The following is a 56129-nucleotide window of genomic DNA, read 5'->3' on the forward strand; positions in this document are numbered from 1 at the left end:
CCGGCGGCCAGGTGGAAAAGCTCCGACAGGCTGGCCCTGAGGCCATCGGCAGAAAGCAGCGGCAGCAGGGCATCCCTCTTAGCGACTGGTTTCGACTGATCATCGCTTCCAGTTGCGCAGCGCCGATCGCGTATCTGCCCAGCGCTCCAGCGGGTTCGATGCCGGCGTGCGCCTCCTCGGATCGGTCCCCAAGGACATGATCGCCGTGCCGCTTGCACGCCGGTTGAGGTTCATCTGTGTCGCGTCGCCCGCCTACCTCGATCGCTTTGGTGACCCCGGAACCCCCGAGGAATTGCAACGCCACCATAGCATCGGCCACCGTATGCCCAGCGGCAAGCTTTACCGATGGGAGTTCGAACGCGCCGGCCAGGAACTCGTGATCGAGGCAAACGGCCCCATCGTCCTCGACGACGAGGAACTGATGGTCGAAGCCGCAATAGAGGATCTGGGCTTCGCCTACGTGGCCGATTGGGCCGCCGAAGCGGCCTTGTCCGACGGCCGGCTGCGCAAGGTCCTGACCGCGTGGATGCCCGCTGCGGAAGAAGTTGCGGTTTACTATCCCGGACATCGAGCCGTACCGCCCGCACTGCGGGCGTTTCTCGATGTCGTCAAAGACCTGCGGAAGAAAGAACCTTAACCAGAGCGAGCCGCGCCATGACTGGTCGTTGGGCCAGGCGATTCGGAGTGCTCAGTTCGTTGCTATTGCGCCAACGAACCAGTGTTCTGCCTCTGACGAATCCTGCATTGGGCCGATGACCAGTTCGATCGGTCAGGCTGAAGCAGGCGATTACGCAAGTTGGGGTCGTCAACGGACTGGCTTCTCTCGGAAGACCGACTGCAGAAGCGGACATAAGCTGCGCTTAAGGGCGATTTGGATGTTACCCAGACAACGTGCACACTTCGGATTGCGACGGCGGCTCAAGCAGATCGCCCTCCGCCGCCAGTGAAACGTAAGCCTTTGTCGCCATTTATCGCGATCTCGATCCGGTCGTCCGCTGGAAGTTCGCGCCACATGGAAGATACGCTCGTCAGCTAACTGCGGATCATGTCCCGTGGCACGCTGATCTTCTGGCCATGCCGGAGAGCGCGGCGGCCAGGCCGTCAGCTACACCACTCCACGGGACATGATCGTGCACGCCGCTGGAATGCTAGGGGAACGGGTGCTAGCGTACCCCACGAGCCCTCGAACAGATCGAAGGCTCACATGGAGTTTAACATCCCGGAGCTTATGATAAGCTTGAAATCCGCCGAGGCGGAAGTGCGCGAGTTGGTGGAATGGCTAGCGATCAGACAGCCGAGCGCGAAATCTTACCAAGCCGAAGGCCATAGTGATGGCCGGGCCTGAGCCTGAGCGAAAGCCGGCACAAGACGTTCGGAAGACGATAACAATTCTCTTCGCCGACATCGTAGATTCGTCACGCCTTAGCCTCACCCTCGATCCGGAGGCGCTCCAGAACCTGCTCGCCCGATACTTTGACGAGATGAGCTCCATTATCCAGCGGCACGGTGGAATCGTGGAGCGGTACGTCGGTGACGAGATCATGGCCGCGTTTGGCGTGCCGATGCTTCACGAGGATGACGCCCTACGGGCGGTATCCGCCGCTGTCGAGATGCGCGACACACTTGCGACACTCAACCACGAGATTGAGACGGTTTGGGGCGTTCAGCTGGCTCATCGGATTGGCCTCAACACCGGGGAGGTCTTTACTGGCGACGACAGGCAGGGACATCGATTTCTCACTGGCGAGGCTGTGCGTATTGCCAAGCGTCTGCAGGAGGCCGCGGCGCCCAACGAAATCCTGATTGGAGAGGCAACCCATAAGCTGGTAGGCCACGCCGTTGTTGTAAAGTCTAGCAGCCCGCGCGCGCTCAAGCACGGCGAGAAGTTCCCTGCCATTGTCGTGGTAAATGTCATCGCCCGCGCCTCCGGCTTTCAACGCCGCTTCGAGGCGCCGTTCGTCGGACGCAAGCGCCAGCGTGCGAGGATCGAGACCATTTTTCGTCGGGACGTGTTCGAAAATAAAACCTGCCGCCTGTTGACCGTGCTGGGCGAGAAGGGCGTAGGAAAGTCGCGGCTTGTTTCGGAATTCGCCGGAAGTCTTTCGGACGATGTGATTGTCGCGCGCGGCCGCTGCCTGCCCTACGGCGAAGGCATTACCTATTGGCCGCTTGCAGATATTATTCGGGATATCACGGGAGCTGAGGGTGTGGACCCTCGCAAGCAGTCTGCGGCGAGGATTGCAGAGAGCCTCGGTGGGGGCGACGAGGCCGAACTCATCGCCGAGCGCGTAGCTGAGTTGCTCGGGTTCGGCGGCCAAGAACCAGCGTTCAGTGAGGAGACTTTCTGGGCCGTCCGACGACTATTCGAGGTGCTAGCGGGAGAACGACCGCTGGTGATCGTGGTGGACGACCTCCACTGGGCCGAGTCGACGTTCCTAGACTTGGTCGAGTATGTCGTCGATATCTCACTCGATTTCCCCATAATGATCGTCGGCATGGCACGAGAAGAATTGCTCAAAAAGCGCAACGGCAAAAAGCGCAAAGGTTGGGGTGCCGGGAAGCCGAACGCGACGACAATCAAGCTTGAACCGTTGAGTGAAGCGGAATGCCGCGAAATGATCTCAAATCTACTCGACCATGTGCCGCTATCACCCGCAGTCGAGTTGAAGATCACAAGCGCCGCCGAGGGTAACCCGTTCTTTGTAGAAGAGCTCGTGGCAATGCTCGTTGATGAGGAGCTGATCACACGCAAGGAGAACTGCTGGGTCGCTCGCTCGGATCTCTCCGAGCTGCCAGTCCCGTCGACAATTAGCGCGCTCTTAGCCGTCCGTCTCGAGGGCCTCCCAGTCGATGAACGAGCGATCTTGACGACGGCAGCCGTCGAAGGCGCGGTGTTTCATCGGAGTGCAGTCGCCGAGCTCGCTCGCCCGGCTCTCGATTCGGTGCTTGATGATGGCTTGCTCGCGCTTGTCCATCGCGATTTAATCCGCCAAGACGCTTCGGACCCCTCCGGTGAGGAGGCCTACCGCTTCCGTCATGTTCTGATACGTGATGCTGCGTATAACTCACTGTCGAAGCACGTGAGGGCCGACCTGCACGAACGCTTCGCCGCCTGGCTTGAGATGAAGCCAAGGGAGCATCTGCGGGAATCTGACGAGATTGTTGGCTATCACCTCGAGAAGGCCATTGAGTGCCGCTCCGCGCTTAAACCGCGCGACTCGCGCGTTGCTTCGCTCCGGGCCCAGGCAGCCGCGCGGTTCGAGGCCGCGGCCCGGCGGGCATTCGCCCGCGGCCACCGGTCCGCCGCGATTGCCCTACTGCAGCGAGTGTGCGAACTGCTCAGCGAGGATTCACGGCAAAGAATGGTTCTTCCCGAACTAGCCGCAGCACTGATCGAGTGCGGGCGGCTGGCCGAAGCTGAGGACGTGCTCGGGAAGGCGGAGAAGCTGGCTGCTGTCGCAAACGATGAGCGCGCAGCGTCGCACGTGCTCGTCCAGCAGCACTTACTCCGGCTCCTCCACGTCGAGAAGGGCGGGATAGAGGAAGCTGCGCGGGCAACGGGCTTGGTGATTCCGGAATTCGAGCGCTTCAAGGACAGCCTTGGCTTGTGCCACGCGCGGCGGCTCGAAGCGTTGTTCTATTGGAACGAGGCACGCGCCGAGGCGGCAGCGGAAGCGTGGAAACGCGCGGCCGTGCACGCTTTGGTTGCAGGCAATAGGCATCTCTACAACGAGATCCTGACGTGGATCGCGTCCTCGCTGTGGTTCGGTCCGACACCGGCCGACGAAGGAATTCGGCGCTGCGAGCTAATGCGCGAGGACGTCCGTGAGAGCCCAGAGTCCGAGGCGGCGATCCTCCGTCACCTGGGCGGTCTGCAAGCGATGGTTGGCCGCTTCGACCTCGCCCGGCAGCTGCTTGCAACGAGCAATGCCGTTTACGCTGACCTCGAGGTCACGCTCGACGCGGCAACATCCCAGAACGAAGCCGTCGTCGAGCTGCTCGCCGGGAATCCAGCTGTGGCCGAGGAGAGCCTGCGCAAGGGATATCTGGCGCTTCAGGAGATGGGCGACCGCATGTTTCTGCCGACAACCGCTGCGTTCCTCGCGCGGGCCGTCCTGGAACAGGGGCGCGACGAGGAGGCCGAGGACCTGGCGAAGCAGAGCGCTGAACTGGCCGCGAAGGGCGACCTGCTCTCGCAGATCCTTTGGCGCGGCGTTCGTGCTCGGGTGCTTGCGAGGCGTGCGCAGCTCGAGGAGGCCGAGGCGCTCGCTAGCGAGGCTGTGGTGCTCGCCGAAACGACCGACTTCATCAACCACCGGGCGGACGCGCTGATGGACCTGTCGCATGTGTTCAAGGCTTCAGGACGCGGGGACGAGGCGGTCAATTCCGCCTCCGAGGCGCTGCATCTCTACCAACTCAAGAGAAACCTCGTCTCCGCATCCGCGACTCGGTTATGGTTAGAGGGATAATTGCTCAGGCTGGAGCCTTCGGAAAGCACCATTCGACTGCCCTCGGCATATCGTTCTCGTTAGAACGATTGCCGCGAGCCAGCTATTCGAGCTTTCCGAAGATTTCGTCGAGCTTCTCTTTGACGTCGCTCTTGTTGTCGAAAGTAAAGAAGGAGTCATTGCCTTTCGACCCCTTGGCATTTTCCTCGGTCTCAGTGTCATCGTTGACTATCATACGATAGCCGCCTTTTTCCGACTTCACCATTGTAATCGTTACATCCTTCATTCTGCATCCTCCTCTTCGATGTCGGAGACTGGGCAGACATGCGGCTGGTGACGAGCGGATTAAAGTCACTGAGCCGCCTATCCGAAGCCGCGACTCGTCCTACACCGACACCTGTGCCTACTGCAGTTCAATTGGATCTTCAGACCACCAGAGGTACCCTTTACTACTGCTATTGGTGTCTTTCCAATAAACAAGAGCTATTCCCACTGCTGGTCCCGGCAGGAATGTTCCCCGGTTGTAGAGTCGGACGTTCGCAATCCAGTGGCCCGCCACCGCAAAAGCGCCGCTGCCTTTCGATCCGTGGTAGGTCTGGGCGCTGCCCGTGCTCGACTGGACAATCCAAGCGTCGACCCATCTCGGCGTTGGGTCGGTCGGGTTGCCAGGAAGGCCAGTAAGATCCAACGGCCCTGTTGAAAAGTCCACGCGTCCACTAGTTATATTCTGTACGGGGTCCCAATTGCCTCCTGCCATGATATCCCTCCAATCGCTGCCGGCGGCTCCCGGATTCAATGGGCGGCAGCAGATCTCACCGCTCGCTAACTATGTCTCATCTTGTCCAACTCGCCTAGTAAAATCATCGCGCCTGAGATGACGGCCGAGCAGCTCTTCCATGGGAAGAGCCATCTCGACGTTCTTGCGGACAAGACGCGTGCGTGCGAACTGCTGGGGTCGGGCGATGACACGCGCGACTTCGCTAGCGGCTTCTTCAAATCGCGTGGCGAACAGTTTGTTGTTCTGCTGAAGAGGCTTCCAGCCAAGAAGTTCATTTTGGGCGAGCCAATGAAGCCTGCGACAAAACGGTTGACGGGCTTCGTCGTGGAGCAACTGCAAAACCCGCCTGCCGGGCACGAACGAGCAGATCGTAGGCCTCCGGATCGATCTTTCTGCGGTTTCACGCAGGGCTTCTTCTCCGGCGGTTAGCTTCACCTTGAGAGCATCGACGATCGTGCGGTTCACCTCATCCTGAACCGCAAAGACGCCTCCCCTCTACTAGCAGCGACGTGCAAGCCGGCCGGAAGCGCGTGGTTGTGTTACCCTGGTGTTACCCGGGGCAGATCAGTGCGTTGCTGATTGAACGGGACTCTCCTGAAACCGTTATGACTCAGGGACATCGTGTTCCTGAGAATGCTCCTCGTTTGAGATAACGGCTGCCTTCGAGGGCAGAAGTCAGGGTTTTCGTGCATGGCCCGCGCGGTATGCAACCGCTTGGGCTAGCTCTGCTGTGTGCAGTTATTAAAGGATTCTTCGCATACGCAGTCACATGATGCCATTCCTGGCAACGTCATGGCAACACAACTGTATATTTCATGTATGTTTCATGCGTACTCAGCACTGTTTGTTAGGTGGTAAGGAATGCGTCTTGAAAACGCGCGACACGAGGTGTTTGCCCAAGCGCTTAGTAAGGGTAAGCTCCATCGGACAGGAGGGTCAGATAGCGAACAAGTCTCGAGTCCCTAGCAAAACACCGCGCGCTGCAAAACCAAAGGATGTTCAGGCCTTTACGGTGAACGGCATCGAGAGTCCGCAGCCGTTTCTCGCGGCTCAGCTCTCGGACTCAGCCACTCCGTCCGGCGCCGCGAGAAAGGCCGCGATGTCGCCCGAGGAAGTGTCGGCGCGCGTCCGCGAGTTCAACCTGAGTCCGACGGTCAGCGAAGCGCAACTGTATGCCGCGGTGAACCGCATCAGCGACGCGGCGGTCCCGATCGCCAAGTTGCCGGAAGACATCCGCGAGACCATCGCCACCCTCAAGCCGGCAATGCGCAGCTTCCACGGTGCGAAGATGTCGCTTGCCTGGTTCCCGCTTCTGCCACTTGCCTCGCCGTGTGCGGACAAATTCGGTTATATGTCGTCCTGGCTGACGAGGGCGGCGACGCGGTTGCAATTTACGCCGGCGAACCGGACGCTCCTCGATACACTGGGCGACTTGATGGCCGACCCCGGGCGCGAGTCATCGCCGGATTCGGTCAATCCGGCAGGCTTCACATACGTCGGGCAGTTCGTGGATCACGACATCACGCGCGACGTTTCTTCGCGCCTCGATGCCGCGACCGACGCCGAGACCATTCACAATATGCGGACGCCGGCGCTGGACCTCGATTCGCTGTACGGAGACGGGCCAGCGTTGCAGCCATTCCTCTACGCCTTTCCCTCGTCGGGTCCCCCGACAGCAATCAGATTTGAACTCGGCACAAACCGCAACGCCGGACCCGGCGGCCCGGCCGGCAACATAGGCCATGAAAGCGGCATGCAAGTGCAAACGGACTTCGACGTGCCACGTGTCCACAACCCGCTGAATCCCGCAGGGTCCTCCAATACGGCGATCATCGGCGATCCCCGTAACGATGAGAACCTCATCGTTACGCAGTTCCATCACGCAATGCTTCGGTTTCACAACCAGGTCGTCGATCTGCTCGTCGCCGCGAACTTCGCCGGCGATATCTTCACCGAAGCCAAGCGGCTCGTGACACATCACTATCAGGTGGCTGTAGTTTACGACTTCCTGACGCGGATTTGCGGCAGCGCGACGGTGACCAATGCAATCAACACTGTGAGCGCGCCGATCAACAGCCCGTTCCGCATGCCCGTCGAGTTTGCCGTGGCCGCCTACCGATTCGGCCACAGTATGGTCCGTGACAATTATTGGGTGAGCTTCCGATTCCAGAACGCCACCATGGCGCAAGTGTTTAAGTTTGCGCGAAATCCGAACTTGCCGGTGCTGTCAAGTTGGGTCGTGGACTTCAACGCGTTCTTCGACACGGGGGTACCCGTGCCGATGAACAATAAGGCCCGCCGCATCGACAGCGTGCTCGCGTCCGAACTCGAGAACCTGCCCAGCTTTACCGGGATCATGAAGGTCCTCGCACGTCGCAACCTGCAGCGCGGACTAGCGCTCGGCTTGCCGAGCGGTCAGGGCATGGCGAAGCACTTCCGAGTTCAACCAATGACATCGGCGCAGCTCACGCAAGGTCTACCGGCCAACGAAATCGCCGCGTTGAACGCGGGCGGCCAAGTGCTGCTAAAGAAGACCCCGCTCTGGTACTATGTCCTGCGCGAGGCCGCAGTGCTTGGCGGCGGCGACCGCCTCGGACCAGTCGGCGGCCGCATCGTTGCCCGGACATTCGTCCGTATGCTGAAGCGGGACGGCAACTCGTTCCTGAATGTGAATGGCGGATTCACGCCAATCCTGCCGTCGAAGGTGTCAGGGACGTTTACGTTCGCCGACTTGCTTATCTTTGCAGGCGTCACGCAGCCTTGAAAAGCTCACGCTTGTACGGACCAATGGCAGGCTAAAGGTCCGCTGCAATTTCTACCGCCTCTGGCCAAGGCCCTGCGGCGCTCGGAATGAAACCGCCGCGCAGCAGGGTGCAATCTCAGTTCTTGACCGTGTCTTCCAGGAAGAAGCGGCCGAGCGGATTCTGATAGAAGTTCTCGATGTTCTTGCGCGTTACATTGATGAAGGGGCTGTAGTAGAGGTCGATCCAGTGCACGTCGGCCTTGGCCGTCTTCTGCAATTCCATGTACATGGCCTCGCGCTTGGCCGGGTCCATCTCGACGCGGGCATCGGCAACAAGCTTCTTGACCGTCTCGTTCTGATAGCGCGTCATGTAGTTCATGTTGGAATCGTGGCCCAGCACGAAGGTAGTTTTCTGGTCCGGGTCGATGACGTCGTAGGTCCAGTACATGACCGAGAGGTCGTAATCGCCCTCGACCAGCTTGTCCCAACTCTGGCTCGGGTCGACCTTCTGCAGGTTCGCCGTCACGCCGGCCTTGGCAAGCTGCTGCTGCAACAGGACCGCGATCTGCTCGTCGACCTCGTTGCCGGCGTTCACGACATAGTTCAGCTTCAGGTCGGCGGCGCCGGCATCTGCCAACATCTGTTTGGCCTTCTCCGGATCATAAGGACGCTGAAGCGCCTTGTCGTCGTGATAAAGGGCGCCCTTGGGGATATAGGAGTTAGCGATTTCGCCCAGGCCGAAGGTTACCGTGTCGACGATCGCCTGCTTGTCGATCGCCATATCGAGGGCCTTGCGCACTTCCTTCTTGGCTAGCAGGCCATGCTCGTGATTGATGAGCAGGTGATCTTCGCGCGTCGAAGCATCCTGCGTGACCACCAGCTCCGGATCCTTCTTCAGTTCGGCCACGCGGGAGAACGGCACGAAGAGCGCGGCGTCCAGCTGTCCCGCCTGCACGTTCAGCATGCGCGTATTGTCGTCTGGCACCGAGATCCACTCCACGCCGTCCAGCTTGACGCGATTGGCCTCCCAGAAATTGGGGTTCCTCTCAAGGATGACCCGATCGCCGCGGCGCCACTCCTTGAGCTTGAAAGCGCCCGAAGCGATCGGGTTCTCGGCATAGGCTTCGGCCCCCATGGATTCGAGTCCCTTCTTGGACAGGATCGAAGCGCCTGGCATGGCAAGCGAGGCCAGGAACGGCGCCGACAGCGTCTTCAGTTTCACCACCAGCGTACGCGTGTCCTCACCTTGGGTCGCGGTATCGATCACTTGGTAGGAATCGCTCCAAAGAGAGCCTCCATCATCGCGGATGCGCAGCAGGCTGTGGGCTGCGTCTTCGCCGGTGATGGGCGAGCCGTCCGAGAACTTGGCATCACGGAGCTTGAAAGTGTAGGTCGTTCCGTCCGGGGAGACCGACCAGCTTTCCGCAAGTCCCGGTTCCAGCAACTTGCCGGACTTGTCGACGCGGATCAGCACATCGTAGACGTTGGAAAACACCCAGAAATCAATGTTCTGGGCGGTCTTGATCGGATCGAAGGTTGTCGAGTCCTCGCGCCGGCCAATGGTCAGCACACCCGCCGCCTCTGCGATGCTCGTTCCAATCGACAGGCCGGCCATCATGGCCACCAAGCCTACTTTCATCCATTTGTTCTTCATTGCTTTTTCCCCTTTTGTGTCTCTGGCTTTGACTGTTTGCCGCTATGCAATTTCCCGAGCCGCTTGCGGCAGAAGTGGCTTGTCCGGATCGATATCGGGAATGGCTCGTATCAGTGCTTGTGTGTAGGGATCTGCAGGATGCTCGAAAACCTGCGCCGAACCTCCCTGCTCGACGATGTGCCCCCCACGCATGACGACGACCCGGTCGCAAAGATTACGCACGATGGCGAGATCGTGCGCTATGAACAGCAAGGTAAGGTTCATCTTGCGCTTTAAGACTCGGAACAGGTCAAGGATCTGCGCCTGGATGGTGACGTCGAGCGCTGCAGTGCTTTCATCAGCGATGATCAGGCGGGGCTCCACCGCGAGCGCGCGGGCGATGCCGGCTCGCTGGCATTGACCGCCACTCATGCTGCGAGGGCGTCGCCCGGCAAATTCGTGGCCAAGATCGACAAGGTCGAGGAGTTCGCAGACACGCGTGGGAATTTGATCGGGCGGGGTTCGGGCCTGTACCTTCAACACCTCGGCCAGCATCTGGCCAATGGCGAGGCGCGGGTTCAGCGCATTGTATGGATCCTGGAACACCATCGCGGCTTCACGGCGAAGCCGTGTGAGAAACGCAACGCGGTCATGACGTAGGCTGGTTCCGTCGAAGGTGACGTTGCCAGACGCAATCGGTGTCAGTCCCAGGACCGCCCGCGCCAGGGTGCTCTTGCCGCTGCCAGATTCACCGACGATCCCGACTGTCTCTCCGGGCATGATCTTCAGAGACACATCCGCTACCGCATGGACGGCGCCCGATCGGCCGCCGAACAGGTTGCCGGCACCGGCGAAGCGGACATTGACCTCCTCCACCTCAAGCAAAGGCTTGTCCGTTGCCGCTGCCTTCGACGGGGGTGTCGCCGTCATCTCTCCTGCCGAAATCGGCATGGAGGGATGGCTACCGATGAGCGCCTTCGTATAGGAATGAGCAGGCGAGCGGAGCAGATCGCGCTTTTTCCCTTGCTCGACAATCCTGCCCTCGCGCATGACGGCGATCCGGTCGCAGGTCTGCGCAACAATCCCCAGATCATGGGTAATCAGGATGATCGACAGACCGCGTTCGCTGCGTATGTCCAGCAACAATTGCAGGATCTGCGCCTGAATGGTGACATCGAGCGCGGTCGTCGGTTCGTCGGCGACGAGGATTTCCGGATTGCACGAGAGGGCAACACCAATCATCGCCCGCTGGCGCATGCCGCCGGAAAACTCATGCGCATAGGAGTCGAGTTGTCGTTCCGGCTCGGTAAAACCGACCTGGCGCGCGATCGCCAATGCCTCCCTGCGCGCGGCGCCGCCATCCAGCTTCTGGTGATAGCGTATTCCTTCGATCAGTTGGTCGCCGATGGTCATCACCGGATCCAGATGGCTGGTGGGGTTCTGGAAGATCATCCCGACCCTGCCGCCGCGAACGCCCAGCATCTCAGCCTCGGTTGCCTTGGCCAGGTCGCGATCGCCAAGCATGATGCGGCCCTCTGTGATGCGTATGTTTTCGGAAGGCAGCAGGCGGACCAGCGCACGGCAGAACAGGCTTTTACCCGAGCCGCTTTCGCCGACCAGCCCAAGCACTTCGCCCTTGCCGAGATCGAGCGAAACATTGTCGAGCAGCATGCGCGGCTCGCGACCCGGCAGGTGCAGCCCGACGGCAAGATCGCTGACCCTAAGCACGGAAGCGCTCATTCTTTTACCCCCAGAGCATCGCCGAGCGCGTCGCCGAACAGGCTGAAGCCGAAGGCGAGCATCACGATGGAGAGGCCAGGAAACAGAGTGATCCACCAGGCGGTGGTGATGAAGGGCTGGCCCTCCGCGACCATGATGCCCCATTCCGCGATCGGTGGCTGGACACCGAGCCCCAGATAGCTGATCGCCGCGCCGTTGAGCAGGACGAGCACCGCATCCGACATGGAGAACACCACCGATCCGGCGATCGCATTTGGCAACAGATGCCGGAACATAATGCGCGACCGGCTGAACCCGAGGCTGACTGCCGCGATAGCGTAATCGCTGTTCTTTAGCACCAGAACGTGCGCCCGGATCAGCCGCGCATAAGAAACCCAGCCGACCAGCGCCATGGCGATGTAGAAACTACCGAGACCCGGCCCGAGTATGGCGATGATCGACAGCACCAGAACCAGGAAGGGGAATGCGAGGATAACATCTATGAGCCGCATCAACAGCGCATCCACGATGCCGCCGAAGAACCCCGCCACAGTGCCGACCAGTGTTCCGATCACGAAGGGAAAGATGACCCCCAGGAGCGCAATCTGGAGGTCTATTCGTGCGCCCCAAATGACCCGCGAAAAAACGTCGCGGCCGAAATTGTCGGTTCCAAACGGATGTGCCCAAGACGGATTTTGCAGCCGGAACTCAATATCCTGCGCGATGGGATCGTAGGGCGAAATATAGGGCGCTAACAGGGCTGCCACTACGAAGACGGTCAGGATTGTCGCGCCAATCACTAGGGCCGGTTGCCGGCCAAGCCGCCACCGCCAGCCCATCCGCCCCACGGCCAAAGCCCGCACGCTCACAGCTTCACCCGCGGATCGGCGGCAACGGTCACGATGTCGGCGATGAGGTTGATAAGCACCGTGGCGCAGGCCAGCATCATCGCCACGCCCTGCACCACCATGTAGTCGCGCGAGAAGATCGCCCGTACAAGCAATTGCCCGATGCCGGGAATGGCGAATACGCTTTCGATGACCACCGTCCCGCCGATCAACCAGCCTATGTTTATGGCGAGCAGGTTGATTGTCGGCACCATCGAGTTGGGAACAACATGGCGCCAGAATACCACGCGTTCGGGCATGCCGCGCGCGCGCGCGGCGGTGGCGACGTCGGAGCGCAGGCCTTCCACCATCGCCGCCCGCAAGCTGCGCGTCAGCACCGTCGAAAGCGAGAGCGCAATGGTCACGCTCGGTAGGACCAGATGGGCGATCTTCTCTCCCAACGTCTCGCCATATCCGGAAACGGGGAACATGCCGAGCGTGACGCTAAACAGGATGATCAGCATCAGCCCTAGCCAGAACGGCGGGAAACCGATGCCCGCCGTCGAGATGATGCGCACCGCGTGATCCGCGAACCGGCCATGGTTGCGGGCGGCTAGGGCAGCCATAGGCACCGCAATCAGCACGGAAAGCGTTACGCTCGCCAGCACCAGCACCAGCGTCGGCTCGATGCGCGTTATGATAAGCTTGAGCACGTCGATCTTGTAGAGGATCGACTTGCCCATCTCGCCGCTCAGCAGGTTTTTCACGAAGTAGAAATATTGCAACCACATGGGTTCATCGAGGCCGTACTGGCGGCGAATGTTGGCAATGGCGGTCGGCGTGGCGCGAGCGCCGAGCAGAACGCGGGCGGGGTCGCCCGGAATGAGCCGGACCAGGACAAAGGTAACGACGCTGATGCCGAACAGGACCGGAAGAAGCTGGATCGGGCGATAGAGGACAAACTTGTACCGATGCATGTCTCACCGTTCCAATGTTCAGTGTTCAGTGCTTCATGTCTTCGCCCCGTGACGCGACAGGAAGTCGATCAGCACGCGGTAGTAGTCGTCAGGGTTCTCATAGAAGGGCAGGTGGCTGGATTTGCGCATCATGCTCACTTCCGCTTTGGGGATGGCAATGTTCGCACCCTTGCCGAAGCTGTAAGCCCTGATCCTATGGCCATCGACACGGATGTCGACCTGATCGTCGGGGCTGATATCACGCCACATGCTTTATCCCCGTTTCATGAAAGACGCAGTGTATCCGCCGACGGTCCGCCACCCTCGGCAGTTTATTCCTAAGCCATCCTTTCGCCAACTATAAGGTTCGAGGTCATCTCGTCAGAGACAAAGGAGACTGGCAACAGGCATGCTCGACCGGATTGAAACGATGAGGCACCACACGGCATGAGACCCTCGACAGACGCATTGATCACGCCTTTGAAGCCGTGAAGAACTTCGGCTTCGGCGCCATGACCCGGTGCAACTGCTGGCCGCACGCACCTCGGTGCCCTTCTTCTGGAACTACGAACTCCGAAACACGCATCAGCCATTTTCCTGACGTCGGAAGCCTAACCGGTGGCTATCTGCTCGACCATGACATGCCGGCCGGCGCGACGGTCCCGATCCATATGCCGCATGGCGGCTACGCCACCGTGACGGGGACGCTGGCGCCCGGCGCCACCGCGCGAGACCATGCAAAACATCGCCCATTTCGGCCTGCTGGCGCAGGTCTTCCACGAGGTCGCGTACCAAGCTTATGCGGCTACGGTGCAGGATCTGGCGTCGGTCCACCTCACCGCGCGGGAAGGCAGTGTCTCGGCAACTGTGCAAACGGCTACTCGGCGAAGGAAATCTCGCGTCTCGTTGGTCGTTCGGCCCAACGGTCGTGCTTCACTTGAGCACGGCGGCGAAAAAGCTGGGTGCCCGAAACCGCACCCAGGCGGCAGCCATGGCGGTCCGCCTTGGCCTACTGGGCGAGCCCCGGGCCGCTAGCGACTACGCGATGGTCGCCAAGACGAGAAGTTGACTTCCGGCGCCCGGTATCGACTATACCGCTCCGTCTCAGGCAACAGCATCGGGAGTCCCGCGGTGGCGAGCAAGGTCCACCTTTCATCCCTGAAGCGGTCGCTCGACGCCCTGCCTGAAAGGTTCAAGGGTCCGGGCGGCGTCGTGGGCGTAGTGGCCGACGGCGAGGTGCTGGCCCGGCAGGCATGGGGATATGCCGACCTGGCGAGCGGCCAAGCAATGACGACGGCCACCCGGCTGCCGATCTGCTCGATCAGCAAGCAGTTCACGTGCGGTGTGCTTCTGGATCTTGTGGGCGATCCTGCTCGCTTCGACGACCGTGTGGGGGAGTTCCTGCCGCGCCTCGAGGGCCGGTTGCCGCGTGTGGCGGACTTCTGCAACATGCAATCGGGCCTGCGGGACTACTGGGCGCTGACCGTCGTGCATGGCGCGCAGCCCGAAGGCGTCTTCGGCCGCGACGACGCCAAGCCGCTACTCGCCCGCATGCGTACCACCCACTTCGAGCCCCGCAGCAGCTATTCCTATTCCAACAGCAATTTCCGCATCCTGTCCGACCTGCTGGAAGATTTCGCGGGCCGTTCGCTGGGTGAGCTTTACGCCGACCGGTTGTTTGGACCTGCGGGCATGGAAACCGCGCTTCTGACTGCCGACACCAGCAAGCCTGTGGATGACGTGATTGGCTACGAAGGCACCGACCAGGTCGGCTTCTTTCCCGCCACGAATCGCATCTTCTGGACCGGCGATGCCGGCATCTCGGCTTCGCTGGACGACATGCTGGCGTGGGAGCGCCATATCGATGACACCCGCGACGAGGATGATGGCCTCTATCGGCGTCTGTCGCTGCCGCAGACGTTCAGCGACGGCGCACCTGCGCGCTATGGCTATGGCCTTGCGCACGAGACGGTGGACGGCGTCGCCGTGACGGGGCACGGGGGTGCCTTGCGCGGCTTCCGCCTGCAGCGCATGCATGCGGCGTCGAAGCGGTTGTCGGTGGTCGTCCTGCTCAACCATGAAGCCGATGCCCATGGGGCGGCGCGCATGGTGCTCCGCGCGGTCCTTGGTCATGACGAGATCCCGGCCTCCGACCACCCAGCCGATCCGACCTGGAACGGCCACTATCTGGACAAGACGAACGGCCTTCTGCTCAGCGTAAAGATGGATGGCGCAATGCTCGATGCACACTATGCCACCGCGTCCGACCGACTGCGTCTCAACTCCAAGAACAGTGCCGAGGCGCCCTCGATGACGTTGACGCGTGATGGCGACGCCGTCCGGTTGAACCGCGCAGGTGAAAATCTCAGCGCCCATGCGGTCCGCGTCACTGGGGAGGCCAGCCCGGGGCTTGAAGGAAAATACTACTCCAGCGAACTGGACGCTTGGCTGGAGATCGACAGGGCCGGCACCGCGCTGTTTGGCCGCTTCGAAGGCCTGTTGGGTCGCGGCCCCATGCACACGATCTACCCGGTGGGGCGGGATGTCTTCGTCCTGTCTTGCCAGCGTTCGATGGACGCTCCCGCGCCTGGCGACTGGACCATCCAGATCGTACAGGACCCTGCAGAAGGCATTCGCGGCCTCGTCGTCGGCTGCTGGCTAGCCAGGAACATCGCCTACAGGAAGGTCCACTGAAGGTCTCTTAATGGCGTTTTTAAAAGATCCGACCGATTGTCGTCGCGCAAGCGACATGGATGATCGGACCGTCCGCCAAGCGACGACCCATCGGGGCGGCGGAATGCCTTCAGGAAGCTGAACATTCGAGCGTACTCAGCACTCCCCGGAGCCGGAGACGGAGGCTGACTTCTACGACCGGGAGGAGGCGTAAACCCGACCTCAGACTACGCTAGCCGGAATGTCCGCTTCAGGGGAAAGCAAAGTTTGCCTCGACGGCCGAGATTAGGGCGCAAGCGGACAGGTTCCACGAAGTGCCAGTGCGCAGTTAATCGCCCACACCACTCAAGGTATCAGCACGACCTTGCCGGTCGAGCGGCGCTCCTCCAGCAGGCGATGCGCTTCGTTGGCCTGGTCAAGCGGGTAGCGGCCGCCTTGCGTCACGGCAAGTTGGCCGCCGGCGGCCAGGTGGAAAAGCTGCGACATGCTGGCCCTGAGGCCGTCGGTGGAGAGCAGCGGAAGCAGGGCAAAACCTCGCAGGGACTGGTTTCGGGTGATCATCGCTTCCAGGTCCGCAGCGCTGATCGCGTATCTGCCCAGCGCTGCAAAAACCAGCTCTCCGCCAGGCGCGAGAGCCTGCAGCGATGCCGCCGTCATCGATCCGCCGACAATGTCGTAGATGATATCGACGCCGGCGCCGCCAGCCGCCTCCCGCACACGCGCGGGCCAATCCGACGTGCTGTGGTCGACCGCGGCATCGGCGCCAAGCGACTGGGCAAGGTCGAGCTTGGCCCTGCTGCCGGCGACCGCGACCACGGTGCTGGCGGCCTGACGTTTGGCGAGCTGGACCAGCAACGAGCCGACACCGCCCGCGGCTGCAGTGACCAGCACCGACTTGCCGGTTGGCGGGCTTTGCCGCAGCAGATGAAAGGCCGTCAGTCCCTGCACCATCAAGGCCGTCGCGTCTTCGAATGAGAGCGCGTCGGGCAAAGGCACGGCCAGCGATGCGTCGATCGTCACATAGTCGGCATAGCCGCCAAACGGGCGCTTCGAAGCGAACAGCGGCGCCGCGACGGGCGTCCCGGTCAGCGAGATGTCGACCCCGTGACCAAGCGCCTCCACTGTGCCGGCAGCCTCGACGCCGAGAACCATCGGCAATTGCGGCGTCACCGCGTAGCAATCCCCGCGCATCAACACCTCGAAGAAATTCACGCCGGCCGCATGAACGCGGATCAGCACCTCGCCTGCTTGCGGCTCCGGCTTCGGCATCTCGACGACGTCGAGGACCTCGGGACCGCCGAAACGGTTCAGCTGAATGGCTCTCATGGCATGCACCCATCGCTATGGCATCGGCTGCTGTTTGCCACTATCTGCCTGATCGCGACTACACACTCATTTGTCCCCTGCTGACCAGGAGGTGACCATGGCAATGCCGACCAAAAGGGGGCCGACCAAATGGGGGCCGACCAACAGGGGGCCAACCAAGAGGCTGCCAACGAAAAGACTGCCTCTGCTGCCGGCGGAACGCGCGCTGAAAGTGATTTCGGGCCGATGGAAGGCTGTCATTCTCTACCATCTCTTCGACGGACCCCGGCGGCTGTCGGTGCTGAAGACGCTGGTGCCTGATATCACCCAGAAAGTGCTGATCCAGCAGCTTCGCGAAATGGAGGAACACGGCCTTGTCAGACGCGAGATCTTTGCCGAGATTCCCTCACGCGTCGAATATTCGGCGACGCGCCTCGGCCTCAGCCTCGAGCCTATCCTTCTGTCGCTCTGCGCGTGGGGCCAGCACCATGCGGATGAGTTGAACGAGATGGACCGCCTCGCCGATTGCGTCATCAGGCCTCGGCAGGCGCGGCAGCCAGCCGTCGCCTGAATCAAAAAAAGGGCGACGCAAGCGCCGCCCCCGGAATCCTTCTAGGCATGAATCCTTGGGAGGATTGTTCTGGTCTGCGGTCAGGCCGCCTTGACTTCCTCGGCCACCGCGTCGGCCTGGCGCGCCGCCTTCAGCACTTTGGCCCACCATGCAACGTCGTTGACCAGCGCGGTCGCCGCCTGGTTCAGGTGCTCGAGCTCCTCGAGCTTCTTTTCACCTTGTCGGACAGCGAGGAAGTCAGCCCACGCAATATGGACGGCGGACTTGACCGGCGCCATCTGCAGCTCGACGGCATGCAATCTGAGCTGCTCGACGGCACGCGCGCCGCCGACGCTGCCATAGCCGACGAAACCGGCCGGCTTCTTGTTCCATTCATTGGCGGCGTAGTCGATCGCGTTCTTCAGCACGGCCGTCGGGCCATGGTTGTATTCGGCGGCGGTGAAGATGAAGCCATCGAACTCGGCGACCTTCTTCTGCCAGCGCTTTGCCACTTCATTCTGCGACGGCGCCCAGGCGGACGAAGCGACCTCGTCGAAAAACGGCAGCGGGAAGTCGCGCAGGTCGACCACTTCCACGTCGATGTCGGCATGCGACTTGGCGATCTTGGCGATCCACTGCGTCGGAACGTCGGCGAAGCGTGCGGCGCGGGTCGAACCGACGACAATGGCGATTTTGGGCTTGGACATAGAGGGGCTCTCCTTCAGGCGAATTTCTGGTATCGTTTAGATACCTGAGCTATATGAGTGACTGCGCCGACGAGGCGCAAGGAGGCACCTTTTTGATACCAAGGCACCCGCACCGCACCGAGGACTGCCGCGCCATCTCGGAAATCCTGCAGCGCGTCGGCGACAAGTGGACCGTCCTGGTCGTCGGCAAGCTCGGTGACGGGCCGCTGCGCTTCAACGAATTGCGCAGCGCCGTCGGCGGCATTTCGCAGAAGATGCTGACCACCACGTTGCGCGGGCTGGAGCGCGACGGCTTCGTCACCCGCACCGTGTTTCCGACCATTCCGCCGCGCGTCGATTATGAGCTGACCGACCTCGGCTACGAGCTGCTCGTTCCGGTCGGTGCGCTCGGCGAATGGGCGCGCAAGAACACCGAGCGGGTCAAGGCCGCGCGCGAAAGATTCGATGAGATACATGCCTGAAACTCTTGCGCTGCAAGGGTTTGCGCACGGGGCGTAGCGCAGACGAATTCTACGGCTGCATCTGCATTCCGGCCCCCAGACGGCTTTCGATCCGCTTGGTTTCGGCGCCGGATTGACCACTTTGCCGTGGATGGCACGGCCCCTCGTGGATGGCACGGCGCCCTTTTTTCGCAATCGCTCACGCTCATGGCGTGGCAGGGTGTTGCAACACCAATTCCGCACCTGTCACTTGCCACGTGAGGGTATGGTTTTGTAGGCGCAACTGGCTGCGGCCTCGTCTCGTTTGGACCTCGGTACAGGCTGTTGCGGCCAACAGGCAGAACGAGGCTGCAGCGCGCCTGCCAACCGGTCGTTCAGCAATCGTTGACGCATTGTCTTTCCCCAAGCCCTGCCGAACATGGTCATGCGAAGCATCGCCCTTGGCAAGCGGTTCGACTTTAAGCTGACTACATCCAGCCGGTCAGGTTTCCGCCGGAACCGCCTTCGGCTGGCCTTCGCCGTCCAGCGCCACCATGACAAAATCGGCGTGGGTGACCTTCTCCATCAAATCGGAGAGGTAGCGCTGCGCCCATGCCTCGACCTTGAGCGTCATCGAGGTGCGGCCGACGCGTTCGACATGCGTATAGATGCACAGCGTGTCGCCGATCTTCATCGCTTTTGCGAACGACATTTCCTTCACCGCTGCCGTCACCACGCGGCCCTTGGCCCGTTCGGCGGCGCGGATACCGCAGGCAAGGTCCATCTGCGCCATCACCCAACCGCCAAAAATGTCGCCCGCGGCATTGGCGTCCGAAGGCATGGCCAGCGTCCTGAGCGTCAGATCGCCAATCGGCCGCCCGTCCGCGTAATGCACCATGCGCCAAATCTCCTTGAGATCGATTGTCTCCCGATCCCGTATCGGGATGGCACCGATGCGTCAACGCGCACTGCCAAGTGCTAAACTGCGCACAGTGAGTTGAGAAGGACAGCTGACATGATACTTACCTCTCGCCCTCTGACATCAGATCTATGGCCAGCGCTCGAGGAGTTGTTCGGTGAGAGCGCCGTCTGCAGTCGCTGTTGGTGTATGTACGGGCGTATCGGCAGTTCTTATCGAAAGCGACCAGGCGAGGAAAACAAGGCTGCGTTCCGGCAAGCCGTCGAGCATGGTCCGCCTCCAGGCGTACTCGCTTTCGACGGCGACAGTGCTGTCGGGTGGTGCCAGGTGACGCCGCGAAATGCCGTGCCCTGGCTCGATCGGCTGTGGCAGCTGAAGCGGGTGGATGACGCGCCGGTCTGGTCCCTGTCCTGCCTCTACGTGCGAAAAGCATACCGCCGGCAAGGCGTCACATCCCACCTGATCGCAGCGGCGCTGGAAGCTGCAAGGCGCGCAAACGCCCCTGCGCTTGAAGCCTATCCTTTTGATGCCGACGTATCGCCGAGCGCTTCCGGCAGCGGGTACGCTTCCACCTTCGCTCGCGCCGGGTTCAGGGTCGTCGCTCGCCGGGTGCCCGCCCGCGTTATGATTTCAAGCAAGATGCTGATGATGGCGTATGATGCTCCGACGCTTATTGATGAGGCAAAGGCCGCTTAGGGCAGGACGCCAAATGCAAACCAAGTGCCGGTCGCTTTTTTCACAGGCGATGCCGGAAGCTCCGGTGATCGCGGCGGCTCGCGGCGTTAGGTTGGGTTAAAGTTCGGAGCCGGCCGCAGCCATCATGCAGACCTATGATTTCATCGTCGTTGGCTCCGGCTCGGCCGGCTCAGTTGTGGCCGAAAGACTTTCGGCCTCGGGCCGCTTTTCGGTGCTGGTGCTTGAGGCCGGCGGCACCGACCGGCGTTTTTACGTCCAGATGCCGCTCGGCTACGGCAAGACCTTCTTCGACCCGGCGGTCAACTGGAACTACAAGACCGAGCCGGACCCCGGCCTCGCCGGCAATGTCGACCACTGGCCGCGCGGCAAGCTGCTCGGCGGCTCGAGCTCGATCAACGCCATGGTCTGGATCAGGGGCGCGCGCGAGGATTTCGACGCTTGGGCAGCGGCCGGCAATGCCGGCTGGGGCTTCGACGACCTGCTGCCCGTTTTCAAGGCGCTGGAGGACAATCAGGCCGGCGCTGACCAATGGCGTGGGGTTGGCGGTCCGCTGCACATCACCGACTGCTCGACCTCGGTCCATCCGCTGACCAAGCGCTATCTGGCGGCGGCCAGTCAGGCCGGGCTGCCGTTCAACCCGGATTTCAACGGCGCCTCCCAGGAAGGCGTCGGCATCTATCAGATCACCACCAAAAACGGCCGCCGCATGTCGGCTGCCCGTGCCTTCCTGCGCCCGGCGATGAAGCGAAACAATGTCCGCGTCGAAATCAATGCGCTGGCGACCAGGATCCTGTTCGACGGCAAGCGCGCCGTTGGCATCGAGTACCTGCAGAACGGTGAGACGAAAAACGCCCACGCCGGCCGCGAGGTCATCCTGTCCGGCGGCTCGGTCAATTCGCCCCAGTTGCTGCAGCTTTCCGGGGTCGGCCCGTCGGCCCTGCTCGGCGCTCTCGGCATTGCCGTCGTCCATGCCAACAAAAATGTCGGGGCAAACCTGCAGGACCATGTCGGCATCAACTACACTTTCAGGGGCAAGCTGCCGACGCTCAACCAGATCCTGCGTCCGTGGTGGGGCAAGCTCATGGTCGGCATGCAATACATGCTGATGCGCTCCGGCCCGCTGTCGCTGTCGATGAACAACGCCGGCGGCTTCTTCCGCACCGACCCGGCGACGGCACGGCCCAACATGCAGCTCTATTTCCAGGCGTTCTCGACCGTCATTCCGAAGAGCGGCGAGCGCCCGATCCTGACGCCCGACCCTTGGCCGGGCTTTTCCATCGGCCTGTCCAATTGCCGTCCATCGAGCCGTGGCGAGATCATGATCCGCACCGCCAATCCGCGCGATTACCCGAAGATCGTCGCCAACGCCTTTTCGACCGAGGCTGATGTCGCCGAGATGCTGGCGGCAGTGAAGTTCATCCGGAAGATCGCCGCCATGCCGACGATGGCCGACATCATAGAGGAAGAGGTCTTGCCGGGCCCGTCAATCACCTCCGACGCGGATCTCATTCAGGATTTCAGAAAGCGCTCGGGCACCGTCTACCACCCGGTCTCGACCTGCCGCATGGGGCCGGACGCTACCGCCGCCGTCGTCGACCCGCGCCTGCGGGTTCACGGCCTCGCCGGCTTGCGCGTCATCGACGCCTCGATCTTTCCCGACAACATCACCGGCAACACCAACGCCGCCTCGATCATGACCGGATGGAAGGGCGCCGAACTGGTTCTGGAGGATCAAAAATGAAAATCACCGACGTAAAAACCTGGGTTGTCGGCAATCCGCCGCCCGGCATCGGCGGCAAGTATTTCATCTTCGTCAAGCTCACCACCGACGGCGGCGTCGTCGGCTATGGCGAGGCCTACAACGCCACCTTCTCCGCCCACGTCACCGCGAGAATGATCGAGGACATGGCCGAACGCTATCTCGTCGGCCGCGATCCGCACGACATAGAAAACTTCTTCCGCCGCGCCTATTCGTCGGGCTTCACCCAGCGCCCCGACGTGTCCGGCATGGGCTGTTTTTCGGCGCTCGAAATCGGCTGCTGGGACATCATCGGCAAGGAGGCAGGCAGGCCGGTCTACAAGCTGCTCGGCGGGCAGGTTAACGAAACGCTGCGTTCCTATACCTACCTCTATCCGCACAGCGGCAGCGTCCATTCGGAAGACGCCCGCGGCAACAACGTCTACAACGACCCCGACCTGGCGGCCGAATGCGCGCTCGAATATGTCGAGCAGGGTTTTAGTGCCGTCAAGCTCGATCCGGCCGGCCCCTACACCGCCTTTGACGGCCACCAGCCGCGTCTCGTCGACATCGATCTCTCCGCCCGCATGGTCAAGGCGATCCGCGCGGCGGTCGGCACAAGGGCTGACATCCTGTTCGGCACGCATGGCCAGTTCACCGCATCGGGCGCGCTGCGCATGGCCCGCGCCATCGAACCTTACGACCCGCTGTGGTTCGAGGAGCCGGTTCCGCCCGATATGCCCGAAGTGATGGCGCAGGTGGCGCGCGGCACGTCGATCCCGATCGCCACCGGCGAACGGCTCACGACCAAGTTCGAATTCGCCCGCGTCATCGAGAACCGCGCCGCAACCATTCTGCAGCCCGACCTTGGCCGCTCCGGCGGCATTCTCGAAACCAAGAAGATCGCCGCGATGGCGGAGGCCTATCACATCCAGATCGCCCCGCACTGCTATTGCGGGCCGATCGTCGGTGCAGCCAACATCCAGCTTGCCGTGACCTTGCCCAACTTCCTCATCCTGGAATCGCTGAAGCAGTGGGACGGTTTTCACGAGAAGCTGCTGAAGAAGAAGATCGAATGGCAGGACGGCAACGTCGTTCCGTCGAAGGAGCCGGGCCTTGGCGTCGAGCTCGACGAAGCCGTCTGCGAGGCGCATCCCTGGACCGGCACGGACCTGCATTTGCAGATGATGCAGACGCCGTTGGTGCCGTGAGCGCGCGCGAGAGAGCCACGCGTTCATCGGTCACCGGGTTCACAGCCAAGCTCAAGCTCTGCCGTCAGGTAATTGTCTCGCGATTCCAGCATATTGGCCTGATCGCCGGAATCACGATCGAAGCGACCGGAACCAAAGTCTGAACACCTTGATTCAATACCTCAGCGTCAGCGCGCCGGGCAGGATCTCGAAGGTCGCCGGTATGCGCCCCGGCGACTCGCCGTCTATGTCGACCAGCGCGTCGTTCTTTTGCACACCGCCGAGCGGTTCGACAACGACTTTCCTGCCGCGCAAAATGGTGATCGCCGGATGGTTGCGATGCCGGCCGCCATAGAGCAGACGGATATCCCAGATCAGCTTCAGCTTGCCCGACGCGCGCAGGATGACGATGTCGAACTGCCCGTCGTCCAGTTCGGCATCCGGCGCGATCATCATGCCGGCGCCGAAGAATCTTCCGTTGGCCACCGCCACCAGCGCGACGCGCGCCTCGATCGGGACGCCGTCGTCGACAGTGATCACGACGTCCTGGAACCGGTAGCGCATGAATTCCCACACGGTGCGCCAGTAGAACAGCGCCTTGGCCGACACCTTGCCCTTGCGCTTGTCGGCGTTGACCGCGCGGTCGGTGGCGCCCGAAAGACCGAGGCTGGCGATGTTGATGAAATGGCGGCTGGCCAGCGCGCCATGGTCGTCGACATAGGAGATGCGGCCGGCATCGACCTTGCGGGCCGTGGCACCGGCGATGCGCTTCAGCGTCAGGTCGACCTCGCCAGACAGGCCGAGCCCGCGGGCGAAATCGATACCGGCGCCGCAAGGCAGCAGGCCGAGCTCGGCCGTCCAGCCGCTTTCTGCAAACGCCTGCAGCAGCCCGTCGGCGACTTCGCTGGCGGTGCCGTCGCCGCCCGCCGCGATCACGAGGTCGAAGCCGCTGGCGGCAAGGACCAGCGCCAGGCGTTCGGCGTCGCCGGTCGCCTGCGTCTCGCGCAGCTCGAAATCGCCGAAATGTTTCCTGAGCGAAGCGCTGACCTCGGGCCAATGCCGCTTGAGCCAGCCGCCGCCGGCAATCGGATTGAGAACCACCCCGACCTTCAAGAATGTCCTCCCCAGGACAGCAACGACACTGCTGTCCTAAAATCCTTCGCCGGCATTGAAGCCCGCGGCGCAGTGTGGGGCAAGGGCAGAATGTGTGATCCTGCGGCTCGGCGCAGATTGGGCGTGTGCCGCCCCGCATCCCGTCAAAAAACGCTCCGATGCAGGCCCTGGTCCCCGATAATCCCGCTATCCACAGGCTCGCAGCCGTTTCGCCAAACGCTTATCTCCCGTACATTAAACCCATCTCAGGCGGCTACCGATTGCCAAGTCGAAAGGCAAAGCGAAACGGCGGATTTCCTGAGGCCCGTACGGCCCCGAACAAAAGCAGGCTTGCCTGTTTTGAGGACCGAGACCTACGGGGCCGCGGAAAGCGTGCGAACGCCTACGGCGGACCGATGCTGCCATGAAGGACGGCAAAACCTTCGATGGCGCGCTGGCCGAAGCTCGCAAGGGTGGAGACTGGCGAGGTCCAGAACGGACGCTGCCCGCAGGCGGTGGCTGGCAGGACCGTCAACATCAAGGCCGGCATGGCGCGACGTCTTTACGGAAGTTGCTGCCGCGACCGTGTCCTGATCTGACAGGGAGGCGCTGGGAGAAATCCCGGCGCCGACTGTCTTTTGGGCTGCTCTCGCGATCTGACCGCCCGCTTGGCGCGCATCGATCGGAGAGACCTTTCAGCCACAGGCAGCGACCGTTAGATATTCCGTGGCGTATACCGGTCACGCTCATTTCACAATCGCAGCCAAATCCCGCCATGTTCCACGGCGATGACGATGCTTGAGCGTCGCGCGTCATTCTCGGCCACGCGCGAGGCCCTCGGCAGTATCTTGCAAGCAACTCGAAGGGACAAGCCCGTGATCAAGACCGCCCTTGTTGCCATGACCATCGTCGGCTGCGACTGCGATGCCAGGCTCTGCGAGTATATCGGCGAGACGCCGGCCAAGTGGTCGACCATCGCCGATTGCGAAGCGGCCATGAAAAGCCAGATGTTGCACGCGCGCAATTTCAACTATCCGCTGATCTCCGGCATATGTCGCACGACGCAAACGTCGTCGTCGCAGCTTGGCGCGACGGCCTCAATGCCCGAATTGACGACGGCAGTGCAGACCGCCACCGACCCGCTCCCCTCGGAATTGAGCCATCGGCCGAGTGTTGCTGTCGGATCGCAGGCAACGGCGACGGAAACAGAAGCTGCCACACCGGTTGCCTATGACTCTGTGGTCGATGGCGGACACTCGGTGCTGTATCGCACAAAGAACGGTTACGCCGTCGTCAAGACCGACCTTGGCCGCGCCGCATCCGCGACCATCGGCATGGCCAAGCGGTCGGCGAACTGGCTGGCGGCCAAGATGCCCAGCGGCTAACCCGCTGCCGCGTCCGTTGCGCCGATCTTGCGCACCAGCGCCGCCGTCGCCAGCAGCGCGCCGATGTCTGATATCATCGGCGCGACATGCTTGGCGTAGTCGAGCGGCACCGAGATATCAGGCAGCTCGAAAAAATCCTTCGTCTGCGGCAGGAGTAAAAAGCCGTCGCTGCCATTGAGCGCGACCCGCGCCGGATCGTCAGGCCATGTCTCCTTGAGCCATGTCAGTGCCTGCGCCAGCCGGCCGCTCACCAGCGGCTGCGCCGCCTCGACATTGTCGGTGCGGAAGTCGTAGGCGGCATCGAGTTCGGGCACCCCGCATGACAATTCCTGCATCCTGCTGGCGAACATGCCGCGGAAGAACCCGACGGCCTTGTCAGTCCGGCGGGCGGCCACCAATATGCCGGGGAACGGCACGATGGTCTCGAAGGCGACGACGACGCCCTTGAATGCTATCGTACCGCTCTTGCCCGTACCTTGCCGGAGATCCGCCTCGTAAAGCTCGAACGGAAATCCCTCGTAGCGGCCGGATACGATGTCGTCGAAGCGCTTGGTGCTGAACGTGCCGATCGTCTCGCGCGGCAGCCGGTCGAACGAATTCGGCGTCACCTCATGCTGGTAGCGCATATCCCTGATGAAACCGAAGATGATCGGCAGCAGTGTCTTGCGGTGCTGCAACGTGCTGGTCGGCTTGATCGCCTGGAAGTAGAGCAGGATCGCCGCCACCAACCCGACGACATAGAGCAACACATGCGGTGTCGAGAACCATTGCTCGTATGGATCGGCGATCCTGTTGAAAAGCCAGGCGACAAGCGCCACGAACACCAGCACCAGACCGACGAACAGCGGCACCCGCCAGCGGACTTGCCGGTAGGCCGAAGCCCTTTCGGCCTCATAGGCCGCGAGATTGCTCTTGATGCCGGCGATGTCAGCTTCATCAGGCATGAAATCCGCTGCTGTCATCGCCATCCCACCGTCGAAAGACCGAACACCCAGCTCGGACAATAGCCGATTTTGCGGAAAGTCGCGCGACCACAGCACTTGGGATGGTGGTGAGCCCACACGATTTATCCGAGCCGCCAGTCGATTGTGCCATCAATTCCTGTTACCAAAAACCGCAACGAAACGGTCCGTAACGTTTTGCCTAAATGCGCCCTCCAGCGCCTCAATGGGAACCAGCCGCTCATGGTCGCCGGCGCGCAGCCGCATGAAGGGATGCAGCCGGTAGGCGGCAACGGCGCCACGCGTGCCGGCGTCGGCACTGATATCGACGCTCAGGATGCCCGCGATGCGGCCGGGCCATGGCTGGCGCGCAAAAGCGGTGCCGAGGAAATCGCCGAGCCCATAGGCGACGAGCGCCTTGCCGATCCGCTCCACCGGCTGCACGACATGGGCATGATGGCCAGCGACCAGCCCGACGCCCTGCGTGGCCAAATGCCGCGCCAGCGCCCGCGTTTCGGCCTGTGGGAAATGCCGGAATTCCCAATCCCAATGTGGCACGGCGCAGGTCAGGTCGACGGCGTGGCGGCGCGGCCATCGTGCCGGCTCGCCTTGCATCGACACACGGCCGGCGAAAGCAGCCGCGCCGGCGTTGCGCCACAGCGTGAAGGCGGCAAAGCCTATTGTCAGCGGCCCGACAGCAAGGCGTTCGACCGGACCGGCGACGGCGGTACCGATGCTGCGGATGCCAAGCCGTTCTAGCGCTGCCACGGTCTCATCGAAGCCCTCGACGCCTTGGTCGAGCACGTGGTTGTTGGCGAGCGACAGCACCAGTTTATCGCGCGAGATGCCGACGGCGGCCAACGTCTCGGCAAGGAACCGCTCGGTCATGGCATGATGGGTGCCAAGCTTCGTGCCCATCGCCGCGCTCGGTCGCTCCACCACCGGGCTTTCGCAATTGCCGACCACCAGATCGGCGGAGCCGAGCAGCGTGGCGATCGCCGGGTCGCATTGCGGGGCGCTGCGATTGGCCACCGCCGAGATATCGCCGACAAAGGCGAGCCGCACCGTCCGCGCCGGTGGCGGCTCGATCATCGTTCCTGCCGCCGGCGCAAAGCCTTGTCGATCGCCGCTGAGCGAAGGCTTCAAGAAGCGTGGCAGCCAGGACAATTTGTAGGAAAGCGGATAGTTCGACACGCGCAGCCTGCACCGGGGATGAACGGCCACGGTAGACGATGCGCCCGATATAGCGAAGCGCCTCCGTTCGAATCGTGCAGCCAGATGCCCGCAGTAGGCGCAACACACAAGATGCGTATATGGTGCCGCCGAACGGCATACCGGAGGACCAAGATGACGCGATTTTCGAGCCTGCTGGCATCCGCCCTTGCTCTGCTGCTGCCGGTTGCTTCTGCCGGTGCCGCTGTCGCCCAACCGGCCGCCCTGTTCGAGGCAAAAACCGTGGCCAACCGCGACAGCACGCTTGCTGCGCTGGAAGCCGCGGCGCCCACTGATCCTGCGTCCGCCTACGCCGCCGGTGCCGGCCAATTCTTCACCGCGCTGGAGATCCTGGCCGGCGGTCTGCACCGCCACGGCTTCGAAAGCCCGCAATCCCTGGTGCTGCCGCTGATGCGGCTGCCGGTGCCGGACAATCCAAATCCCGAGCCACTGACCTACAACGGCTTCCGCGCCATCCTGGTCGCCTTCCGCGATCGGCTGGAAAAGTCCGCCGCCACGCTTGGATCCGTGCCTGCCGATGCCGACATCGGCATCGAGGTCGACCTCACCCGTCTCGGCATTGACCTCAACGAGGACGGCCAGATCGCGCCGGACGAAAGTACCGCCGCGATCATGGCGTCCCTGTCACGCGGCGGCGGTGCGCCAGACCCGGCCGCACCCGCCCTCACCTTCCGCTTCGACCGCGCCGACGGCTATTGGCTGCAGGGCTATGCCGAATTCCTGATGGCGCAGGCGGATTTCTGGCTGGCGCATGACTTCAGCAACGCCTTCGACGGTTCGTTCCACATGCTGTTCCCGCGCGCCAAACTGCCGCTGCAGGACACGCTCGTGCCGCCGGACGGCGGCCTGAGCGGCGGCATGTTGTCGTCCGAGTGGCGCATCGCCGACTTCATCTCGCTGGTTCATCTGGTCAATTGGCCGGTGATCGAACCGGAGCGCCGCCAGGCGGCGCGCCGCCATCTCATGGAAATGATCCGGCTGTCCCGCGAAGACTGGAAGGCGATCCGCGCCGAGACCGACAACGACCGCGAATGGCTGCCCGGCCCGCAACAGAAAGGCGCCAGCCCGCTCACCGGCCTGGAAGTCGGCGAGGAGCAGGTCCAGGCCTGGCACGCCGCGCTTGAGATGGCCGAGGACCTGCTCGAAGGCCGCATCTTGCTGCCGCATTTCCGCTTCGCCGACAAAGGCATCAACATGAAGCGCTTCTTCGACGAGCCAAAGCCCTTCGACCTGGTGCTGTCGATCACCGGCCCGGCCATCGCGCCCTATCTCGAGAGCGGAAAGCTCCTCACCAGCGAGGAGTTCGACCAGATCCGGCGCCAGTTCGGCGGCGCCGGGTTTTTGACCTTTGCGCTGTGGTTCAACTGAGGGCGCGTTCGACATCGCTCCTGACACCCTTGTGTCAGCAGCTTGGTTTCGTCTCGCACCGCGCGCCACTCCGCTCTTTCCATTTTGGCCGATACCTCCCATATTCGGCGCATGGCCAAACTTCCTGACAAAAAGACGCCGCCGCCGGCGCGTGACGATCGCGCTTCGCCGCCCAAGCGGCGCAGTCCGCTGACCGATTTCCTCGATGCGTCGGAGCCGCTGCACAAGGGCGGTTTTGCCGAGGCGCCGCAGGCTGAATTCTCAGGCACGCCGCTGACCGGCTCGATCGCCGATTGGGCCGAGCAGATCGAGCAGGAAGCCGAAAAGGAAGGGCGCCAAATCTCCCCCCTCGAGGGGGAGATGTCGCCGAAGGCGACAGAGGGGGTCGCCGGAGGCAGCGCTCGGCACAAAGAAACGGCGAGTCCGGACGCACCGACCCCACCCGGCGGCTCCGCCGCCACCCTCCCCTCAAGGGGGAGGGAAGTCGCCAAGGCGAAAAAGATCCCTGAACGCTCCTCTTCCCCCGGCCGCACGGCACGCGGTACCTCCATGGGCGGCGCGGCTTCGGCACGGGAGCGCACCGCGGCCGGCCTCAACCCGGTCGCTGGCCTCGATGTTTCGCTGGAGGAAGCCGAGTCCATGGCCTCCGGCGGCGTCACCGCCACCGTTGCGGCGCTGTCGGCGCTGATCGAATCCGGCAACCCGCTGCACAAGGACGGCGTGCTGTGGACGCCGCATCGCCCGGCCCGGCCGGAAAAATCCGAAGGCGGCATCGCCATCAGGATGGTGTCGGATTTCGAGCCGGCCGGCGATCAGCCGACTGCGATCAAGGACCTTGTCGAAGGCGTCAACGACAACGATCGCACCCAGGTGCTGCTCGGCGTCACCGGCTCGGGAAAAACCTTCACCATGGCCAAGGTGATCGAGGAGACGCAGCGCCCTGCCTTGATCCTCGCCCCCAACAAGACGCTGGCCGCGCAGCTTTATTCCGAATTCAAGAAATTCTTCCCGGAAAACGCCGTCGAGTATTTCGTCTCCTATTACGACTACTACCAGCCGGAAGCCTATGTGCCGCGGACGGATACCTTCATCGAGAAGGAATCCTCGATTAACGAGCAGATCGACCGCATGCGCCATTCGGCGACGCGCTCGCTGCTGGAGCGCGACGATGTCATCATCGTCGCCTCGGTGTCCTGCATCTACGGTATCGGCTCGGTCGAGACCTACACGGCGATGACCTTCCAGATGCAGATCGGCGACCGGCTCGACCAGCGCGCCCTGCTCGCCGATCTCGTCGCCCAGCAGTACAAGCGGCAGGACATCAACTTCGTCCGCGGCTCTTTCCGCGTGCGCGGCGACACGATCGAGATTTTTCCGGCTCACCTTGAGGACCGCGCCTGGCGCATCTCGCTGTTCGGCGACGAGATCGAGGCGATCACCGAATTCGACCCACTCACCGGCCAGAAGACCGGCGAGCTGAAGAGCGTCAAGATCTACGCCAATTCGCACTATGTGACGCCACGCCCGACATTGAATCAGGCCATCAAGTCGATCAAGGAAGAGCTCAAGCAGCGGCTGGTCGAACTCGAACGGGCCGGCCGGTTGCTGGAAGCGCAGCGGCTGGAGCAGCGCACCCGCTTCGATCTCGAGATGCTTGAGGCGACCGGCTCCTGCGCCGGCATCGAGAACTATTCGCGCTATCTCACCGGCCGCCAGCCGGGCGATCCGCCACCGACCCTGTTCGAGTACATCCCCGACAATGCGCTGGTCTTCATCGACGAAAGCCATGTCACCGTGCCGCAGATCGGCGGCATGTATCGCGGCGACTTTCGCCGCAAGGCGACGCTGGCCGAGTACGGTTTCCGTCTGCCGTCCTGCATGGACAACCGGCCGCTGCGTTTCGAGGAGTGGGACGCAATGCGCCCGCTCTCCGTCGCGGTTTCGGCGACGCCCGGCGCCTGGGAGATGGAGCAGTCCGGCGGCGTCTTTGCCGAGCAGGTCATCCGCCCGACCGGCCTGATCGATCCGCCGGTCGAGGTGCGCCCGGCCAAGACGCAGGTCGATGATGTCGTCGGCGAAATCCGCGAAACGACCAAGGCCGGCTACCGTACGCTGGTCACCGTGCTGACCAAGCGCATGGCCGAGGACCTGACCGAATATCTGCACGAGCAAGGCATTCGCGTCCGCTACATGCACTCCGACATCGACACGCTGGAGCGCATCGAGATCCTGCGCGACCTGCGCCTCGGCGCCTTCGACGTGCTGGTCGGCATCAACCTTTTGCGCGAAGGCCTCGACATTCCCGAATGCGGCTTCGTCGCCATTCTCGATGCCGACAAGGAGGGTTTTTTGCGCTCCGAAACCTCGCTGATCCAGACCATCGGCCGCGCCGCCCGAAATGTCGACGGCAAGGTCATCCTCTACGCCGACCAGGTCACCGGCTCGATGGAGCGGGCGATGGCCGAGACCAACCGCCGTCGCGAAAAGCAGATGGAGTGGAACGCGGCCAACGGCATCACCCCGGAATCGGTCAAGTCGCGCATCTCCGACATCCTGGACTCGGTCTACGAGAAGGATCATGTCCGCGCCGACATCTCGCAGTTCACCGACAGCGCCGGTGCGATGATGGGCAACAATCTGAAAGCCCATCTCGACGCGATGGACAAGCAGATGCGCGACGCCGCCGCCAATCTCGACTTCGAGAAGGCGGCCCGCATCCGCGACGAGATCAAGCGGCTGCGCGAGATGGAACTGTCCATCTCTGACGATCCGCTGGCCAAATATGCCGACATGGAAAGCCCGGTTTCGGGCCGCGAAAAGGGCAAGCACAACAAGGGCCGCGCCATCCACCGCACGGTCGACGATAACGGCAAGCGGCTCTTCCGCAAGCCCGCGCTCGACGAGATGGGCGCCGACGGCGCCGTGCCGGTCAAGAAGCCGCTCTTCGCAAAACCCTCGCTCGACGCCATGGGCCCGGGCACCGACATGCCGACGCCCGCCGGCGCGGTGTCGCGCTCGCTGTTCAAGAAACAGTCGGCCGAAGAGGCGCACGGCTCCGATTTCGGCATCCCCGGCGAGCCGACCAAGCCGCTGTTCAAGAAGAACTCGCTCGACGAGATGACCGTGCGGCGCACGGAGAAACCGGTCGAAGGCAAAGTGCCGGCCAAGCCGCAGGCGATCTCCCCCCGTGTGGGCGCGAAGGAGCGCGACGATTCGGCCAAGCCCATTGTCCGCCAGCGTGCCGGCATCGGCTCCTACGAAGATCCAGCCGATGCCCGCCGTGAAAAGCGCCGCCCCGGCAAGACAGGGCGGCCCGGACGGTAGCGTTCCTTCGCGCCCCCCTCTGTCCTGCCGGACATCTCCCCCACAAGGGGGGAGATTGGCAGCTTCAGCGCTCAGCTCACTCCTAGACGACACTTGCCATCAGCCCCGCCCTTGGTGTAGCCAGTTTCTACAACTCGAACGTCTTGAAAGGAGGGCTGCGTGCATATCGACTACCACCGTCAGCGCGGCCCTGTCCCTGCCCTGCGAGCTTGCTTGCAGGGCTGACCAGAGACGGTCCGGGTTCTCCCGCTTCGATTTTCTTGGTCTGCCCTTCGTGGTGCTGCAACGCCGAGCCTGTTGGCCCGCCTGCGCACCGTCAAAGTGCATCGAACCGGAATTCATTCCGGGCAGACCAGAGAACCAGCATGGCCCTGATCAGTTTAAAATCCCTCGGCGTCACCATGAGTGCGCCGCTCTTTTCCAACCTCGACCTCAGCATCGGCACCGGCGACCGGCTCGGCATCGTCGCCGCCAACGGCCGCGGCAAGTCCACCTTGCTGAAATGCCTGACCGGCGAGATGGAGCCGACATCAGGCAACATCACCCGCACGCGCGGTCTGCGCGTCGGCTATGTCGAGCAAGCCATTCCCGCAGCACTGGCCGAGCACGGCTTTCAGCAGGTGGTGGCCAACGCCTTGCCGGCCGAGCAGGCCGAAAGCGAGCAATGGCGCGTCGATGTCGTTCTCGACTCGCTCGACGTACCGCAGCCGATGCGCGAGCGGCCGATGCGGGCCTTGAGCGGCGGTTGGCAAAGGCTGGCGCTGATCGCGCGCGTCTGGGTCACCGATCCCGACGTCCTGCTTCTCGACGAGCCGACCAACCATCTCGACCTCGCCAAGATCAGCCAGCTCGAAACCTGGCTGAACGCACTGCCGCGCGAGGTGCCGGTGGTGATTGCCAGCCACGACCGGGCGTTTCTCGACGTAACGACCAATCGGACGCTGTTCCTGCGCCCCGAAATGTCGCCGGTGTTTGCGCTGCCCTATTCGCTCGCGCGCGATGCGTTGAGCGAAGTCGATGCCTCGACCGAGCGCAAATTCCAGCGCGACATGAAGGTGGCGCAGCAATTGCGCCGGCAGGCGGCCAAGCTCAACAACATCGGCATCAACTCGGGCAGCGACCTTTTGACGGTCAAGACCAAGCAGCTCAACCAGCGCGCCCAGCGCCTCGAAGAGGTCGCAGCGCCGGCGCACCGCGAAAGATCGGCGGGCGCGATAAAGCTCGCCAATCGCGGCACCCATGCCAAGGTGCTGATCACGCTCGACGACGTGGCGGTCGAAACGCCTGACGGCACGCTGCTGTTCAGGACCGGCAAGCGCCATATCTGCCAAGGCGACCGCATCGTGCTGCTCGGCCGCAACGGTGTCGGCAAGTCGCGGCTGATCAGCCTGATCAGGAATGCCGTCGAGCCAGAGACGGCAACACAAGGCGTGAAGGTGACGCCGTCGACGGTGCTCGGCTACAGCGACCAGGCATTGTCGGGCATCAGCGGCGACGACACGCCGCTGGCGATGCTCTCGCGCAGATTCGACGTCGGCGAGCAGCGTGCTCGTTCGCTGCTGGCGGGCGCGGGCGTCGGCATCGACATGCAGGAGCGCAGGATCGGCGTGCTGTCGGGCGGACAGAAGGCGCGGCTGATGATGCTGGCGCTCAGGCTCGCCAATCCCAATTTTTATCTGCTCGACGAGCCGACCAACCATCTCGACATCGACGGCCAGGAGGCGCTGGAGGCGGAATTGCTCGCCCATCAGGCGAGCTGCGTGCTGGCATCACACGACCGCTCGTTCATCAGGGCGATCGGCAACCGTTTCTGGCTGATCGAGAAGCGGCGGCTGGCCGAGGTCGACAACCCGGAAGACTTCTTCCGATCGGTGGCAGAAACGGGCGGTTGAAGCTTTGCGGCAAAAAATTCCGTCAGACCTGTCGGATCATGGTCGCGCGCCATGTCCTTAGGATGCCGGCGCCAATCGAGGAGAGAGCATCATGTCCATTCTGTCGTCTGTTGGTCGCATAGCGGCCCGCTACTCGGCGGCTCGCGCCCGTTACTGCAGCGAGCGCGCCCTGCTTTCATTGCCGATCGAACTGCGCAAGGACATCGGCTGGCCGCAGATCGTCGTCGACGCGCAAAACAGCCGCCGGATTGCAATCTCCTTGTCTGAGGCAAGATGATCCGAGGCAAGATGAAGAGACCAACCGGCCGCAGCGGCGCCGTCATAAGCGTTGCGCGTCGCCCAGGGTCTGGTCTCGGCATTAAAAAAATGCATCTGACGTGTAGGATCGCCGCCGCTTCATTCGTCCTGTGGTCGCAAGGTCAAACCAAACGCAGAGAGGAGCAAAAAGATGAACGACCAGCCCCAAACCCAGCCTAAAGCGAAAGTCCTCGGCGGATTGACGCCCTACCTTCAGCTGGACGGCGCCTTCAAGGCTTCGGAATTCTATCAGAAGGCCTTCGGCGCCGAGCAGGTCTTCTTCTACCCGCCGGACGAGCAGGGCCGGACGATGCACATCCATCTCCACATCAACGGTTCGACGCTGATGATTTCCGACTTCTATCCCGAGCACGGAATGGCCCCGGTGAAGCCGCAGGGCTTCACCATGCAGCTGCATCTCGGCAGCGACGACATCGACGCCTGGTGGCAGCGCGCCATCGATGCCGGTTGCCAGGAAGTGATGCCGTTGCAAGTGATGTTCTGGGGTGATCGCTGGGGTAACATGCGCGATCCGTTCGGTGTCGAGTGGGCAATGAACGCGCCCGTGAAGGCCGCCTAGCGCCTTCTGTCCTTCTCCCCCTGTGGGAGAAGGTGGCCGCGCGAAGCGCGGTCGGATGAGGGGTGTTCCAGCTTGGCACCGACGGCACTCCGTCCAACACCCCTCAACCGTCTTGGCGCTGCGCGCCAATCCACCTTCTCCCACAAGAAGGGGAGAAGGAAAAATCCAACCCAAGGAGAAACAAAATGTCCTATGTCGATGGTTTCGTACTTGCCGTGCCAAAGGCAAATCTCGACGCCTACAAGGAGCTGGCAGAAGCAGCCGGCGCCGTCTGGAAGGAGCATGGTGCGCTCGCCTTTGTCGAATGCATAGGCGACGACGTGCCCTATGGCGAGGTCACCTCGTTCCCGCGCGCCGTGCAGGCCAAGGACGACGAAGTCGTCGTCTTCTCATGGGCCGTCTATGAATCGCGGCAGAGCCGCGATGCGGTCATGGCCAAGGTGATGGCCGACCCACGCCTGAAATCCGACTCTTCGGAGATGCCGTTCGACGGCAAGCGCATGATCTTCGGCGGCTTTCAGCCCTTCGTCGAGCTGTAGGCCCGCAACGTATTAAGCTAGCCGGTCGAGCAGCGGCTTGAGCCGGTCGCCATATCGTTTCCACAGATCGACCGAGCCTTGGTACATTGGCTGGCGCACCTGCGCCGCCGACGCCGTGCGCACCGGCCGGTCGGTCTCGTGGAACGACAGCACCGCATCGTCCCATGGCAGGCCGAGATAAGCGATCAGCGCCCGTGTCTGTCCTTCCTGGTCGGCGACGAAATCCTCGTAGCGCACATCATGCACGACATCAGGCAGAACGGTGCGCCAATGCGCCATGATGTCGGTGTAGAGATTGTGGAAATCGGCGAGCTCGCCGAGGTCGTAGCCGTAGCGGTGGCTGTCGCCGCGGAAATGCACCTTGTAGATCGACAGGCACGTCGCCGCCGCGTCGCGCGCGCAATGGATGATTCTGGCCTTGGGCAGCATCAGATGGATGAAGCCGATCAAAAGGAAGTTGCCGGGCATCTTGTCGGTGACATGCCGGAAACCCGGATAGCGGGCGTGCAGCAGGTCTAGATAGGCCTGGCCCGCCTCGGCAAACGCCTTGTCGGGCAGGTCGGCGATCCCGCTGGGGAAACCGCCCTTCATGCCCGGCGGAAACTGTTTTCCCACCGCCGTCTTCAATATGCCGAGCTCGCCCGCGCCAAAGACTTGCGGATGACTGGCGATGATCTGCTCGACCAGCGTGGTGCCGGAGCGCGGCATGCCGACGACGAAGATCGGCGTGTCGTCGACAATCCCGCTCGGTCTGTGTTTTTCGAAGAAGGTCTTGTCGAACACCGCCTTCATCGCCTCGAATTCGGCGCGTGTCTTGCCCGCATCATAGTCGATACCCGTGCGGCGGATGGTATTGCCTTCGGAGAAATAATCGAAGGCACGGCCATAATCCTTCAGATCGTCATTGGCCTTGCCGAGGCCGAAGGAAAGCTGCATGCGCGCCAGGCTGCCTTCCGGGGCCTTGGCGTGCTGCGCCTCCATCCCGGCAAGCTCGGCGTCGCGCTCCTGCTGGCGCTTGACCTGGGTGAGCATCAGCCAGGCCCTGGCCATGCCGGGATCGACCGCCAGCGCGTGCCGGAAATGCTCCGCCGCCTCTGCGAGGCTGCCCTTCTCCATCAGCCCGACGCCCAGACCGTGCAGCAGGTCGGCGTCCTTCGGCCGAATTGCCAATGCTTCGCGGAAGACGGCAAGCGCCTCCTCCAGCCGCCCAGCCTCCTGCAGCGTTTCGGCAAGCCCGATGCGGGCGCGGACATGGAACGGGTTGCGACCGATGGTGCCGCGATAAATCTCCTCCGCGCCCTCGAACTGGCCGAGTTGCTTCAGCGATGAGCCGAGATTGTCGCGCGCCGCGAGTTGGTCCGGCCGGATTGCCACCGCGCCACGGAAAAAATCGACGGCTGCACCGACACGGCCGAGGTCGCGCATCACCGTGCCGAGATTGTTGAGGAAATCTGGATTCTTGGGCTGCAGGCGCACCGACTGTTCGAGGAGATCAAGCCCTTCGGCGCTGCGCCCGGTCTGATGCAGCAGCAAACCGAGGAAATGTGCTGCCGCCGCATGATTGGCCTTTTGCGCCAGCACCTGCCGGTAGAGCATCTCGGCTTCCTGCCGGCGCCCCGCCTGATGCAATTGCAGTGCCTGCTGCACGCGCTGGTCGAGCCCCAGCGGCGGCTGTCCGCCTGAGCCGAAATTGCCGCCCGCGCCTGCCGGTCTTCTCGGATCTCTGTTGATGGGAAACCTGCCGTGTTTTGTCCGCCTGCCGCGATCTAGGCCATCGGCGCGGCAGGTTCAAGGGTTCGCAGGCCAGCTTACCGGAAATCCTGGGTTCATGGCCTGGCCAGCTCAGATCAAGCGGTTGGTCTCCGCAACCTGTCTGGCCCGCCGCAGCGTGCCGTCGGTATCGGCGATCTTGCGCCTTGCTGCCTCGTCACTTCGTATCGTCAGCCGTGCCGACATGACTTTCGCAGGCCCAGCGACCTGCTTGACAATCGGCTTGATTGTTACCGCCGAACCATCAGGTGTTTTCACGGAAACCATGGCTATTCCTTTCAGATCTAAATAAGAACCAGTGCCGGGACGAACTTTTCCGGCACAAGCGAAAACAATTCTTGTGAAGTGTCTGGACCGTATCACCATTTTATAATTAGCCCTAGAAAAGTAATTTTACCAAAAGATCGGCACCAGGCGGGAATCTTCTTGAATAAACCGCAATTTTGGATTAATGAATTGAGATCGTTTTTTGGGCCAAGCTTGGCATCTCGCGGCGTCAGAAGTTCTCGACCCGCCAAACTCATTCCAGATCGCCGATACCCAAATTGCCGAACAGGGACGCACGACCCTTAAGTCCCGGTGCCGCGAAGCGGGCACCACCTTATCGGATCCAAGCCGGGACGACACTTCGAGGCACGAGAATGTCTGGCCGAACTACCCATTCCATCGCGCATTTCGAGGCACCCTTCATGATTGGCGGCCTGGAAAGCCAATTGCCGGCCGGCGACTACGACATCGATCACGATGAGGAGCTTATCGACGGCATGTCATGGCTTGCCTGGCGCCGTGTCGCCACCTTCATCCATCTGCCGGCAAGGACGGTGAAAAGCCAGACCAGCCAATTGGTCGCCATCGACTTCGCCGAACTCGAAACCGCGTTGAGGCGCGACCAGGAGAATGCCGCATGATCCGCTTCCAGCAGAACGCGCGCCCGCGCACCGACACGCCCGCGCATCTCTTTGCGATCGGCCAGACCGTTCGCATGAAGAGCCGCACCGGCCTTGTTCAGAAGACCGCCGAGCTGTTCCAGATCAAAAGCAAGCTGCCGGTCAAGGACGGCTCGCCGCAATACCGCATCCGCAGCGACGAGGAGACCCATGAGCGGGTCACCACGGAAGACAACCTCGAAGTCGCCGACGATCCAAACAGCTAGCCGCCTAGGCTCCCACGACCGAGTTCATCGCCTGCCGCAAGGCGAGGCTGCCAGCCTAGCAAGAGGCACCGTGGACATAGATGGACCTCCCCGCCCACTCCCCGCCCGGAGACGGGGAGGAAACCAGCCTCTCAGCAGGGACGGTCGTCGACGATGCGATAGTCGGCCGCGCGAGCCTCGCAGGCGTTGGGAAAGGTGCGCAACTCGCCACCGCGGCGGGCGCAGACCGGGCGGTATTCGCGCGTGCAGAATGTCTGCTCGCCATCACCGCCACCGTCGCGGCACTGGCCGCCGCTGATAATGCGGTACCCGGCCCGCTCGGCAAGGCAGGCGTTGGCGAAGGTCTGGCGGTCGCCACCGCGCCGGGCGCAGACCGGATCATATTGTCTGGTGCAAAATTGCGGCTCGGGCCGAGGCGGGCGGTACCCCGGTCGGTCCTCCTCCACCACCACCGCGGTGCAGGCTGCAAGAACTGCCGACAGCAACAGGATGGCAAAACCCTGTCGCGAAAAGATTGCCGCAAGAAGTTTCATCATCTGACCTCCCTCGAGCCCCGCTCCAATGCATATCGCCCAAAAGCATGCCCACCGGGCCTGACCCGAGGGTGCGAAGCCGCTTGGGATAACGGCATGCGCTAAAAATGCAAAATGCGCCCCATTCCAAGCCAATCCTCGCCATTCCACCCGCCGAATGCAACCCCTGTTTGCAGGCTCCTGGCCGACTGGCCATGCGCGGCCGCTGCTATGGCCGATGACCGGCCCCGCTTTGTCGATGCCATGCGTGCGGATGCGCCCGGTGGCGCTACCTTGCAACCATCACGTTTCCGTGCGATAAATTTTGTGTTCGGGCATTTGCGACCCGGAGAGCGGAACGTTTTGGACGACCTTTCCCCGATACTGTGAATCTCTGACGGCCCCGTTTTTCGGCGGGGGTTCTAACCATGCGCCAATGCATGACTGCCGAAGCAACCACCGGGACTTGCCCACGGCGTCAGGCGGCGGGCAAACCACAAAGACTGACACGGGTGAAGGAGTTTCCCCAATGGCCCAGACCGGCACCGTTAAATTCTTCAACGCTACCAAAGGCTTCGGCTTCATCACGCCAGATGACGGCGCCAAGGATGTGTTCGTCCACATCTCCGCGATCGAGGCTTCGGGCCTGCGCACGCTCGTTGATGGCCAGAAGGTCACGTTCGATGTCGAGCCCGACCGCATGGGCAAGGGGCCGAAGGCGGTCAATCTCCGCGCGGACTGAACCGTCGGCGCACGTCCACCCGGGCGTGCCAGGAATGAGCCCGAGCCCCTCCAAAGGCCTTGAACCGGCTTCAGCGCCGGACCCGAGTTTTCGAAGGCGCGGCGGTTTTCGTCGCGCCTTTTTCGTGGCAGGCGGCAAGCCAAGGCTCGCAAAACTTTCTCTTGCCGATGACGCTAAAATAAACGACAAATTTCCACTCGGGCATTTGCCGGCCCGAGACTGGACTTGATGGGATCAAAGGAGCTTCCCATGCCGCAGACCGGCACCGTCAAATTCTTCAATCATGCCAAAGGCTTCGGCTTCATCACGCCGGATGATGGCGCGAAGGATGTCTTCGTCCATATTTCGGCCGTGCAGGCGTCGGGTCTTCCCGGTCTTGAGGATGGGCAGAAGGTAACATTCGACACCGAGCCGGACAAGCGCGGCAAGGGTCCGAAAGCCGTCAACCTGTCGATCGGCTGAGCCGAGTTCGAGACAGCGTCGGACGGTCCGCTGGCGCAGCTCCGCTCGTTGTTGAGCGTACGATATTTGTGCCTTGCGTCATGCCTGATCGATGAATCGACTGGTCCCAGCCGGCCAACTTCGTTCAGCCCCTGTTCAGCCACGGTCGCATACTAATCTTCGGTAAAGCCGGACCGCATCCCCCAGATTACCCGGGCCGCAGATTACCCGGGCCGGCATGAAGGAGATCGAGATGAACCGAATTTTCAAGACCGCCGTCCTGTCCGCCGCGATCGTTGCAACCACGCTCGCGACCTTGCCGGCGGCCAGCGCTGGTGACTGGCGCCACCGGCACCACCATCGTGGTAATGGCGATGCGATCGCGGCAGGCGTTCTTGGCCTCGCGGCCGGCGCCCTGATCGTTGGTGCGCTCAACAACCCGCAGCCCAGCTATTACGACCCCGGCTATGACGATTACGGTCGTTATCCACGGCCCGCCCCGGTGCGCCGCTACTACGCGGAACCGCAGGTCGTCTACAATGACGGCTATGCCGAGCCATGGACCCGCGGCTGGTATGAATATTGTTCGGATCGCTATCGCTCTTTCAACGCCCGCACCGGCACGTTCACCGGCTATGACGGCGAACAGCATTTCTGCACCGCGAACTGAGGCGCCCCTGCCCCCAAAAAAAGCGCTGTCGGCAAGGCCAGTGCTTTTTTGTTGTCGGCGTCTTTAAGGCAAGAGACCGATGCGCCTCGCGTGAGGCTCCTCAGCCACGACGCGTTCTAAGTTGTTGTTTTATGCATGTCGTATCGCAAAACCGCTGCACACCCTCGGTTCAACCCCGAGGGCGTGCTTTTGCGCGACATGCATTAAATCAGGAATGGATTGCTCCGGCGCTCCTCGCCGAAGCGGCCGCCGGGCCCATGGCCGCAGATGAAGCCGATGTCGTCGCCGAGCGGCAGAAGCTTGTCCTTGATCGAGGCGATCAGGGTGGCGTGGTCGCCGCCCGGCAGGTCGGTGCGCCCGACCGAGCCGCGGAACAACACGTCGCCGACATGGGCGAACTTCGCAGCACGATTGTAGTAGACGACATGGCCGGGCGCGTGGCCGGGGCAATGAAAGACTTCGAACGCGTGCTGGCCGAACGAGACGGTATCGCCTTCGCTGAGAAAGCGGTCGGGCACGCAGTTGCGCACCGGATCGGTGATGCCGTAGTGTTTCGCCTGCTTCTCGAGATTGGCTAGCAACGGGCGGTCGGCCTCATGCGGACCGATGATCTCGATGCCGAGCGCCTCCTTCAGTTCCATGGCGCCGCCGGCGTGGTCGATGTGACCATGCGTGATCCAGATCGCGCCGGCATTGATCGCATTGTCCTTGAGCACTGCCAGCACCTTGTCGATGTCGCCGCCGGGATCGACGACGACGCCCTGTCTGTCGTCCATGTCGAAGAGGATGGTGCAGTTTTGCTGGAAGGCCGTGACCGGCACGATGCCGGCGTTGAGCTGACCCATGATCGTCCTTTCGCTGTGTCGCTTCTGATTTAGAGACACACGCGAACGTCGTCCACCGCATCCGGCTGTCGCGACAACGCAACAAACAAAGAAATGGGCGGCCGAAGCCGCCCATGTAAAAATTTGCGATAACGACATGCATAAACAACAACCTAAAGCGCGTCGCGTGAGGTCGGTCGAACGCGACGCGCTTTAGGCTTACTTCTTCGTCGCATTCATGACCGCGCCGATGATGGCCGTCAGAATGGCGCCACCACCGGCGCCGCCGACGATGTTCTCCACATTCAGCGCGCTGCCCAATCCGCCCGTTGCCGCCGCGGCCGCCGCCGGATCGATCGTGCCACCGCCGAGCAGGCTGCCGAGGATGGCCGCACCGCCGACGCCGCCGAGGGCGCCGCCCAGGATTTTGGTAAGCTGCCCCATTGCCGCTGTCTTGAGCGCCGCGCCCACCGCCTGGCCACCGATGACACCCGCAATCACCTGAACAATGATCTGAAGAAGCGTGTTCATGTCCATTCTACCAGTCCCTCCATAGCCGCCAGCCTCCCGGGCCGACAGCATCATGAGACGCCGAATTGGACCAAAGTCAAATGCAGAAGCGCTTAAATAAAAGGGGCGGCCAGAAAACCGACCCTACTTATAAAAAAAGCTGTGACTTTCGTTATTCTGCAGCAATCGCCTGCTTGGGCTGAACGGCTGCAGAATAGTCGTTCATCAGAGTCTTGGCGATTTCGCCCACCTCGAATCGGTATGGACCGATCTCAGAAACGGGCGTCACCTCGGCCGCCGTTCCAGTGAGGAAGCACTGCTGAAAGCCTTCGAGCTCTTCCGGCATGATGGTGCGCTCGATCAGCTCGAAGCCGCGATCCTTGGCAAGGCCGATCACCGTACGGCGGGTGATGCCGTCGAGGAAGCAATCGGGGGTGGGTGTGTGGATCTTGCCGTCCTTGACGAAGAAGATGTTGGCGCCGGTCGCTTCCGCAACCTGGCCGCGCCAGTCGAGCATCATGGCGTCGGCATAGCCCTTGGCTTCAGCGGCATGCTTGGACATGGTGCAGATCATGTAGAGGCCGGCAGCCTTCGATTTCGACGGCGCGGTGCGCGGATCGGGGCGGCGCCATTCGGCCAGGTCGAGACGGATGCCCTTCAGCTTCTGTGCCGGATCGAAATAGCTCGGCCACTGCCAGATGGCGATGGCGCAGTTGATCCGGCTGTTTTGCGCCGAAACACCCATTTGTTCGCTGCCGCGCCAGGCGATCGGCCGGACATAGGCATCCTGAAAACCCTGCTTCTTCAACAGCGTGCGGCATGCGTCGTCGATCTCGGCAACCGAATAGGGAATCTTGAAGCCGAGCAGGCGTGCCGATTCGTGCAGGCGCTCGCTGTGGTCGGTCAGCTTGAAAATCTCGCCGCCATAGGCGCGTTCGCCCTCGAACACCGCGCTGGCGTAGTGCAGGCCATGGGTCAGCACGTGGATCTTGGCGTCGGCCCATTGGACGAACTCGCCGTTCATCCAGATAAAGCCGTCCATTTGGTCAAAGGGAACGGATGCCATGGTAACCTCCCGCGGGCGGCCGCCCGCACATTATCGTTGCGCGTTTCTTGTCAGCCGCACCGGGCGGCCGGTATCTCAAAGCGTAGGCGGATATATAAGGTCTGGCAAACTCAGGAAGTTCCGGAAAAACGGCTTCCCTTTGCCTTTTCGTTCGCAATCCGCCGAAAAGCTTGTCAAAAATTATCATTGCCGGGAAATTACGTCAATAGTACTGACATAATTTCCCTTTCGCACGGAGAAATGATGACGGATCGCAGCCACCCAGCCGGAAAACCGATCAGGACGGCGATCACCGACGAGGACGGCATCGATTTTGCCATCATCGAACTGTTCTTCTTCGCCTATCGCGATTTTACCTCCGATCCGGACCAGATCCTGTCCGACTATGGCTTTGGCCGCGCCCATCACCGGGTTCTGCATTTCGTCAATCGCAGGCCGGGCCTGACGGTTGCCGAACTCCTCGACGTGCTGAAGATCACCAAGCAGAGCCTGGCGCGCGTGCTCAAGCAACTGATCGGCACCGACCACATCGTCCAGTTGCAGGGTCCGCGCGACCGCCGCCAGCGCGAGCTCTATCCGACAGCCAAGGGCCGCGCCCTGGCGCTGGCGCTGGCACGGCCACAGTCACGCCGCATCCATGCTGCATTGGAAGATTCCGGAGCCACCGAACGCGCCTTGATCGAGCGCTTCCTGGAAGCGATGGTCAATCCGGAACTAAGGGCGCAGATCGACATTGTGCCCGCAAAAACGTCAGGGAAAAGCCATGGAGACCATTGACAGGGTTGATCAACCGGCAGCACCGGACGACGATGCGCCGCATCTGCTGGTGATCGATGACGATACCCGTATCCGCAATCTTCTCAAACAATATCTGACCGAAAACGGCTTTCGCGTCACCGTTGCCGGAAATTCCGGCGAAGCGCGGCGCAAGCTCGCGGGCCTCGATTTCGATCTGCTGGTGCTCGATATCATGATGCCGGGCGAAACCGGCGTCGATCTCGCCAAGGCATTGCGGGCAAGCAAGAACGTGCCGATCCTGATGCTTACCGCGCTCTCCGAGACCGACAGCCGGATCACCGGGCTCGAGGCCGGCGCCGACGACTATCTGCCAAAACCTTTCGATCCCCGCGAATTGATCCTGCGCATCAACAACATCCTGCGCCGCGGCGGCCCAGCGACGACGCCCAAGGTCGAGCAACTGGTCTTCGGCCCTTACACGTTCCAGATTGCCAGGCGGGAGCTCAAGCGCGGCGGCGAGGCTCTGAAGCTGACCGACCGCGAGCAGGAGATCCTGGCGATCTTCGCGGCCCGGGCCGGCGAAACGATACCGCGTCATGAACTTGTCGGCGACGAGTCCGAAGTCGGCGAGCGCACCATCGACGTCCAGATCAACAGGCTGCGCCGCAAGATCGAACGCGATCCGTCCAATCCGGTCTGGCTGCAGACCGTGCGCGGTATTGGGTATCGGCTCAGCGTGGAATAGACTGCCGCCCGCAGCCTCTTGTTGAGTGGCTGCAAGATGAGCAAAAAGGGCGAATGGCGACCACACAACTGGAACGGTCGGGAGATCGCGGCTTGAGCGCTCGCGCCAGGCGGGCGCTGAAGGCGGTGCCGCTTGCCTGGAAACGGTTCTGGCGCCTCGTTTCGCTTTACATGCCGAAGCGGCTCTATGCCCGCTCGCTGATCATCGTCATCGCACCGATGATCCTGCTGCAATCGGTCCTTGCCTTTGTCTTCATGGAACGCCACTGGCAGACCGTGACGCAGCGCCTGTCGCAGGCCACGGTCCGCGACATTGCGGCGATTGTCGACCTGGTGGAAACCTATCCGAACGACGCCGACTACGCCAACATCATCCGCATCGCGCAGGATCGCATGCAGCTGAAGATCGACTTGCTGCCGCCCGATCCGCTGCCGGCGCCGGGTCCAAAGCCGTTCTTCTCGATCCTCGACGAAATTCTCTCGTCCGAGATCACCCATCAGATCAACCGTCCGTTCTGGATCGATACGGTCGGCAATTCCAACATCATCGAGGTCCGCGTCCAACTCGAGGGCAAGGTGCTGCGCGCCTTCGTGCGCCGCAGTCAGGCCTATGCCTCGAACACGCACATTTTCCTGATCTGGATGGTCGGCACCTCGCTGGTGCTGCTGATGATCGCCATCCCTTTCCTGCGCAACCAGATCCGGCCGATCCTGACGCTGGCCGAGGCCGCCGAAAGTTTCGGCAAGGGCCGGCCGATGCCGCTCGATTTCCGTCCGCGCGGCGCCGAGGAGGTTCGCCGCGCCGGCTTTGCCTTTATCCAGATGCGCGAACGCATCGAACGCCAGCTCGAACAGCGCACCGCCATGCTGAGCGGCGTCAGTCACGATTTGAGGACCATCCTCACCCGCTTCAAGCTGCAGCTTGCGCTGACCGGGACCAAGGCCGACACCGAGGCGCTCGGCCAGGACATTGACGACATGCAGTCCATGCTGGAAGGCTATCTCGCCTTTGCCCGCGGCGAGGCAACGGAAGACGCCGGCCGTTTCAACCTTGAAGCCTATTTCGACAAGCTCGGCGAGGAGGCCACGCTGCGCAAGCGCAAACTGTCGACCGCGCTCGCCGGCGATCCAAACGTGCATGTGCGGCCCCACGCCTTTGCCCGGCTGCTGTCGAATGTCGTCGGCAACGCCTTCCGTTATGCCAAGACGGTTGAGATCAACGCCAACCACGGCCGCGGCTCGCTGCTCGTCACCATCGACGACGACGGTCCCGGCATTCCGCCCGAAAAGCGCGAGCACGTGTTCAAGCCTTTCGTGCGGCTTGACGAGGCCCGCAACCTCGACGCCAGCGGCACTGGCCTTGGCCTTGCCATCGCACGCGACATTGCCCGCAGCCATGGCGGCGACATCATGCTCGACAAGAGCCCGCTCGGCGGCTTGCGCGCCGTCATCAAGGTTCCGGCATGAGTAGAGCGACGTGCGTCCTTGGACGCACAAAGCACGCTCTAACACTTTGAACCTACGCATCGTGCTCTCAGGTAGACGGCCATCGGCTATGCCTTCATCGGCCCGTCATGAAACCATGCTGAAGAGCGCGCATGAAGCGCGTGATCCTGATTGATTCGGCCTCGCGGTCTCGCATCAAGGAAACCGACGACCTTTCTAGCAAAGGCCTGCTATGCGCATCCTGATGGTCACCGACGCCTGGCGCCCGCAAGTCAACGGCGTCGTCCATACGCTGGAACGGCTTTCGGAGACCCTGAAATCCTTCGACGTCGAGACGGACTTCCTGACCCCGAACATCTTTCGTACCTTGCCCTTGCCGACCTATCCCGACATCCGGCTGGCGCTGACGACGCCAGGCCGCGTCGCGCGCCTGATCGAAGCGCGCAATGCCGATCATATCCACATCGTCACCGAAGGCCCGCTCGGCATGATGGCGCGGCGCTATTGCCGCAAGGCGGGCCGGCCGTTCACGACAAGCTATCACACGCGCTTTCCGGAATATCTGAGCGCGCGGCTGCCAATACCGGAAGCCTGGGCCTATCGCTGGCTTCGCGATTTCCACAATTCCGGACAAGGCACGCTGGTCGCCACCCGATCGCTGGCGGACGATCTGGCGGCGCGCGGCTTCACCAAGCTCAGGCCATGGACGCGCGGCGTCGATACCGACCATTTCCGGCCGGACAAGAAAAAGGATCTGGGGCTCGAGCGACCGATCTTCCTCTGCGTCGGCCGCGTTGCGATCGAAAAGAACCTGACCGCCTTCCTCGACCTGGATTTGCCCGGCAGCAAGGTGGTCGTCGGCGAGGGACCGGAGTTGGCCAGGCTCAAGGCGAGATACCCCGATGCCCATTTCCTTGGCCACCGCCCAAACGACGAACTGGCCGAAATCTACGCCTCTGTCGACGTCTTCGTTTTTCCCAGCCGCACCGACACGTTCGGCAATGTCATCATCGAGGCGCTGGCCAGCGGCACGCCGGTCGCAGCCTATCCGGTGACTGGACCGATCGACATTGTCGGCGACGGCGTTGGCGGAGCGGTGTCGAACGACTTGCGTGAAGCCGCGCTCGCCGCGCTCCAAGTCGACCGCGCCGAGGCGCGCCAACGGGCAATGCGCTATAGCTGGAAAGCCTGCGCGGAAATGTTCCTGGAGACGGTTGGAGAGGCACTGGGCACCCAGCGAAAACTGACACCACCTTTGGTCATCCACGGGCGAAGCCGACGCGCAGACCCGTGGATGACGAAGCTAAAATAACCTGCCACCGTCCGGCACCCTGCGTTCGATCGCGCCAAGCACGACCGCACCCTCCTCGTCGGGAAAGCCAAGCGTCAGCACTTCCGACATGAAGGGGCCGATTTGCCGCGGCGGAAAATTGACCACCGCGAACACCTGCCGGCCGATCAGCGTCTCGGGCGCATAATATTTGGTGATCTGCGCCGACGATTTCTTCACTCCGATATCAGGGCCGAAATCGATCTTCAGCTTTATCGACGGCTTGCGCGCCTCCGGAGACGGCTCGGCCTCGACGATCGTGCCGGCACGAATGTCGACCCGATCGAAATCGGCGAAGCTGATCTCGGGCTTGCGCTTCGAACTCATTGAGGACCTGGCTCAGGCGTTTCCATAAGTCTCGAACAGGACGCCGGCCAGCGCATCCTTGGCCGAGGTTCCCGACCAGACGACGAACTGGAACGCCTGGAAATAGCATTCGCAGGCTTCCAGCGCCGACGACAACAGCACCTCGACCTGCTGGCTCGACGGCTCGACCCCGCCGGCGAGCAGCAGCGACTGGCGGAACATGATCGCGCCCTCCTGCTCCCAGAGGTCGAAATGGCCGAACAGCATCTGCTCGTTGATCAGCGAAAGCAGCCGCATCACTTCGAGCGCGCGCGCCTCCGGCACCTTGATGTCGAACGCGCAGGCCAGATGCAGCGCCTCGAAATCCTCCATCCAGGAAAATGAGACGTGGTAGTCGGTCCAGCTTCCGGCAACTGAAATCGAAATCTCGTCGTCGCCGGCCCGTTCGAAGGACCACTCGTTGTTATGCGCCACCTGCTCGATAACATCCACCGGATGGATTTCGCGCGAGAATTCGAGTTCGAGAAGTTCCATGAATGCTTCCTGTCGTTCAGGGGAGCGCCTCACGCTCCGCGGGGCACACACAGCGAACTATCTTGTCTAGAACTCGGACGGCCGGGACTTCGTCAACGCAAAGACCCCAGACCGGACCCCACCGCCCGGCGCATGACCCTGCTCCGAATCATGCAACAAATTCAGTCTATTGATCGGGACTCGCGTGACCAGCCCATTTTTTCGCACTGCGTCATTCGCATGTGGAAAGCCGCTGTCACAAAGATTCACGCAATGCCGGTAAGCGATTCACGACAAAGCGCTTTTTGCGATTGTGCTTTGTGGAAAAGTTTAACGATTATTTTTTTGGTCTGGGCTTTGCCGCAGCCGCAGGCGCGGCCTGCCCGGTCAATTCGGCGAGTTTCGCCTCGAGGGCTTCGAGGCGCGTGGCGAGACGGGTATTTTCTTCCCTGGCTTTTACCGCCATGTCGCGGGCAGCTTCGAATTCTTCGCGCTGCACCAGGTCCATCGAGTTGAGAACGCGCTCGGCCTGCCCCTTGAAGGCGGTTTCCACTTCGCGGCGCACGCCTTGCGCAGCACCCGCAGCGTCGGTCATCAGCTTGGCGAATTCATCGAGAATGCGGTTCGGTCCGGTCGACATGGCAAATCCTCGCTTGCTCGATTTGACGTAGTGGCGCACGACGCGGAATGCAAGCTTCCACGTCGCCTTGACCCGGCCAAAACCCTGCCGCATGGTCCGCGCCCGAACGCGATCGCAACCGGGAGATCCTGTTGAGCGAGTATTTTATGCTGCCGCTGGCCGTCCTTCCCTTCCCCAACATCGACCCGGTCATCGTCCAGATCGGGCCGCTGGCGGTGCATTGGTATGGCGTCGGCTACATCGTCGGCATTCTCTTCGCCTGGTGGTATGCCAAGCGGCTCGTCGCCAATGCGAGGCTCTGGCCTGACGGCACAGTGCCGATGAAGCCCGAGGATCTCGACGACTTCATCGTCTGGGCGGCTATCGGCGTGGTGCTTGGCGGGCGCACCGGCTACGTGCTGTTTTACGACCTGCCGCGCTACATCGCTCAACCCTCGGATATCCTTGCCGTCTGGCAGGGCGGCATGTCCTTCCATGGCGGGCTGCTCGGCGTCGTCCTCGCCATGACGCTGTTTTCCTGGTCGCGCGGCATCCGCACATGGTCGCTGTTCGACGTGGTGGCGGCCGGCGTGCCGGTCGGCCTTGGCCTCGTCCGCATGGCGAATTTCATCAACTCCGAACTTTGGGGCAGGCCGACCGACGTGCCATGGGCGGTCGAATTCCCCAATGGCGGGCCATTTGCCCGCCATCCGAGCCAGCTCTACGAGGCGCTGCTAGAAGGCCTGGTGCTGTTCCTGGTCCTGCGCTTCCTCACCCATTCCAGGCTCAAGCTGAAGACGCCGCGCTTCGTCGGCGGCGCCTTCATCGCGGGTTACGGTCTCTCGCGCATCCTTGTCGAATTATTCCGCGAGCCCGACCAGCAGCTCGGCTACCTCCTCGGCACCGGCTGGCTGACGATGGGCATGGTGCTGTCGCTGCCGATGCTGCTGGCCGGCATCTGGGCGATGGCGACCGCAAAGCCGGTTACACAGCCGCAGCCGGTATGACCCGGCTGAAAACCCGCATCGTCGAGCTGATCGCTGCCGCCGGGCCGATCCCCGTCAACCACTACATGGCGCTTTGCCTGTTCGATCCGCGGGACGGCTACTATACGACGCGCCAGCCGTTCGGGGCTGCCGGCGACTTCGTCACCGCACCGGAGATCAGCCAGATGTTCGGCGAGCTGATCGCCGTCTGGCTCTACGAAGCCTGGTTGGCGACCGGCCGGCCGATGCCGGCCACCATCGCCGAGATCGGCCCCGGCCGCGGCACGCTGATGAAGGACATGCTGCGCACGCTTTCGCGGCTCGATACGGCGCTGACCGCCGGTACATCGTTCGCCATGATCGAGACCAGCCCGCGGCTGGCAGATGTCCAGAAGCAAACGCTTGCCGCCACGCCTGCCGCGATCGGCTGGCACGAAAACATCGACACGCTGCCGCAGACCCCGCTTTTCATCGTCGGCAACGAAGTGTTCGACGCGGTGCCGATCCGCCAGTTCGTCCGCGCCGGAACAGGCTGGCGCGAACGGATGATCGGTATCGACGACGCGGACGAATTGCATTTCTTCGCCGGCGCCGGCTCGGTCGACCCGGCGCTATTGCCGAACGATGCCGAAAACGCGCCTCAGGGCGCGATCATCGAGATCGCGCCGGCCCGAGCCGCGCTGATGGCGAGCATCGCCGAGCGATTGGCCGGGCTCGGCGGCGCCGGCCTGTTCCTCGACTATGGCTACCTCCAGCCAGGGATCGGCGACACGTTGCAGGCCTTGCGCAGGCACGATCACGAAGATGTGCTGGCCAATCCGGGCGAGGCCGATCTCACCGCCCATGTCGATTTCGCCGCCCTTGCCGCGATTGTGCGGGCGCATGGCCTCGATGCCCATCTCTCCACGCAAGGCGAATTCCTGGTGGAAATGGGGCTTCTCGAACGCGCCGGCCAGCTCGGCGCCAATGCCAATGAGGCGGCTCGCGAAAAGATTGCAGGCGAGGTCGAACGCCTCGCCGGTCCGCAAGCCATGGGCGACCTGTTCAAGGTGCTTGCCGTCCTGCCTGCCGGCATCGCCGTTCCGCCCTTTGCAACGGCGGATTGACTTTTCACCGCCGCCTCTCCCACTCTCCCGCCTTCCGACTGTCGCCATTCTTTGGAGTGTAGCTCATCTGTGGACTGTCGCCATTCTTTGGACTGACGCCATCTTTGGACTGACGCTTGACGAAATCGCTCTCACGGACAACAACGCAGCCATGCTGAATCAGACCAAACCGGATCCCGTTCGGTCGCCCTTGCTGGAGAAAGCGCGGGCGCAAGGCATTCGCCACGGCTATTTCACCCGCGTCGGCGGCGTCTCCAGCGGCATCTATCAGGGCCTCAACATCGGCACCGGCTCGAGCGACGACCAGACGCAGGTCGCCGAGAACCGCCGCCGCATCGCCGACTGGATGGGCGTGCCATCAAGCCATCTCTTGACCGCCCACCAGATCCATTCGCCCGACGTCGTCATCGCCAGGCAGCCCTTTCCCGGCGATCGGCCGAAGGCCGACGCTGTCGTCACCGACCGGCCGGGCATTGCGGTGGGCGCCTCGACGGCCGATTGCGGACCGGTGCTGTTCGCCGATGCCGAGGCGCGAATCGTCGGCGCAGCCCATGCCGGCTGGAAGGGCGCCTTGTCAGGGGTGCTGGAAAGCACCATTGCGGCAATGGAAAGCCTCGGCGCCCGGCGCGAGCGCATCATTGCGGTTCTCGGCCCGTGCATCGGCCCGGAAAACTATGAAGTCGGCCCGGAATTCATCGCTCGTTTCGTCGAGGCCGATGCCGACAATATCGGCTATTTCGCGCCCTCCGTGAAGCCGGAACATGCAATGTTCGACCTCAGCCGCTATACGGTCGATCGGCTGACCCGGGCCGGCGTCACCGCCGATGGGCTCGGCCGCTGCACCTACGCCGAGGAGGATCTGTTCTATTCCTACCGGCGCAGCACCCATCGCAAGGAGCCGGATTACGGGCGGCAGATTTCGGCAATCGTTTTGGAGACAGAGTAATGGCGCTGCATTTCGAACGGTCGGAGTTTGACGCGCGGCGCGATCGGCTGATGATCGAGATCGCCGAGAAGAAGCTCGATGCCGTCTTGCTGTTTGCGCAGGAGAGCATGTACTGGCTGACCGGCTACGATACGTTCGGCTTCTGCTTCTTCCAGTGCCTGGTGGTGAAGGCAGACGGTTCGATGATCCTGCTCACGCGCTCGGCCGATCTGCGCCAGGCGCGCCACACCTCGATCATCGACAACATCGTGCTGTGGACCGATCGCGACGGCGCCAATCCGGCGGTCGACCTGCGCAATTTGCTCAACGACCTCGACCTGCTCGGCGCCCGCATCGGCGTCGAATACGACACCCACGGCCTGACCGCCTACAATGGCCGGCGCCTGGACGAGCAATTGCAGACCTTTGGCCAGATCGCCGACGCTTCCGGCATCGTCAGCCGGTTGCGCCTGTTCAAGAGCCCGGCCGAAATCGCCAAGGTGGAGAAGGCCGCAAATCTCGCCGACGACGCGCTGGACGCGGCCCTGCCGCTGATCAAGCAGGGTGGCGACGAAGCCTTGATCCTTGCCGCCATGCAGGGCGCGATCTTTGCCGGCGGCGGCGACTATCCGGCCAACGAGTTCATCATCGGCTCTGGCGTGGACGCATTGCTTTGCCGTTACAAGGCTGGCCGTCGCAAACTGGGCAAGAACGACCAGCTGACGCTCGAATGGGCCGGCGTCTTCCACCATTACCATGCGGCGATGATGCGCACGGTGCTGACCGGCAAGGTGTCGAAACGTCACCAGGAACTGTTCGATGCTGCGCGCGCCGCACTTCTGGCGGTCGAAAAGGCGATGACGCCCGGAAATACCTTCGGCGACGTGTTCGACGCGCATGCCCGCACGCTCGAAACGCACAATTTGACCAAGCACCGGCTCAACGCCTGCGGCTATTCGCTCGGCGCCCGCTTCACCCCATCATGGATGGACATGCCGATGTTCTATCAGGGCAATCCCGAACCGATCGCGCCAAACATGACGCTGTTCGCCCACATGATCATCATGGACTCCGAAACCGAGACGGCAATGACGCTTGGCCGGACCTATCTGACGACTGAATCGCAGCCGAAGCCGCTGTCCCGCCTTGATCTCGACTTGATTGTGCAATGAATCCATAATGGTAAGAATGCAAGAGGCGTTCATCGCCAGGGAGTTTTGAGGCAAATGAGGCGATCGCATGCGACGACCGTGTCATTGCTCGCGGCGCTGACGCTGGCCGCCTGCACCAACGCGAAGGACGTTCTCGAGCCCTCGGCCATCGCCCCGCAGTCGACGCAGGCCGTGCCAGCGGCCGGAAGCGGCACGGCTGCAACGGCCACCGCACCTGCAACCACCGCCCAGCCTTCCGCTACGGCCCAGCCTCCCGCGACAACACAGCCTTCCCCGACGGCACAGCCCGCAACCACCACCGTGCCGCCGGCAAAGAGCGCCGCCGTCATCGCACGCACCCGTCTGCAGGTGGCGCCGATCGTCGGCGCCTCGGTGGAAGCCGCGACACCATTGACCGCGCAGCTTCAGACGCGAGCCAAGCAGCGCGGCATCACCCTTGCAGGAAGCGCCGGACAGACTCCGACGCACGTGCTGAAAGGCTATTTCTCGACGATGTCGGAAGGCAAGGATACCACCGTCATCTATGTCTGGGACGTCTATGACCCGGCAGGCAACCGGCTGCATCGCATCAACGGCCAGCAGAAGGCGCCCTCCGTCAATGATGGCGAAGGCTGGGCTGCGGTTGCGCCGGAGACCATGCAGGCGATCGCCGACCAGACAATCGACCAGTTTGCCACATGGCTTGGCGGCCAAGCGGGCTGACCGGCCGGCTGACATGTGGCCGGTTATTCTCGCCGTGAAGGTTTATTGAGATTAGCCGGCGGATTCCCGATCACGACGCTTGCAATACCGGCACGGGCCGCTAAAAGCCCGACTAAGAGGCTCAAGAGAGTCTGCCAGAGTCTCCATCCTTCACCAGGAACGGTGCATGAAGCTTTTCGCGGGCAATTCCAACAGGGTGCTGGCCGAAGCGGTCGCCCGCTATCTCAACATCCCGCTGGGCAAAGCCAGCGTCAGGCGCTTCGCCGATCAGGAAATCTTCGTCGAGATACAGGAGAATGTGCGTGGCGAGGATGTCTTCATCCTGCAGTCCACCTCGTTTCCGACCAATGATCACCTGATGGAGTTGCTCATCATGATCGATGCCTTCATGCGCTCGTCAGCCAAGCGCATCACCGCGGTCATTCCCTATTTCGGCTATGCAAGGCAGGACCGCCGCGCCTCGGGCCGCACGCCGATTTCGGCCAAGCTGGTCGCCAACATGATTACCCGGGCCGGGGTCGATCGCGTCTTGACGCTGGATCTCCACGCCGGCCAGATCCAGGGCTTTTTCGACATCCCGACCGACAATCTCTTCTCGGTGCCGGTCATGGCCCGCGATGTGAAGGCGAAATACAAGCGGCTTGCCAATGTCATGGTCGTGTCGCCGGATGTCGGCGGCGTGGTCCGCGCCCGCGCGCTCGCCAAGCGCATCGATGCCCAGCTTGCCATAGTCGACAAGCGTCGCGAGCGCCCCGGCGAATCGGAAGTCATGAACGTCATCGGCGACGTGCGCGGCAAGGATTGCCTGTTGATCGATGACATCATCGATTCGGGCGGCACCTTGTGCAATGCGGCCGATGCGCTGCTTGCCGCCGGCGCCACCAGCGTCACCGCCTACACCACCCATGGCGTTTTGTCGGGCGGCGCCATCGCCCGCATCGGCGCCTCGAAACTGCAGGAACTGGTCATCACCGATTCCATCCAGCCGACCCAGGCGGTGCTCGACGCCAGCAACATCCGCGTTGTCTCCATCGCCGACCTGATGGGTGAGGCGATCTCGCGCACGGCGACCGAAGAGTCGGTGTCGAGCCTGTTCGACTGAAGTCTCTGCCCGCGCTACCTTGTTTTCGCGCATGATCCTTCCGAGGTCATGCGCTACCCGTCGACACCCTGACATTGTCCCTTGAGCCGCGCATATAGAGGCGCGGCGATGCCCCCAGCATGCGCTTGAACATGGTGATGAAGGCCGGCACGCTGTCATAGCCGAGATCGAGCGCCACCCTCGTGATCGGCTCGCCGTCGGCCAGCCTCGGCAAGGCCGCGAACAGGCAGGCCTGCTGGCGCCATGTCGACAACGACAATCCGGTCTGGCGATGAAAGGCGCGGGTGAAAGAACGCCGGCTCATGCCGACGATATCGGCCCATTCGTCGATCGTCGCGTGCGGCGAGGGTGCTGCGACGAAGCGTCGGCACAGTGCTGCAAGCCTTGGATCCCAAGGAAAAGGCAGGCCGAGCGGCCGTTCCGGCAGGTTCGGGATTTCATGCAGCAGCAGGCTCATGATCAGCCCGCCGCGCCCCTCAAGCTCGGCGCCCTGCGGCAGCTTTTCCGATTCCACGATCAGGCTGTGCATCAGATCGGTGATGCCGACGACGCGCAAGCCATCCGGCAGCCCGGCGATGGCGTCCGGCATCACATAGACCGAGCGCATACTGACGTCGCCAAGCATCTCGACGGAATGCTCGGTGCCGGCAGGAATCCACATCGCATGATCGGGCGGCACCATCCAGCGCCCATGCCGCGTCGTCACCAGCACAACGCCGACAAGCGCATGCAGCAATTGACTGCGACTGTGACGGTGCTGCGGCACGTGGTAGCCGTCGGGAAATTCGGTCGGCAGGGCC

The 56129-nt window shown here is 62.5% G+C and carries 57 protein-coding genes (2 of these 57 only partly in view); 33 read left to right on the forward strand and 24 right to left on the reverse strand.

The window, feature by feature from the left end:
• On the reverse strand, window positions 1-218 hold the 5' portion of the coding sequence (locus NMG80_RS38015) for a zinc-binding dehydrogenase (RefSeq protein WP_436798708.1). Its footprint begins 112 nt before the window's first position; the window shows 218 of its 330 coding nt (coding positions 1-218); its start codon is at window positions 216-218; the stop codon falls past the left edge of the window.
• Between NMG80_RS38015 and NMG80_RS28835 the strand changes: the two genes are divergently transcribed.
• The gene (locus tag NMG80_RS28835) at window positions 113-637 is read left to right on the forward strand and encodes a LysR substrate-binding domain-containing protein (RefSeq protein ID WP_254021245.1); all 525 of its coding nucleotides are present in this window, start codon (window positions 113-115) and stop codon (window positions 635-637) included. The genes NMG80_RS38015 and NMG80_RS28835 overlap by 106 nt on opposite strands.
• Before the next feature lie 694 nt (window positions 638-1331).
• Window positions 1332-4469, forward strand: a complete 3138-nt coding sequence (locus NMG80_RS28840) for an ATP-binding protein (protein WP_254021246.1) — start codon at window positions 1332-1334, stop codon at window positions 4467-4469.
• 82 nt (window positions 4470-4551) lie between these two features.
• Here NMG80_RS28840 and NMG80_RS28845 read toward each other — a convergent pair whose 3' ends face one another.
• Together NMG80_RS28845 and NMG80_RS28850 are read right to left on the reverse strand one after the other, a co-directional pair.
• A complete protein-coding gene (locus NMG80_RS28845) occupies window positions 4552-4734 on the reverse strand; it encodes a hypothetical protein (RefSeq protein ID WP_254021247.1) in 183 nt (60 codons plus the stop codon).
• A gap of 540 nt (window positions 4735-5274) precedes the next feature.
• On the reverse strand, window positions 5275-5691 hold the full coding sequence (locus NMG80_RS28850) for a hypothetical protein (protein WP_254021248.1): 417 nt from the start codon (window positions 5689-5691) through the stop codon (window positions 5275-5277).
• A gap of 547 nt (window positions 5692-6238) precedes the next feature.
• Here NMG80_RS28850 and NMG80_RS28855 point away from each other — a divergent pair.
• Window positions 6239-7990: a peroxidase family protein gene (locus tag NMG80_RS28855; RefSeq protein WP_254021249.1), complete on the forward strand. Its 1752-nt coding sequence runs from the start codon at window positions 6239-6241 to the stop codon at window positions 7988-7990.
• Between the two features lie 115 nt (window positions 7991-8105).
• Here NMG80_RS28855 and NMG80_RS28860 read toward each other — a convergent pair whose 3' ends face one another.
• The 5 genes from NMG80_RS28860 to NMG80_RS28880 are packed head-to-tail and all read right to left on the reverse strand — an operon-like array spanning window position 8106 to window position 13374.
• Window positions 8106-9623 carry an ABC transporter substrate-binding protein gene (locus tag NMG80_RS28860; RefSeq protein ID WP_254021250.1) on the reverse strand — a complete coding sequence of 506 codons (1518 nt, stop codon included), beginning with the start codon at window positions 9621-9623 and terminating at the stop codon, window positions 8106-8108.
• Window positions 9624-9665: 42 nt separating this feature from the next.
• Entirely contained in the window at window positions 9666-11342 is a 1677-nt protein-coding gene (locus NMG80_RS28865) for a dipeptide ABC transporter ATP-binding protein (protein ID WP_254021251.1), read from the reverse strand.
• Entirely contained in the window at window positions 11339-12160 is an 822-nt protein-coding gene (locus NMG80_RS28870; RefSeq protein ID WP_436798712.1) for an ABC transporter permease, read from the reverse strand. The genes NMG80_RS28865 and NMG80_RS28870 overlap by 4 nt, the downstream gene beginning before the upstream one ends.
• Window positions 12161-12186: 26 nt before the next feature.
• Complete coding sequence (locus tag NMG80_RS28875) at window positions 12187-13125, reverse strand: ABC transporter permease (RefSeq protein WP_254021253.1); 939 nt, start codon at window positions 13123-13125, stop codon at window positions 12187-12189.
• Between the two features lie 33 nt (window positions 13126-13158).
• The gene (locus NMG80_RS28880; RefSeq protein WP_254021254.1) at window positions 13159-13374 is read right to left on the reverse strand and encodes an alpha/beta fold hydrolase; all 216 of its coding nucleotides are present in this window, start codon (window positions 13372-13374) and stop codon (window positions 13159-13161) included.
• A gap of 250 nt (window positions 13375-13624) precedes the next feature.
• Here NMG80_RS28880 and NMG80_RS38020 point away from each other — a divergent pair, with 250 nt between their 5' ends.
• Complete coding sequence (locus NMG80_RS38020; protein ID WP_436798713.1) at window positions 13625-13705, forward strand: hypothetical protein; 81 nt, start codon at window positions 13625-13627, stop codon at window positions 13703-13705.
• A 530-nt stretch (window positions 13706-14235) separates the two neighbouring features.
• Window positions 14236-15798, forward strand: a complete 1563-nt coding sequence (locus tag NMG80_RS28890; protein ID WP_254021255.1) for a D-aminopeptidase — start codon at window positions 14236-14238, stop codon at window positions 15796-15798.
• 324 nt (window positions 15799-16122) lie between these two features.
• Here NMG80_RS28890 and NMG80_RS28895 read toward each other — a convergent pair whose 3' ends face one another.
• Window positions 16123-17103, reverse strand: a complete 981-nt coding sequence (locus NMG80_RS28895) for a quinone oxidoreductase family protein (protein ID WP_254021256.1) — start codon at window positions 17101-17103, stop codon at window positions 16123-16125.
• Window positions 17104-17200: 97 nt separating this feature from the next.
• Here NMG80_RS28895 and NMG80_RS28900 point away from each other — a divergent pair, with 97 nt between their 5' ends.
• Window positions 17201-17653: a winged helix-turn-helix transcriptional regulator gene (locus NMG80_RS28900; protein WP_436798709.1), complete on the forward strand. Its 453-nt coding sequence runs from the start codon at window positions 17201-17203 to the stop codon at window positions 17651-17653.
• Between the two features lie 80 nt (window positions 17654-17733).
• On the opposite strand, the gene NMG80_RS28905 is transcribed toward NMG80_RS28900, so the two are convergent.
• Entirely contained in the window at window positions 17734-18339 is a 606-nt protein-coding gene (locus NMG80_RS28905) for an NADPH-dependent FMN reductase (RefSeq protein ID WP_254021257.1), read from the reverse strand.
• A gap of 92 nt (window positions 18340-18431) precedes the next feature.
• On the opposite strand from NMG80_RS28905, the gene NMG80_RS28910 reads away from it, so the two are divergent.
• The gene (locus NMG80_RS28910; protein WP_254021305.1) at window positions 18432-18800 is read left to right on the forward strand and encodes a winged helix-turn-helix transcriptional regulator; all 369 of its coding nucleotides are present in this window, start codon (window positions 18432-18434) and stop codon (window positions 18798-18800) included.
• Between the two features lie 460 nt (window positions 18801-19260).
• Here the strand turns inward: NMG80_RS28910 and NMG80_RS28915 are convergent, their stop codons facing one another.
• Window positions 19261-19656, reverse strand: a complete 396-nt coding sequence (locus tag NMG80_RS28915; RefSeq protein ID WP_254021258.1) for an acyl-CoA thioesterase — start codon at window positions 19654-19656, stop codon at window positions 19261-19263.
• Window positions 19657-19866: 210 nt separating this feature from the next.
• Here NMG80_RS28915 and NMG80_RS28920 point away from each other — a divergent pair, with 210 nt between their 5' ends.
• The 3 genes from NMG80_RS28920 to NMG80_RS28930 all read left to right on the forward strand — a co-directional run bounded on the left by NMG80_RS28920 (window position 19867) and on the right by NMG80_RS28930 (window position 23322).
• Complete coding sequence (locus NMG80_RS28920) at window positions 19867-20373, forward strand: GNAT family N-acetyltransferase (RefSeq protein WP_254021306.1); 507 nt, start codon at window positions 19867-19869, stop codon at window positions 20371-20373.
• A gap of 124 nt (window positions 20374-20497) precedes the next feature.
• Entirely contained in the window at window positions 20498-22114 is a 1617-nt protein-coding gene (locus NMG80_RS28925) for a GMC family oxidoreductase (protein ID WP_254021259.1), read from the forward strand.
• Entirely contained in the window at window positions 22111-23322 is a 1212-nt protein-coding gene (locus NMG80_RS28930) for a mandelate racemase/muconate lactonizing enzyme family protein (protein ID WP_254021260.1), read from the forward strand. Before NMG80_RS28925 ends, NMG80_RS28930 begins: the two co-directional genes overlap by 4 nt.
• A gap of 153 nt (window positions 23323-23475) precedes the next feature.
• Here NMG80_RS28930 and NMG80_RS28935 read toward each other — a convergent pair whose 3' ends face one another.
• On the reverse strand, window positions 23476-24414 hold the full coding sequence (locus tag NMG80_RS28935; RefSeq protein WP_254021261.1) for a diacylglycerol/lipid kinase family protein: 939 nt from the start codon (window positions 24412-24414) through the stop codon (window positions 23476-23478).
• 425 nt (window positions 24415-24839) lie between these two features.
• Here NMG80_RS28935 and NMG80_RS28940 point away from each other — a divergent pair, with 425 nt between their 5' ends.
• On the forward strand, window positions 24840-24992 hold the full coding sequence (locus NMG80_RS28940) for a hypothetical protein (RefSeq protein WP_254021262.1): 153 nt from the start codon (window positions 24840-24842) through the stop codon (window positions 24990-24992).
• A gap of 276 nt (window positions 24993-25268) precedes the next feature.
• Window positions 25269-25778, forward strand: coding sequence for a hypothetical protein (locus tag NMG80_RS28945; RefSeq protein WP_254021263.1), 510 nt, complete (start codon window positions 25269-25271; stop codon window positions 25776-25778).
• Here the strand turns inward: NMG80_RS28945 and NMG80_RS28950 are convergent.
• Entirely contained in the window at window positions 25775-26740 is a 966-nt protein-coding gene (locus NMG80_RS28950) for a hypothetical protein (RefSeq protein WP_254021264.1), read from the reverse strand. The two genes, NMG80_RS28945 and NMG80_RS28950, sit on opposite strands and share 4 nt — an antisense overlap.
• A 132-nt stretch (window positions 26741-26872) precedes the next feature.
• Entirely contained in the window at window positions 26873-27913 is a 1041-nt protein-coding gene (locus NMG80_RS28955) for a CapA family protein (RefSeq protein WP_254021265.1), read from the reverse strand.
• 153 nt (window positions 27914-28066) lie between these two features.
• On the opposite strand from NMG80_RS28955, the gene NMG80_RS28960 reads away from it, so the two are divergent.
• From NMG80_RS28960 to NMG80_RS28985, 6 genes are all read left to right on the forward strand, one after another.
• Window positions 28067-29320, forward strand: a complete 1254-nt coding sequence (locus NMG80_RS28960; protein ID WP_254021266.1) for a hypothetical protein — start codon at window positions 28067-28069, stop codon at window positions 29318-29320.
• 111 nt (window positions 29321-29431) lie between these two features.
• Window positions 29432-32644, forward strand: coding sequence for an excinuclease ABC subunit UvrB (gene uvrB, locus NMG80_RS28965; RefSeq protein ID WP_254021267.1), 3213 nt, complete (start codon window positions 29432-29434; stop codon window positions 32642-32644).
• A gap of 365 nt (window positions 32645-33009) precedes the next feature.
• Window positions 33010-34536: an ABC-F family ATP-binding cassette domain-containing protein gene (locus tag NMG80_RS28970; RefSeq protein ID WP_254021268.1), complete on the forward strand. Its 1527-nt coding sequence runs from the start codon at window positions 33010-33012 to the stop codon at window positions 34534-34536.
• Window positions 34537-34627: 91 nt separating this feature from the next.
• Window positions 34628-34813 (forward strand): hypothetical protein, encoded by a 186-nt coding sequence (locus tag NMG80_RS28975; RefSeq protein ID WP_254021269.1) that lies wholly within the window; start codon window positions 34628-34630, stop codon window positions 34811-34813.
• A 171-nt stretch (window positions 34814-34984) separates the two neighbouring features.
• Window positions 34985-35413, forward strand: a complete 429-nt coding sequence (locus tag NMG80_RS28980; protein WP_254021270.1) for a VOC family protein — start codon at window positions 34985-34987, stop codon at window positions 35411-35413.
• Between the two features lie 185 nt (window positions 35414-35598).
• Entirely contained in the window at window positions 35599-35952 is a 354-nt protein-coding gene (locus tag NMG80_RS28985) for a DUF1428 domain-containing protein (RefSeq protein ID WP_254021271.1), read from the forward strand.
• A 12-nt stretch (window positions 35953-35964) separates the two neighbouring features.
• Here NMG80_RS28985 and NMG80_RS28990 read toward each other — a convergent pair whose 3' ends face one another.
• A complete protein-coding gene (locus NMG80_RS28990) occupies window positions 35965-37599 on the reverse strand; it encodes a tetratricopeptide repeat-containing sulfotransferase family protein (protein WP_254021272.1) in 1635 nt (544 codons plus the stop codon).
• A 195-nt stretch (window positions 37600-37794) separates the two neighbouring features.
• Window positions 37795-37989, reverse strand: coding sequence for a hypothetical protein (locus NMG80_RS28995; protein WP_077379952.1), 195 nt, complete (start codon window positions 37987-37989; stop codon window positions 37795-37797).
• 374 nt (window positions 37990-38363) lie between these two features.
• Here NMG80_RS28995 and NMG80_RS29000 point away from each other — a divergent pair, with 374 nt between their 5' ends.
• Window positions 38364-38630 carry a hypothetical protein gene (locus NMG80_RS29000; RefSeq protein WP_254021273.1) on the forward strand — a complete coding sequence of 89 codons (267 nt, stop codon included), beginning with the start codon at window positions 38364-38366 and terminating at the stop codon, window positions 38628-38630.
• Window positions 38627-38875, forward strand: coding sequence for a hypothetical protein (locus tag NMG80_RS29005; RefSeq protein ID WP_077379956.1), 249 nt, complete (start codon window positions 38627-38629; stop codon window positions 38873-38875). Before NMG80_RS29000 ends, NMG80_RS29005 begins: the two co-directional genes overlap by 4 nt.
• A 131-nt stretch (window positions 38876-39006) precedes the next feature.
• On the opposite strand, the gene NMG80_RS29010 is transcribed toward NMG80_RS29005, so the two are convergent.
• Entirely contained in the window at window positions 39007-39408 is a 402-nt protein-coding gene (locus tag NMG80_RS29010; protein WP_254021307.1) for a Kazal-type serine protease inhibitor family protein, read from the reverse strand.
• Window positions 39409-39916: 508 nt separating this feature from the next.
• Between NMG80_RS29010 and NMG80_RS29015 the strand changes: the two genes are divergently transcribed.
• The 3 genes from NMG80_RS29015 (at window position 39917) to NMG80_RS29025 (ending at window position 41240) form a co-directional block, all read left to right on the forward strand.
• Window positions 39917-40129, forward strand: coding sequence for a cold-shock protein (locus tag NMG80_RS29015; protein ID WP_023799871.1), 213 nt, complete (start codon window positions 39917-39919; stop codon window positions 40127-40129).
• A gap of 249 nt (window positions 40130-40378) precedes the next feature.
• A complete protein-coding gene (locus tag NMG80_RS29020; protein WP_006202521.1) occupies window positions 40379-40591 on the forward strand; it encodes a cold-shock protein in 213 nt (70 codons plus the stop codon).
• Window positions 40592-40823: 232 nt separating this feature from the next.
• Complete coding sequence (locus tag NMG80_RS29025; protein ID WP_254021308.1) at window positions 40824-41240, forward strand: BA14K family protein; 417 nt, start codon at window positions 40824-40826, stop codon at window positions 41238-41240.
• A gap of 203 nt (window positions 41241-41443) precedes the next feature.
• On the opposite strand, the gene NMG80_RS29030 is transcribed toward NMG80_RS29025, so the two are convergent.
• The 3 genes from NMG80_RS29030 to NMG80_RS29040 all read right to left on the reverse strand — a co-directional run bounded on the left by NMG80_RS29030 (window position 41444) and on the right by NMG80_RS29040 (window position 43640).
• Window positions 41444-42085, reverse strand: a complete 642-nt coding sequence (locus NMG80_RS29030) for an MBL fold metallo-hydrolase (protein ID WP_254021274.1) — start codon at window positions 42083-42085, stop codon at window positions 41444-41446.
• A 198-nt stretch (window positions 42086-42283) separates the two neighbouring features.
• Window positions 42284-42601, reverse strand: a complete 318-nt coding sequence (locus tag NMG80_RS29035; protein ID WP_254021275.1) for a hypothetical protein — start codon at window positions 42599-42601, stop codon at window positions 42284-42286.
• Window positions 42602-42746: 145 nt separating this feature from the next.
• Window positions 42747-43640, reverse strand: a complete 894-nt coding sequence (locus tag NMG80_RS29040; RefSeq protein WP_254021276.1) for a branched-chain amino acid aminotransferase — start codon at window positions 43638-43640, stop codon at window positions 42747-42749.
• Window positions 43641-43883: 243 nt separating this feature from the next.
• Here NMG80_RS29040 and NMG80_RS29045 point away from each other — a divergent pair, with 243 nt between their 5' ends.
• From NMG80_RS29045 to NMG80_RS29060, 4 genes are all read left to right on the forward strand, one after another.
• Window positions 43884-44417 (forward strand): MarR family winged helix-turn-helix transcriptional regulator, encoded by a 534-nt coding sequence (locus tag NMG80_RS29045; protein WP_254021277.1) that lies wholly within the window; start codon window positions 43884-43886, stop codon window positions 44415-44417.
• Complete coding sequence (locus NMG80_RS29050; RefSeq protein WP_254021278.1) at window positions 44404-45123, forward strand: response regulator; 720 nt, start codon at window positions 44404-44406, stop codon at window positions 45121-45123. Before NMG80_RS29045 ends, NMG80_RS29050 begins: the two co-directional genes overlap by 14 nt.
• Window positions 45124-45176: 53 nt before the next feature.
• On the forward strand, window positions 45177-46589 hold the full coding sequence (locus NMG80_RS29055) for an ATP-binding protein (protein WP_254021279.1): 1413 nt from the start codon (window positions 45177-45179) through the stop codon (window positions 46587-46589).
• A 211-nt stretch (window positions 46590-46800) separates the two neighbouring features.
• Window positions 46801-47880: a glycosyltransferase family 4 protein gene (locus NMG80_RS29060; protein WP_254021280.1), complete on the forward strand. Its 1080-nt coding sequence runs from the start codon at window positions 46801-46803 to the stop codon at window positions 47878-47880.
• On the opposite strand, the gene NMG80_RS29065 is transcribed toward NMG80_RS29060, so the two are convergent.
• The 3 genes from NMG80_RS29065 to NMG80_RS29075 all read right to left on the reverse strand — a co-directional run bounded on the left by NMG80_RS29065 (window position 47872) and on the right by NMG80_RS29075 (window position 49357).
• Window positions 47872-48225, reverse strand: coding sequence for a tRNA-binding protein (locus NMG80_RS29065; RefSeq protein ID WP_254021281.1), 354 nt, complete (start codon window positions 48223-48225; stop codon window positions 47872-47874). The two genes, NMG80_RS29060 and NMG80_RS29065, sit on opposite strands and share 9 nt — an antisense overlap.
• A gap of 12 nt (window positions 48226-48237) precedes the next feature.
• The gene (locus NMG80_RS29070; RefSeq protein WP_095491597.1) at window positions 48238-48738 is read right to left on the reverse strand and encodes a type III secretion system chaperone family protein; all 501 of its coding nucleotides are present in this window, start codon (window positions 48736-48738) and stop codon (window positions 48238-48240) included.
• A 316-nt stretch (window positions 48739-49054) separates the two neighbouring features.
• Window positions 49055-49357: an accessory factor UbiK family protein gene (locus NMG80_RS29075; protein WP_091598528.1), complete on the reverse strand. Its 303-nt coding sequence runs from the start codon at window positions 49355-49357 to the stop codon at window positions 49055-49057.
• Window positions 49358-49488: 131 nt separating this feature from the next.
• Between NMG80_RS29075 and lgt the strand changes: the two genes are divergently transcribed.
• The 6 genes from lgt to NMG80_RS29105 all read left to right on the forward strand — a co-directional run bounded on the left by lgt (window position 49489) and on the right by NMG80_RS29105 (window position 55329).
• Complete coding sequence (gene lgt / locus NMG80_RS29080) at window positions 49489-50343, forward strand: prolipoprotein diacylglyceryl transferase (RefSeq protein ID WP_254021282.1); 855 nt, start codon at window positions 49489-49491, stop codon at window positions 50341-50343.
• Window positions 50340-51428: a class I SAM-dependent methyltransferase gene (locus NMG80_RS29085; protein WP_254021283.1), complete on the forward strand. Its 1089-nt coding sequence runs from the start codon at window positions 50340-50342 to the stop codon at window positions 51426-51428. The genes lgt and NMG80_RS29085 overlap by 4 nt, the downstream gene beginning before the upstream one ends.
• Before the next feature lie 151 nt (window positions 51429-51579).
• On the forward strand, window positions 51580-52374 hold the full coding sequence (gene pgeF / locus NMG80_RS29090; protein WP_254021284.1) for a peptidoglycan editing factor PgeF: 795 nt from the start codon (window positions 51580-51582) through the stop codon (window positions 52372-52374).
• Window positions 52374-53525: a M24 family metallopeptidase gene (locus NMG80_RS29095; RefSeq protein WP_254021285.1), complete on the forward strand. Its 1152-nt coding sequence runs from the start codon at window positions 52374-52376 to the stop codon at window positions 53523-53525. Before pgeF ends, NMG80_RS29095 begins: the two co-directional genes overlap by 1 nt.
• Before the next feature lie 54 nt (window positions 53526-53579).
• On the forward strand, window positions 53580-54227 hold the full coding sequence (locus NMG80_RS29100; RefSeq protein WP_254021286.1) for a hypothetical protein: 648 nt from the start codon (window positions 53580-53582) through the stop codon (window positions 54225-54227).
• 166 nt (window positions 54228-54393) lie between these two features.
• Window positions 54394-55329, forward strand: coding sequence for a ribose-phosphate pyrophosphokinase (locus NMG80_RS29105; protein ID WP_023799890.1), 936 nt, complete (start codon window positions 54394-54396; stop codon window positions 55327-55329).
• Between the two features lie 46 nt (window positions 55330-55375).
• Here the strand turns inward: NMG80_RS29105 and NMG80_RS29110 are convergent, their stop codons facing one another.
• Window positions 55376-56129: the 3' portion of an AraC family transcriptional regulator gene (locus NMG80_RS29110; protein ID WP_254021287.1), read on the reverse strand. 128 nt of this gene lie beyond the right edge of the window; 754 of the gene's 882 nt are visible here — the last part of the coding sequence; the start codon falls outside the window, past its right edge; its stop codon occupies window positions 55376-55378.

This window comes from Mesorhizobium escarrei, assembly GCF_935825525.1.
Classification (GTDB): Bacteria; Pseudomonadota; Alphaproteobacteria; order Rhizobiales; family Rhizobiaceae; genus Mesorhizobium; species Mesorhizobium escarrei.

Bases quoted from the DNA above. Each gene is read 5' to 3' on its own strand.
- NMG80_RS28975 (WP_254021269.1), top strand. From the start codon at position 34,628: ATGTCCATTCTGTCGTCTGTTGGTCGCATAGCGGCCCGCTACTCGGCG.
- NMG80_RS29040 (WP_254021276.1), bottom strand. From the start codon at position 43,640: ATGGCATCCGTTCCCTTTGACCAAATGGACGGCTTTATCTGGATGAAC.
- NMG80_RS29045 (WP_254021277.1), top strand. From the start codon at position 43,884: ATGACGGATCGCAGCCACCCAGCCGGAAAACCGATCAGGACGGCGATC.
- NMG80_RS29055 (WP_254021279.1), top strand. From the start codon at position 45,177: ATGGCGACCACACAACTGGAACGGTCGGGAGATCGCGGCTTGAGCGCT.
- NMG80_RS29100 (WP_254021286.1), top strand. From the start codon at position 53,580: ATGAGGCGATCGCATGCGACGACCGTGTCATTGCTCGCGGCGCTGACG.
- NMG80_RS29085 (WP_254021283.1), top strand. From the start codon at position 50,340: ATGACCCGGCTGAAAACCCGCATCGTCGAGCTGATCGCTGCCGCCGGG.
- NMG80_RS29105 (WP_023799890.1), top strand. From the start codon at position 54,394: ATGAAGCTTTTCGCGGGCAATTCCAACAGGGTGCTGGCCGAAGCGGTC.
- NMG80_RS29095 (WP_254021285.1), top strand. From the start codon at position 52,374: ATGGCGCTGCATTTCGAACGGTCGGAGTTTGACGCGCGGCGCGATCGG.
- NMG80_RS28960 (WP_254021266.1), top strand. From the start codon at position 28,067: ATGACGCGATTTTCGAGCCTGCTGGCATCCGCCCTTGCTCTGCTGCTG.
- NMG80_RS28840 (WP_254021246.1), top strand. From the start codon at position 1,332: ATGGCCGGGCCTGAGCCTGAGCGAAAGCCGGCACAAGACGTTCGGAAG.
- NMG80_RS29065 (WP_254021281.1), bottom strand. From the start codon at position 48,225: ATGAGTTCGAAGCGCAAGCCCGAGATCAGCTTCGCCGATTTCGATCGG.
- NMG80_RS28900 (WP_436798709.1), top strand. From the start codon at position 17,201: ATGGCAATGCCGACCAAAAGGGGGCCGACCAAATGGGGGCCGACCAAC.
- NMG80_RS29000 (WP_254021273.1), top strand. From the start codon at position 38,364: ATGTCTGGCCGAACTACCCATTCCATCGCGCATTTCGAGGCACCCTTC.
- pgeF (WP_254021284.1), top strand. From the start codon at position 51,580: ATGCTGAATCAGACCAAACCGGATCCCGTTCGGTCGCCCTTGCTGGAG.
- NMG80_RS29075 (WP_091598528.1), bottom strand. From the start codon at position 49,357: ATGTCGACCGGACCGAACCGCATTCTCGATGAATTCGCCAAGCTGATG.
- NMG80_RS28880 (WP_254021254.1), bottom strand. From the start codon at position 13,374: ATGTGGCGTGATATCAGCCCCGACGATCAGGTCGACATCCGTGTCGAT.
- NMG80_RS28920 (WP_254021306.1), top strand. From the start codon at position 19,867: ATGTACGGGCGTATCGGCAGTTCTTATCGAAAGCGACCAGGCGAGGAA.
- NMG80_RS28925 (WP_254021259.1), top strand. From the start codon at position 20,498: ATGCAGACCTATGATTTCATCGTCGTTGGCTCCGGCTCGGCCGGCTCA.
- NMG80_RS28940 (WP_254021262.1), top strand. From the start codon at position 24,840: ATGGCGCGCTGGCCGAAGCTCGCAAGGGTGGAGACTGGCGAGGTCCAG.
- NMG80_RS29020 (WP_006202521.1), top strand. From the start codon at position 40,379: ATGCCGCAGACCGGCACCGTCAAATTCTTCAATCATGCCAAAGGCTTC.
- NMG80_RS28980 (WP_254021270.1), top strand. From the start codon at position 34,985: ATGAACGACCAGCCCCAAACCCAGCCTAAAGCGAAAGTCCTCGGCGGA.
- NMG80_RS28985 (WP_254021271.1), top strand. From the start codon at position 35,599: ATGTCCTATGTCGATGGTTTCGTACTTGCCGTGCCAAAGGCAAATCTC.
- NMG80_RS28905 (WP_254021257.1), bottom strand. From the start codon at position 18,339: ATGTCCAAGCCCAAAATCGCCATTGTCGTCGGTTCGACCCGCGCCGCA.
- NMG80_RS29025 (WP_254021308.1), top strand. From the start codon at position 40,824: ATGAACCGAATTTTCAAGACCGCCGTCCTGTCCGCCGCGATCGTTGCA.
- NMG80_RS29010 (WP_254021307.1), bottom strand. From the start codon at position 39,408: ATGAAACTTCTTGCGGCAATCTTTTCGCGACAGGGTTTTGCCATCCTG.
- NMG80_RS28970 (WP_254021268.1), top strand. From the start codon at position 33,010: ATGGCCCTGATCAGTTTAAAATCCCTCGGCGTCACCATGAGTGCGCCG.
- NMG80_RS28895 (WP_254021256.1), bottom strand. From the start codon at position 17,103: ATGAGAGCCATTCAGCTGAACCGTTTCGGCGGTCCCGAGGTCCTCGAC.
- NMG80_RS28915 (WP_254021258.1), bottom strand. From the start codon at position 19,656: ATGGTGCATTACGCGGACGGGCGGCCGATTGGCGATCTGACGCTCAGG.
- NMG80_RS28860 (WP_254021250.1), bottom strand. From the start codon at position 9,623: ATGAAGAACAAATGGATGAAAGTAGGCTTGGTGGCCATGATGGCCGGC.
- NMG80_RS28870 (WP_436798712.1), bottom strand. From the start codon at position 12,160: ATGGGCTGGCGGTGGCGGCTTGGCCGGCAACCGGCCCTAGTGATTGGC.
- NMG80_RS28950 (WP_254021264.1), bottom strand. From the start codon at position 26,740: ATGACAGCAGCGGATTTCATGCCTGATGAAGCTGACATCGCCGGCATC.
- NMG80_RS28845 (WP_254021247.1), bottom strand. From the start codon at position 4,734: ATGAAGGATGTAACGATTACAATGGTGAAGTCGGAAAAAGGCGGCTAT.
- NMG80_RS28995 (WP_077379952.1), bottom strand. From the start codon at position 37,989: ATGGTTTCCGTGAAAACACCTGATGGTTCGGCGGTAACAATCAAGCCG.
- NMG80_RS29035 (WP_254021275.1), bottom strand. From the start codon at position 42,601: ATGGACATGAACACGCTTCTTCAGATCATTGTTCAGGTGATTGCGGGT.
- NMG80_RS29030 (WP_254021274.1), bottom strand. From the start codon at position 42,085: ATGGGTCAGCTCAACGCCGGCATCGTGCCGGTCACGGCCTTCCAGCAA.
- NMG80_RS29070 (WP_095491597.1), bottom strand. From the start codon at position 48,738: ATGGAACTTCTCGAACTCGAATTCTCGCGCGAAATCCATCCGGTGGAT.
- NMG80_RS29015 (WP_023799871.1), top strand. From the start codon at position 39,917: ATGGCCCAGACCGGCACCGTTAAATTCTTCAACGCTACCAAAGGCTTC.
- NMG80_RS28865 (WP_254021251.1), bottom strand. From the start codon at position 11,342: ATGAGCGCTTCCGTGCTTAGGGTCAGCGATCTTGCCGTCGGGCTGCAC.
- NMG80_RS29060 (WP_254021280.1), top strand. From the start codon at position 46,801: ATGCGCATCCTGATGGTCACCGACGCCTGGCGCCCGCAAGTCAACGGC.
- uvrB (WP_254021267.1), top strand. From the start codon at position 29,432: ATGGCCAAACTTCCTGACAAAAAGACGCCGCCGCCGGCGCGTGACGAT.
- NMG80_RS29005 (WP_077379956.1), top strand. From the start codon at position 38,627: ATGATCCGCTTCCAGCAGAACGCGCGCCCGCGCACCGACACGCCCGCG.
- NMG80_RS29050 (WP_254021278.1), top strand. From the start codon at position 44,404: ATGGAGACCATTGACAGGGTTGATCAACCGGCAGCACCGGACGACGAT.
- NMG80_RS28875 (WP_254021253.1), bottom strand. From the start codon at position 13,125: ATGCATCGGTACAAGTTTGTCCTCTATCGCCCGATCCAGCTTCTTCCG.
- NMG80_RS28930 (WP_254021260.1), top strand. From the start codon at position 22,111: ATGAAAATCACCGACGTAAAAACCTGGGTTGTCGGCAATCCGCCGCCC.